57 protein-coding genes (1 of these 57 running past the window's edge) are annotated in these 57,671 nt (G+C 43.3%); 3 read left to right on the top strand and 54 right to left on the bottom strand.

Going from position 1 to position 57,671, the window contains the following annotated elements:
* The 13 genes from murA to CR194_RS12625 form a co-directional block, all read right to left on the bottom strand.
* On the bottom strand, positions 1 to 1,092 hold the 5' portion of the coding sequence (murA, locus tag CR194_RS12685) for a UDP-N-acetylglucosamine 1-carboxyvinyltransferase (protein ID WP_110610492.1). The gene continues 240 nt to the left of window position 1, outside the view; only the first 1,092 of its 1,332 coding nucleotides appear in the window; it begins with the start codon at positions 1,090 to 1,092; the stop codon falls past the left edge of the window.
* 549 nt (positions 1,093 to 1,641) lie between these two features.
* The gene (locus tag CR194_RS12680; RefSeq protein ID WP_110610065.1) at positions 1,642 to 1,875 is read right to left on the bottom strand and encodes a DUF1146 family protein; all 234 of its coding nucleotides are present in this window, start codon (positions 1,873 to 1,875) and stop codon (positions 1,642 to 1,644) included.
* 539 nt (positions 1,876 to 2,414) lie between these two features.
* Positions 2,415 to 3,875 carry an NADH-quinone oxidoreductase subunit N gene (locus tag CR194_RS12675; RefSeq protein WP_110610064.1) on the bottom strand — a complete coding sequence of 487 codons (1,461 nt, stop codon included), beginning with the start codon at positions 3,873 to 3,875 and terminating at the stop codon, positions 2,415 to 2,417.
* A gap of 5 nt (positions 3,876 to 3,880) precedes the next feature.
* Complete coding sequence (locus tag CR194_RS12670) at positions 3,881 to 5,413, bottom strand: complex I subunit 4 family protein (RefSeq protein ID WP_110610063.1); 1,533 nt, start codon at positions 5,411 to 5,413, stop codon at positions 3,881 to 3,883.
* Positions 5,410 to 7,407 carry an NADH-quinone oxidoreductase subunit L gene (nuoL, locus tag CR194_RS12665; RefSeq protein WP_110610062.1) on the bottom strand — a complete coding sequence of 666 codons (1,998 nt, stop codon included), beginning with the start codon at positions 7,405 to 7,407 and terminating at the stop codon, positions 5,410 to 5,412. The genes CR194_RS12670 and nuoL overlap by 4 nt, the downstream gene beginning before the upstream one ends.
* Before the next feature lie 95 nt (positions 7,408 to 7,502).
* Complete coding sequence (nuoK, locus tag CR194_RS12660) at positions 7,503 to 7,811, bottom strand: NADH-quinone oxidoreductase subunit NuoK (protein WP_110610061.1); 309 nt, start codon at positions 7,809 to 7,811, stop codon at positions 7,503 to 7,505.
* Position 7,812: 1 nt separating this feature from the next.
* Positions 7,813 to 8,307: an NADH-quinone oxidoreductase subunit J family protein gene (locus CR194_RS12655; protein ID WP_110610060.1), complete on the bottom strand. Its 495-nt coding sequence runs from the start codon at positions 8,305 to 8,307 to the stop codon at positions 7,813 to 7,815.
* Positions 8,304 to 9,212: a NuoI/complex I 23 kDa subunit family protein gene (locus CR194_RS20810; RefSeq protein WP_110610059.1), complete on the bottom strand. Its 909-nt coding sequence runs from the start codon at positions 9,210 to 9,212 to the stop codon at positions 8,304 to 8,306. Before CR194_RS20810 ends, CR194_RS12655 begins: the two co-directional genes overlap by 4 nt.
* A gap of 4 nt (positions 9,213 to 9,216) precedes the next feature.
* On the bottom strand, positions 9,217 to 10,176 hold the full coding sequence (gene nuoH / locus CR194_RS12645) for an NADH-quinone oxidoreductase subunit NuoH (RefSeq protein ID WP_233254354.1): 960 nt from the start codon (positions 10,174 to 10,176) through the stop codon (positions 9,217 to 9,219).
* Positions 10,176 to 11,288 (bottom strand): NADH-quinone oxidoreductase subunit D, encoded by a 1,113-nt coding sequence (locus tag CR194_RS12640; RefSeq protein WP_110610058.1) that lies wholly within the window; start codon positions 11,286 to 11,288, stop codon positions 10,176 to 10,178. Before CR194_RS12640 ends, nuoH begins: the two co-directional genes overlap by 1 nt.
* A gap of 14 nt (positions 11,289 to 11,302) precedes the next feature.
* Positions 11,303 to 11,782, bottom strand: coding sequence for an NADH-quinone oxidoreductase subunit C (locus CR194_RS12635; protein WP_110610057.1), 480 nt, complete (start codon positions 11,780 to 11,782; stop codon positions 11,303 to 11,305).
* On the bottom strand, positions 11,779 to 12,306 hold the full coding sequence (locus CR194_RS12630; RefSeq protein WP_110610056.1) for a NuoB/complex I 20 kDa subunit family protein: 528 nt from the start codon (positions 12,304 to 12,306) through the stop codon (positions 11,779 to 11,781). Before CR194_RS12630 ends, CR194_RS12635 begins: the two co-directional genes overlap by 4 nt.
* Positions 12,297 to 12,668: an NADH-quinone oxidoreductase subunit A gene (locus CR194_RS12625; RefSeq protein WP_110610055.1), complete on the bottom strand. Its 372-nt coding sequence runs from the start codon at positions 12,666 to 12,668 to the stop codon at positions 12,297 to 12,299. Before CR194_RS12625 ends, CR194_RS12630 begins: the two co-directional genes overlap by 10 nt.
* A 1,025-nt stretch (positions 12,669 to 13,693) precedes the next feature.
* Between CR194_RS12625 and CR194_RS12620 the strand changes: the two genes are divergently transcribed.
* A complete protein-coding gene (locus tag CR194_RS12620; RefSeq protein WP_158282256.1) occupies positions 13,694 to 14,263 on the top strand; it encodes a transposase in 570 nt (189 codons plus the stop codon).
* 145 nt (positions 14,264 to 14,408) lie between these two features.
* Here the strand turns inward: CR194_RS12620 and CR194_RS12615 are convergent, their stop codons facing one another.
* The 23 genes from CR194_RS12615 to prfA form a co-directional block, all read right to left on the bottom strand.
* Positions 14,409 to 14,816, bottom strand: coding sequence for a F0F1 ATP synthase subunit epsilon (locus CR194_RS12615; RefSeq protein ID WP_110610053.1), 408 nt, complete (start codon positions 14,814 to 14,816; stop codon positions 14,409 to 14,411).
* A 201-nt stretch (positions 14,817 to 15,017) separates the two neighbouring features.
* Complete coding sequence (atpD, locus tag CR194_RS12610) at positions 15,018 to 16,421, bottom strand: F0F1 ATP synthase subunit beta (protein ID WP_110610052.1); 1,404 nt, start codon at positions 16,419 to 16,421, stop codon at positions 15,018 to 15,020.
* A gap of 115 nt (positions 16,422 to 16,536) precedes the next feature.
* Positions 16,537 to 17,409, bottom strand: a complete 873-nt coding sequence (gene atpG / locus CR194_RS12605) for an ATP synthase F1 subunit gamma (RefSeq protein ID WP_110610051.1) — start codon at positions 17,407 to 17,409, stop codon at positions 16,537 to 16,539.
* Positions 17,410 to 17,522: 113 nt separating this feature from the next.
* Entirely contained in the window at positions 17,523 to 19,028 is a 1,506-nt protein-coding gene (gene atpA / locus CR194_RS12600) for a F0F1 ATP synthase subunit alpha (RefSeq protein ID WP_110610050.1), read from the bottom strand.
* 11 nt (positions 19,029 to 19,039) lie between these two features.
* Positions 19,040 to 19,594 carry a F0F1 ATP synthase subunit delta gene (locus tag CR194_RS12595; RefSeq protein ID WP_110610049.1) on the bottom strand — a complete coding sequence of 185 codons (555 nt, stop codon included), beginning with the start codon at positions 19,592 to 19,594 and terminating at the stop codon, positions 19,040 to 19,042.
* Positions 19,591 to 20,088, bottom strand: a complete 498-nt coding sequence (gene atpF, locus CR194_RS12590) for a F0F1 ATP synthase subunit B (RefSeq protein ID WP_110610048.1) — start codon at positions 20,086 to 20,088, stop codon at positions 19,591 to 19,593. The genes CR194_RS12595 and atpF overlap by 4 nt, the downstream gene beginning before the upstream one ends.
* Before the next feature lie 98 nt (positions 20,089 to 20,186).
* Positions 20,187 to 20,408 carry a F0F1 ATP synthase subunit C gene (gene atpE, locus CR194_RS12585; protein ID WP_110610047.1) on the bottom strand — a complete coding sequence of 74 codons (222 nt, stop codon included), beginning with the start codon at positions 20,406 to 20,408 and terminating at the stop codon, positions 20,187 to 20,189.
* Positions 20,409 to 20,501: 93 nt separating this feature from the next.
* Entirely contained in the window at positions 20,502 to 21,224 is a 723-nt protein-coding gene (gene atpB, locus CR194_RS12580; protein ID WP_110610046.1) for a F0F1 ATP synthase subunit A, read from the bottom strand.
* Between the two features lie 84 nt (positions 21,225 to 21,308).
* A complete protein-coding gene (locus CR194_RS12575; RefSeq protein WP_110610045.1) occupies positions 21,309 to 21,689 on the bottom strand; it encodes an ATP synthase subunit I in 381 nt (126 codons plus the stop codon).
* On the bottom strand, positions 21,686 to 21,919 hold the full coding sequence (locus CR194_RS12570) for an AtpZ/AtpI family protein (protein WP_110610044.1): 234 nt from the start codon (positions 21,917 to 21,919) through the stop codon (positions 21,686 to 21,688). The genes CR194_RS12575 and CR194_RS12570 overlap by 4 nt, the downstream gene beginning before the upstream one ends.
* A gap of 358 nt (positions 21,920 to 22,277) precedes the next feature.
* On the bottom strand, positions 22,278 to 24,515 hold the full coding sequence (locus tag CR194_RS12565) for a S8 family serine peptidase (protein ID WP_269845718.1): 2,238 nt from the start codon (positions 24,513 to 24,515) through the stop codon (positions 22,278 to 22,280).
* 219 nt (positions 24,516 to 24,734) lie between these two features.
* Positions 24,735 to 25,364: a uracil phosphoribosyltransferase gene (upp, locus tag CR194_RS12560; RefSeq protein ID WP_110610043.1), complete on the bottom strand. Its 630-nt coding sequence runs from the start codon at positions 25,362 to 25,364 to the stop codon at positions 24,735 to 24,737.
* Between the two features lie 170 nt (positions 25,365 to 25,534).
* Positions 25,535 to 26,794 (bottom strand): serine hydroxymethyltransferase, encoded by a 1,260-nt coding sequence (locus CR194_RS12555; protein WP_110610042.1) that lies wholly within the window; start codon positions 26,792 to 26,794, stop codon positions 25,535 to 25,537.
* 350 nt (positions 26,795 to 27,144) lie between these two features.
* A complete protein-coding gene (locus CR194_RS12550; RefSeq protein WP_110610041.1) occupies positions 27,145 to 27,711 on the bottom strand; it encodes a TIGR01440 family protein in 567 nt (188 codons plus the stop codon).
* Between the two features lie 45 nt (positions 27,712 to 27,756).
* Positions 27,757 to 28,206, bottom strand: coding sequence for a ribose 5-phosphate isomerase B (rpiB, locus tag CR194_RS12545; RefSeq protein WP_110610040.1), 450 nt, complete (start codon positions 28,204 to 28,206; stop codon positions 27,757 to 27,759).
* Positions 28,207 to 28,286: 80 nt separating this feature from the next.
* Entirely contained in the window at positions 28,287 to 28,529 is a 243-nt protein-coding gene (locus tag CR194_RS12540) for a hypothetical protein (RefSeq protein WP_146035949.1), read from the bottom strand.
* A 36-nt stretch (positions 28,530 to 28,565) separates the two neighbouring features.
* Complete coding sequence (locus CR194_RS12535) at positions 28,566 to 29,225, bottom strand: low molecular weight protein arginine phosphatase (RefSeq protein WP_110610038.1); 660 nt, start codon at positions 29,223 to 29,225, stop codon at positions 28,566 to 28,568.
* 134 nt (positions 29,226 to 29,359) lie between these two features.
* Entirely contained in the window at positions 29,360 to 29,893 is a 534-nt protein-coding gene (locus CR194_RS12530) for a manganese efflux pump MntP (RefSeq protein WP_110610489.1), read from the bottom strand.
* An 88-nt stretch (positions 29,894 to 29,981) separates the two neighbouring features.
* Entirely contained in the window at positions 29,982 to 31,031 is a 1,050-nt protein-coding gene (locus CR194_RS12525; RefSeq protein ID WP_110610037.1) for an L-threonylcarbamoyladenylate synthase, read from the bottom strand.
* 159 nt (positions 31,032 to 31,190) lie between these two features.
* On the bottom strand, positions 31,191 to 31,643 hold the full coding sequence (locus CR194_RS12520) for a GNAT family N-acetyltransferase (protein ID WP_110610036.1): 453 nt from the start codon (positions 31,641 to 31,643) through the stop codon (positions 31,191 to 31,193).
* Positions 31,644 to 31,759: 116 nt separating this feature from the next.
* Positions 31,760 to 32,449 (bottom strand): stage II sporulation protein R, encoded by a 690-nt coding sequence (spoIIR, locus tag CR194_RS12515; RefSeq protein ID WP_158282255.1) that lies wholly within the window; start codon positions 32,447 to 32,449, stop codon positions 31,760 to 31,762.
* Between the two features lie 306 nt (positions 32,450 to 32,755).
* A complete protein-coding gene (gene prmC, locus CR194_RS12510; protein ID WP_110610034.1) occupies positions 32,756 to 33,634 on the bottom strand; it encodes a peptide chain release factor N(5)-glutamine methyltransferase in 879 nt (292 codons plus the stop codon).
* A gap of 5 nt (positions 33,635 to 33,639) precedes the next feature.
* On the bottom strand, positions 33,640 to 34,707 hold the full coding sequence (gene prfA / locus CR194_RS12505; RefSeq protein WP_110610033.1) for a peptide chain release factor 1: 1,068 nt from the start codon (positions 34,705 to 34,707) through the stop codon (positions 33,640 to 33,642).
* 209 nt (positions 34,708 to 34,916) lie between these two features.
* On the opposite strand from prfA, the gene CR194_RS12500 reads away from it, so the two are divergent.
* A complete protein-coding gene (locus CR194_RS12500; RefSeq protein ID WP_110610032.1) occupies positions 34,917 to 36,245 on the top strand; it encodes a CoA-disulfide reductase in 1,329 nt (442 codons plus the stop codon).
* A 69-nt stretch (positions 36,246 to 36,314) separates the two neighbouring features.
* Here CR194_RS12500 and CR194_RS12495 read toward each other — a convergent pair whose 3' ends face one another.
* The 8 genes from CR194_RS12495 to CR194_RS12460 all read right to left on the bottom strand — a co-directional run bounded on the left by CR194_RS12495 (position 36,315) and on the right by CR194_RS12460 (position 44,164).
* A complete protein-coding gene (locus CR194_RS12495) occupies positions 36,315 to 36,803 on the bottom strand; it encodes a hypothetical protein (protein ID WP_110610031.1) in 489 nt (162 codons plus the stop codon).
* Between the two features lie 551 nt (positions 36,804 to 37,354).
* On the bottom strand, positions 37,355 to 37,981 hold the full coding sequence (locus CR194_RS12490; RefSeq protein ID WP_110610030.1) for a thymidine kinase: 627 nt from the start codon (positions 37,979 to 37,981) through the stop codon (positions 37,355 to 37,357).
* 350 nt (positions 37,982 to 38,331) lie between these two features.
* On the bottom strand, positions 38,332 to 38,571 hold the full coding sequence (locus CR194_RS12485) for a type B 50S ribosomal protein L31 (protein ID WP_110610029.1): 240 nt from the start codon (positions 38,569 to 38,571) through the stop codon (positions 38,332 to 38,334).
* A gap of 200 nt (positions 38,572 to 38,771) precedes the next feature.
* The gene (gene rho, locus CR194_RS12480; RefSeq protein ID WP_110610028.1) at positions 38,772 to 40,049 is read right to left on the bottom strand and encodes a transcription termination factor Rho; all 1,278 of its coding nucleotides are present in this window, start codon (positions 40,047 to 40,049) and stop codon (positions 38,772 to 38,774) included.
* Between the two features lie 373 nt (positions 40,050 to 40,422).
* The gene (locus CR194_RS12475) at positions 40,423 to 41,709 is read right to left on the bottom strand and encodes a UDP-N-acetylglucosamine 1-carboxyvinyltransferase (protein ID WP_110610027.1); all 1,287 of its coding nucleotides are present in this window, start codon (positions 41,707 to 41,709) and stop codon (positions 40,423 to 40,425) included.
* Positions 41,710 to 41,910: 201 nt separating this feature from the next.
* Entirely contained in the window at positions 41,911 to 42,555 is a 645-nt protein-coding gene (gene fsa / locus CR194_RS12470) for a fructose-6-phosphate aldolase (RefSeq protein ID WP_110610026.1), read from the bottom strand.
* Between the two features lie 99 nt (positions 42,556 to 42,654).
* Positions 42,655 to 43,518 (bottom strand): class II fructose-1,6-bisphosphate aldolase, encoded by an 864-nt coding sequence (fba, locus tag CR194_RS12465; RefSeq protein ID WP_110610025.1) that lies wholly within the window; start codon positions 43,516 to 43,518, stop codon positions 42,655 to 42,657.
* A 277-nt stretch (positions 43,519 to 43,795) separates the two neighbouring features.
* The gene (locus CR194_RS12460; protein ID WP_110610024.1) at positions 43,796 to 44,164 is read right to left on the bottom strand and encodes a response regulator; all 369 of its coding nucleotides are present in this window, start codon (positions 44,162 to 44,164) and stop codon (positions 43,796 to 43,798) included.
* A gap of 343 nt (positions 44,165 to 44,507) precedes the next feature.
* Between CR194_RS12460 and CR194_RS12455 the strand changes: the two genes are divergently transcribed.
* Positions 44,508 to 45,023 carry a DUF2529 family protein gene (locus CR194_RS12455; RefSeq protein WP_110610023.1) on the top strand — a complete coding sequence of 172 codons (516 nt, stop codon included), beginning with the start codon at positions 44,508 to 44,510 and terminating at the stop codon, positions 45,021 to 45,023.
* Positions 45,024 to 45,107: 84 nt separating this feature from the next.
* Here CR194_RS12455 and CR194_RS12450 read toward each other — a convergent pair whose 3' ends face one another.
* From CR194_RS12450 to CR194_RS12405, 10 genes are all read right to left on the bottom strand, one after another.
* Entirely contained in the window at positions 45,108 to 46,715 is a 1,608-nt protein-coding gene (locus CR194_RS12450) for a CTP synthase (RefSeq protein WP_110610022.1), read from the bottom strand.
* 384 nt (positions 46,716 to 47,099) lie between these two features.
* Positions 47,100 to 47,600 carry a DNA-directed RNA polymerase subunit delta gene (gene rpoE / locus CR194_RS12445; protein ID WP_110610021.1) on the bottom strand — a complete coding sequence of 167 codons (501 nt, stop codon included), beginning with the start codon at positions 47,598 to 47,600 and terminating at the stop codon, positions 47,100 to 47,102.
* A 238-nt stretch (positions 47,601 to 47,838) separates the two neighbouring features.
* A complete protein-coding gene (icmF, locus tag CR194_RS12440; protein ID WP_110610488.1) occupies positions 47,839 to 51,087 on the bottom strand; it encodes a fused isobutyryl-CoA mutase/GTPase IcmF in 3,249 nt (1,082 codons plus the stop codon).
* A gap of 2 nt (positions 51,088 to 51,089) precedes the next feature.
* Positions 51,090 to 51,773: a TetR/AcrR family transcriptional regulator gene (locus CR194_RS12435; protein WP_110610020.1), complete on the bottom strand. Its 684-nt coding sequence runs from the start codon at positions 51,771 to 51,773 to the stop codon at positions 51,090 to 51,092.
* Between the two features lie 4 nt (positions 51,774 to 51,777).
* Entirely contained in the window at positions 51,778 to 52,746 is a 969-nt protein-coding gene (gene meaB, locus CR194_RS12430; protein ID WP_110610019.1) for a methylmalonyl Co-A mutase-associated GTPase MeaB, read from the bottom strand.
* A gap of 70 nt (positions 52,747 to 52,816) precedes the next feature.
* On the bottom strand, positions 52,817 to 53,959 hold the full coding sequence (locus CR194_RS12425; protein ID WP_110610018.1) for an acyl-CoA dehydrogenase: 1,143 nt from the start codon (positions 53,957 to 53,959) through the stop codon (positions 52,817 to 52,819).
* A gap of 58 nt (positions 53,960 to 54,017) precedes the next feature.
* On the bottom strand, positions 54,018 to 55,160 hold the full coding sequence (locus CR194_RS12420; RefSeq protein WP_110610017.1) for an acyl-CoA dehydrogenase: 1,143 nt from the start codon (positions 55,158 to 55,160) through the stop codon (positions 54,018 to 54,020).
* Between the two features lie 16 nt (positions 55,161 to 55,176).
* On the bottom strand, positions 55,177 to 56,028 hold the full coding sequence (locus tag CR194_RS12415) for a 3-hydroxybutyryl-CoA dehydrogenase (RefSeq protein WP_110610016.1): 852 nt from the start codon (positions 56,026 to 56,028) through the stop codon (positions 55,177 to 55,179).
* Between the two features lie 64 nt (positions 56,029 to 56,092).
* Positions 56,093 to 57,271, bottom strand: a complete 1,179-nt coding sequence (locus CR194_RS12410) for an acetyl-CoA C-acetyltransferase (protein WP_110610015.1) — start codon at positions 57,269 to 57,271, stop codon at positions 56,093 to 56,095.
* A 191-nt stretch (positions 57,272 to 57,462) separates the two neighbouring features.
* On the bottom strand, positions 57,463 to 57,671 hold a 209-nt coding region (locus tag CR194_RS12405; protein WP_146035948.1), incomplete at its 5' end, for a hypothetical protein.

Raw genomic sequence — 57,671 nt, 5'->3', positions numbered from 1 at the left:
TCCTTGAAGCTTCATTGGCCCGTTGATAATAGCTGCTCGTCCTTCGATCTTAATATTCCCGTTCATGCGTCGGAATTCTTCCACGTGCATGAAACGATTTTCGAAGACGGTTTCTGTGACGACGCTTGTTCCTTCTGCATTAAGCATAAGAGCCATCATTTGTGATTGCATATCAGTTGGGAATCCAGGGTGCGGCATTGTTTTAATATCGACAGCCTTTAACTTCTCAGGTCCAATGACCCGAACACCGTTGTCTTCTTCAATAATGATAACACCCATCTCTGACATTTTAGCAATTAATGGGCGTAAGTGTTCTGTTAAAACATTTTCAACTAGGACGTTTCCGCGAGAGATCGCAGCAGCTACCATGAATGTTCCTGCTTCGATACGGTCCGGGATAATCGTGTGCTCTGCACCGACTAACTCATCCACTCCGTCAATACGAATGGTACCAGTACCTGCACCGCGAACTTTAGCGCCCATAGCATTCAAATAGTTGGCAAGACAAACAATTTCAGGTTCTTCTGCCGCGTTCTCAATAATCGTTGTACCAAGAGCTGTCGTGGCAGCCATCATGATATTTTCCGTGGCACCTACGCTTGGGAAGTCCATGTAAATTTTGTTTCCGTGTAGACGGTCGTCCACTTTTGCTTCGATAAATCCGTTTCCGATCTCAACTTTAGCACCCATCGCTTCAAACCCTTTTAAATGTTGATCAATTGGGCGTGAACCAATCGCGCATCCGCCTGGAAGTGCAATCCTTGCGTGACCGACTCGTGCGAGCAACGGCCCCATGACCAAGAATGATGCACGCATTTTACGGACATACTCAAATGGTGCTTCAATCGCTAATTCTTTCTCAGCGTCTACTTCAATATGACCTTTCCCGTCATATGTTACGTCTGTGTTAAGCGTTCGTAAAACTTGGTTGATTGTGTATACGTCAGCTAAAGCTGGTACATCATAGATATGACTCTTTCCTTTGCTGGCTAAAATAGATGCAGCGATGACTGGCAAAACAGCATTCTTTGCTCCTTCGACACGGACTGTGCCACTTAATTGCCTGCCACCGCGGACGATGATTTTTTCCAATATATTCCCCTCCGCGTCTAAATTGTATAGTTCATTCATATTCAATGGTAATCGTTCGTGTGCCATTTGAGACAGTTGTCTTCTTGCCCAATTCGTTGGCATCGCTGATTTCTCCGTCTCGATTACCTTCGTACATTGCTCGATTACGTTCCATTGTAATCGCTCAGATCGTTGCTTCGTTGGAAGTTGCAGTCATAATCCTTTATGGTCGTAGGCCGGGGATGAGTAGTGCGATGTCTGCTTCGTTGTTTGGTATAAGGATTAATCACATAGTGTGTTCAATACGAATTATTATAAATAAATAATAGTAGTAGATGGTTAGTATGTTTGCTATTCAGTTCCAATGTTCATTGTTAAGAAGTGTCCAACCTGATTTAGTGAAATGTCCCACACGATCTCTTCCCATTTTTGGAAACCTTTAAACCTGCTTCGTAAGATGTTTCTCTTACTAGCATTGTTACCTCTAACGGATCAGAAATACATGGAAGTATCAGCTAATCTTCGGCTAGCACAGCGGCTGTCATCCACTCCTTCTCGTTCATTTACCTTTTAAAATAGATACCGAATTGATGTAGACCAGTTTAAGTAATTAAGTAAAAAGCTGGTGACCATATGTGATAGTGCGATCGTGATGATAATCATCAAGCCTTTTGCTTTGACTCCGTCGGGATTTTTTACAAACAAATCGAACTTAAACGACTGAATCGACCACCATACGACAGTAAGTACCATCAAACTAATTAAAATGTTAAATAATGATTGCTGTCCAAGTGATTCGATCATTCAAAATACCCTCCGTGTCTTACTGCTCTGCTGAGATCGATTTCAGACTCATTGCTCTAAATCCAATCCCTGCTCATTGTATTCAACGATTCAACCCTTTAATCCTTTTTGTGAAAAGTTGAATAAATAAACACAATGATAATCTTAACGGATAACATGTGATAACGCCACCGTTTTTTTGACCTTTTCTTGCCAATTCCAATAGGTCTTTCGTATTGTTTTTTGAAAGAACAGTTCATAAATGATTTTCTTTAAAAATTAGGCGCCTTTTTGTTCACTACTTGTACTGTTCACGATAGAACGAGATGTCAAACCTATTTAAGGGAGTTTTTTAAATTTTTTGTAAAAAAGGTAATTTTAATTCTGCATTTCCATTAAAAAATAGATGCAAAGCCGTGACAAACTCGTCTCAAATGGTGTTTTATTCATAAAACCTCATATATTTCCATCGCTAAACAAATAAAAACCCTCTTTACACGGTCACCTTGTTAAAGGTTCGTGACTAGAGGGTTCATTTTGTCCGTTATACGATTAATTTCTTAAAACAGCGCAAACCAGTTTAATGTTGTAAAGATGTCCAGGAGAAAGTTCGGCATGATTCCAAGAATGATTGTTACGGCTAAGGCTACGGTAACAACGGCACTCAGACTGACTGGAACTTGCAGCTCCTTATCATTTGCTTTTGGCTCGGTCATAAACATCTGTTTAATAAAGCTAAAGTAATAGAAGAATGACACGACACTCATGACAATCATGATGATTGCGAGCCAGAGAAGATCAGCGGACACAGCTCCAAAAAAGATCTGCGCTTTTCCAATGAATCCGGCTGTAAGTGGAAGACCAGCAAGTGAAACTAAGAAGACTGTCATCGCTACCGCTAAATACGGTGAGCGTTGGAATAAGCCGGCAAAGCTGCTTAAGTCACTTGTTCCAGCATCTTCTGTTACAAGGGTGATGACGGCGAAGGCACCTAATGTCATCATTAAGTAAGCGACGCTGTAAAACAAAATCATACTTAACGAGAAATTTCCCATAAACGGTAAGGCAGCAATGGGGACTAGGAGATACCCTGCTTGAGCGATCCCCGAGTATGCCATGAGTCGCTTCGTATTTTTTTGAGTTAAGGCAATGGCATTTCCTACTATCATAGTGACCGCTGCTAAGACGGCAATGATGAAGATCCATTCTTCGTACACCGGAAGAAAGCCGAACACCATGACGCGAAGAACGATCCCAAATCCGGCGATTTTAGAGACAACCGATAGAAAAGCCGTAATCGGTGTCGGTGCTCCTTCATAAACGTCTGGCGCCCACATATGAAAGGGAACGATGGAAATCTTAAATCCGAACCCGACAAGCATGAAAATGAAGCTGATCGTCATCATCACAGAGTAATCTGCAAATAACTGAGGCATTGCTTCTCCGATAACACGTAAGCTCGTCGATCCAGTCAATCCATATAGAAACGACATGCCGTAAAGAATAAACGCGGAAGCTGTTCCCCCAAGAATGACATATTTAATCGCCGCTTCTGTTGAATGACGGTGATACTTTTTGAACCCGACGAGACAGTAAGAAGAAATACTTAAGATTTCAAGCCCAATAAACAGGGTGATCAAGTCCGCTGACGACACCATGATCATCGCCCCTAAAGCTGAAAACAAAAGAATGGAATAGTATTCTCCTTGGTAAATCTCCTCGTTTCGGTCAAGGTAATTCATGCTGATCAATATGACCATGGCGACACCAACGAGGATGATTAGTTTAAATATCATCGCAAAACCGTCGACCACGAAAACATCAGCAATTTGCCCCGACGTGCTATTCGTAAGGAAGACAAGCACTGCTGTCACTAATAGAGACATGACAGATAGTTTACCGATAAATGGTTTTTTTCCATGAATACCTGTCATGAAATCGATCGTAAATACTAACAAGGCTAACGCCGCCAATACAATTTCCGGAGTCATTAAAGACCAGTTGGCATCAAAAGCTGTCATTGTCTTTAACCCCCTATCTTCGACACAATGTCGATTACTGTAGTGTTGATTACGTCACTTAGAATGTGCGGATAGACGCCAATGATGATGCTTAAGGCGAGCAAGCCGATCATTGGGACGTATTCCATTGGACGAGCATCAGGAAGTCCGATAAACTTCTCTTTCATCGGTCCAAAGGTCGTCCGTTGCATCGCCCATAATAAGTAAGCAGCCGTTAAGATAATCCCGATGGCAGCAATGACCCCGATCGTTGTTGCTGCTGGAATGATGCTTTCAGATGCCCCGAAAATTCCGATGAAGGCGAGTAGTTCACTAACAAATCCCGATAACCCTGGCAACCCTACAGAAGCCATCGCTGCTGCAAGCATGAAACCAGCTAACACAGGCACGGATTTAGACAAACCGCCAAGCTCGGAAATGGTTCGTGTCTTGGTTCTTTCGTAAATCGCTCCCACCATGAAAAACAGCAAAGCGGAAATGAATCCGTGAGAAACCAATTGAAAGATGGCCCCCTGCATCCCTGAAGTAGTAAAGGAAGCAATTCCTAGAAGAACAATCCCCATATGACTGATACTTGAGTAAGCCACCAAAGATTTCAAATCTGTCTGTACGAGCGCTAGCAACGCTCCATAAATAATGTTGATGACACCTAGTATGGCAATCAACGTTGCAAATCGTGCCGCCTGATCAGGTAAGATTCCGAATCCTAAACGAATCAATCCGTATCCACCCATTTTCAGAAGGACACCGGCAAGAATCATACTAGCTGCTGTCGGTGCTTCTACGTGGGCATTTGGAAGCCACGTATGAAATGGAAATACCGGCAATTTGATAGCAAAGGCCACAAATAAGGCTAAGAAAATCGCGCCCTTTACAGTGCCAGTTAACACCTCTGGGTTGGCTGGATCGGCGAAAATTTCAGCCATGCGAATCATGCTAAACGTCGTCTCTTGCATGTTCATCGCTTCATACGATTTGAAGAACATGGCAATGAATGTCATGAACATAATCGCACTTCCAAGTCCGGTATACACTAAGAATTTAAACGAAGCGTATTCTTTCATCTTCCCTCCCCAAATCCCAATTAAGAAGAACATCGGAATGAGCGTTAATTCAAAGAACAGGAAGAATAAGAACATGTCGAGGGCGACGAATACCCCTAACATCCCCGTAAGTAACACGAGAGTCCATACATAAAATTCTTTTACTCGCTTCACAATCGAAAAGGAAGCGAAAATCGATAACGTCGTTACAATTGTCGTTAATACGAGCAACGGCATCGATAATCCGTCAATGCCAATTTCATAGTTAAATTGTAAAAATCCAATGTTAAACCATTCTGTTGTGGTGGCATATTGCAACCCAGAGACTCCCCGTTCAAACCCGCCCCATATAATGAGGGAAAGGATCAGCGCCACTCCGGAAATGATCGCAGCAAGAGAACGAATGACATTGACGTTCTCCTTTGGAATCATCAAAATGAGAACAACTCCGATGAGCGGCATAAACACAAGCCATGTCAACATGTTTTCCATCATCCGAAATACCCCCTTATAACGAAGGCAAGTGCGATGACGACAAGTCCTCCGAGGATCGACACAAGACCGTATGTTTGCAGCTGACCGTTATGACCTCGGCTAAATGAACGCCCCGTGCCTCGCGTGGAACGTCCAATCAGATTGACAATGCCATCCACGATGCTTTTGTCCATTTCCCAGAAGAAACGTCCGATGGCTACCGTTGGTCTGACAAATACAGCTACATATACTTCATCTAAATAATATTTATTGATCAGAAGCTTGTGAACACCAGGAGCTTTACTTGCAAAGAAGTCTTCTGCAATCGCTCCTTTGTAATACATTGCCCATGCAAGAGCGATCCCTCCCCCTGCGACAGCTAACGATAGGAAGGCTAACCATAATTCTCCGTGAGGCTGAGCCCCTACATTTAATCCTTGAATCAAGAACCCTTCCAATTGATGTCCCAGAAACGGAGCATTGACGAATCCAGCTACCACAGCGAGAGAAGCCAACACAATCAATGGGAACGTCATGAATCCAGAGTTTTCTTTCGGCGCGTCATGATGGCCATGGTCCTCTGCAGGAGGAACACGATCTTGATCCACTGAGTCGTCCCGGGGGTTATCCGCTTCAGCGACACTTGCTGCCCCTTGGGCTTCAACTCCCGGATCATTTGCATGAGGATCGTCGTGATCACCACCTCGATACTCTCCTGTGAATGTTTTAAAGAAAAGACGGAACATGTAAAATGCAGTCATGAACGCCGTCACTAGAGCAATGGCAAACAAGAATCCATCACCGTTGAGTAACGCAGAAGCAAGAATTTCTTCCTTACTCCAAAATCCAGCGAGGGGAAACACACCTGCAATGGCTAACGACCCAATTAAAAAGGTCACTGCAGTAATTTTCATCTTGCCCCATAAGCCCCCCATGTCACGAATATCTTGACGATGGTGAACTGCGTAAATCACGCTTCCCGCTCCAAGGAAAAGGAGTGCTTTAAAGAATGCGTGCGTCATTAAGTGGAACAAACCTGCGACATAACCGGCTGTTCCTAACGCTAAAATCATAAACCCTAACTGACTGATCGTAGAATAAGCCAAGACTCGCTTGATGTCCGTCATGACCAAAGCCATTGTCGCTGCGAAAAAGGCGGTGATTGCCCCTGTATAAGCAACAACGGTCATAGCCGTTGGAGAAGCTAAAAATAACGGGTACATCACTCCGACTAAATATACTCCGGCAGCAACCATCGTTGCGGCGTGGATCAACGCACTGACGGGTGTCGGACCTTCCATGGCATCAGGTAACCAAACGTGAAGTGGAAATTGAGCTGATTTCCCCACAGCCCCCATGAAAATCAGCAGAGCAATAGCAGTTAATAACGTATCATTAATTAGACCGTTTTCTACTGCCGCAAAAATTTCTCCGTAGTCGAAGCTACCAGTCTGATTAAATAAAATGACAAGACCTAACAGTAACCCAACATCCCCAATTCGAGTGGTTAGGAAGGCTTTTTTTGCAGCGGCTGCCGCTTCCGGCTTGAAATACCAAAATCCGACGAGCAAGAAGGAACATAAACCAACGAGCTCCCAGAAGATGAACAATTGCAATACGTTCGGTGCCAGGACCAGTCCTAACATGGAGAACGAGAACAATCCTAGGTAACTATAAAACACGTGAATTCGTTTGTCATCGTGCATGTACTCTCTTGAGAAAATGTGTACGACCAAGCTAACGAGGGTGACGACGATGAGCATCATCGCATTTAAAGGTGTGACCTCATAGCCCATGGTGATCGTGCTTTCCCCAAAGGTTATCCATTCAATTACGTATGTGTAAGTTTCTCCGCCAATCCGTTCAAACAAAACCATTACGGAAACGATGAACGACAGGCCCAAACCTGCTATTCCCACATAGGCAGCTTTCTCTTTAAGAAATCTTCCAAAGAATAACAGAATCAGGAAGGCGATTAGCGGAAAAACCGGGATTAACCAGGCATTTTGTATCATACCATCACCTTTTCTTCGATTAGTCTCTTACTATATATAGGTGTAGATCAGTGAAGCTTCCATTCACACCTTGAATCTATCGCTATGATGGTTATTTACCAGCGTAACAAGTCGTGTTTAATCACATCTATGGAGTTACGGTTGCGATAAAGGGCGATCAAAATAGCTAGACCGACTGCTGCCTCTGCTGCTGCAACAGTGATGACGAATAACGTAAACACTTGCCCTGAAATGTTGGCAAATGGTCCAATCGCTGAAAAGGCAACCAAGTTGATATTCACTGAGTTAAGCATTAATTCAATACTGGCAAGGACAATGACGAGGTGACGCCTCGTTAAGACCCCGTACAATCCGATACAAAAAAGAATGGCTGCGAGAGATAAAAAGAGCGAAATAGGCACCATGTTATTCGACCTCCTTTCTTGCGATCACAACGGCCCCAATAAGAGCTGAAGTTAACAAAAAGCCCGATCCAAGAAAGGCAATGAAATAGTGACCGTAAAGCTCCAAACCGATCGCTTCTACTGTACCTACGTACGGTTGTTCTGTCGGTAAATCCATGGAGAAGATCCCATAGAGCAACACGCCAAGCAGGGTAGCTGCTCCGAGAAATCCGAGTATTTGCTGCCCTTTTCTCGGGTCAGGACCGAATCCGACGTTTCTGTGCTCTGTCATCATCATACCGAAGACGAACAAGATCGTAATCGCTCCAACGTATACCATCACTTGGATAATCCCGATAAATTCTGCTCCAAGTAAAAAGTAAAGACCTGCGACTGCAAAGAAACTGAATGCCATCGAGACCACTCGGTGAGAGATGCGCTCAAGGGCCATGATGAGTACGGCACACACGATGGCGATTAGTGCGAGAATGATAAAGAAGATCATTTGCGTGTTCACTTGGTGTCACCTCTTCCCGAAGTGTCGTCTGTGTCTGGTTTTGTTTTTGTTTGTTTTTCAGGAGGTGTTTCTTCCTCCGATTTCATCTCCGGCTTAGGCATCGCTTCAGGACTCGGCATCGGCTTTGGCTGTTCTGCAGATCCTTCTTCTTCTTGTTTAACCGAAGATTTTTCATTCACTTTGGTTTCCGCATCTTCTGCAGGTTTTCCAGATGCTGGTTTTGGCTTTTCCGTTTCAGCTTTAGGCTTCGGATCCTCTGCAGGTTTAGGCACTTCAGAAGGCTTTGCGTCTGTCTTTAGCTTGGCTTCCTCCACAGGTTTCGCTTGCTCTTTTGATTTTGCAGGTTTTGTTGCTTCAGGTTTCGCGGTGTCGGCCTTGGCCGGCTTAGTTTCAGAAGTACCCGCTGCTTTTGCACCTGACGTGACCGCTACTTTTTCGTTCTTTTCAGCGGTGGGCTTAGCTGCTGGCTTCTTTTCTTTCGGCTTTGGCGCTTCTTCCGTGTAGTTTCCGTACACCTTATTATTCGTAAGCCACTCAATATCTTTGAAATGGGCAGAACGGTTGAACTCACTTAAATTATCATAGCGAGCCGTCATAACAATTGCTTCCGTCGGACATACTTCTGTACAGAAGTCACATAGAATACACCCTTGGAAATCGATATTATACGTATCAATGACCTTTTTCTTCGGGTTTTCTTCGCTCTTTTTTCCTGTCAGTGTAATCACGTCAGTTGGACACGCCTGCACACATAAGTTACATACAATACATTTTTCCGGAAAAAATCTGTGAATACCCCGGAATCGTTCTGGCATAACCATTTTCTCTTCTGGATATTGGATGGTTATGTTCTTTTTTCTGAAATAATTCAAGGTTATGCCGAACCCTTTTAATAATCGAAACATTTAATCACCCCATCCACACTTTGATAACCGCTGTAACCACAATGTTGAGCAATGCTAGCGGGATGAGCACCTTCCAGCCGAAATTCATAAGCTGGTCAACACGGGCTCGCGGTAAGGTTGCTGTGAGCCAGAACCATATAAACATCACTGCACAGACTTTAAGCAAGAACCATACAATTCCCGGTAAAAACGCCGGACCTAACCAACCGCCTAAGAAAAGCGTTGTGGCTAACGCTGCAATCGCGATCGCATACGTGTATTCTGCTAACATAAAGAAAGCAAATCGGAATCCTGAGTACTCTGTGAAAAAACCGGCAACAAGTTCTGATTCTGCTTCTGGCAAGTCAAATGGCGACCGATTTAATTCTGCAATTGATGAAATCATATAGACGACAAAGGCCAAGAATTGTGGAACAATAAACCACATGCCCATCTCTGCCTGATAATTGACGATATCTGTGATGTTGAGGGACCCAACAAGAATAATGATCCCGATAATAGACAGAATAAGCGGGAGCTCATAACTGACCATTTGTGCCACACCACGAATGGAACCTAGCAACGCATATTTGTTGTTAGAACTCCAACCACCCATTAATACGCCAAGCATGGTAATGGACGATACGCCTAAGAAATAAATGACACCGATATTGATATCAGCCCCACCGATGGAACTGCTGTAAACAAGAACGGCCATGACCGAGAATGCCGGTGCGAACGCTAAAACAGGGGCCAAAACAAAGATCGGCTTGTCTGCTTTGGCTGGAATGACATCCTCTTTCATTAATAGCTTCATAACATCAGCGATTGTTTGAAACAATCCCCAAGGACCGTGCCGGTTAGGTCCCGGTCTAAGTTGAATCGCTCCAATTACTTTTCGCTCTGCGAGAATGGCGAATGTGACCCCACCAAGTAACACACCCATGACGGTAACAGCGTAGATGACCATAATTAAGTAATCCACTACGCATCAACCTCCCCGAGAACCACGTCAAGACTTCCAAAGATGGCGACGAGATTTTGGATCGATTCACCTACTAAAAGATGCTGAAGAATCGATACGTTGACAAACGATGGTCGTCGAAGTTTGATACGATAAGGTTTGTTCTTTCCATTACTGATCGCATACACGCCGATTTCCCCTTTAGAAGCTTCGGCACGACGGTACACTTCCCCAGCGGGTGGCTTGATCATCATCAGTCGTTTCCCTTTTTTCGTAATGATGTCGCCTTCAGGAATTTGTTCACATGCTTGCTCAATAATTCGCAAAGATTGGAACATTTCAGCAATCCGCACTTTGTATCGTGCGAAAACGTCGCCTTCTTGCTCCGTTGGAATCTCAAAATCAAACCGGTCGTAAATGGAATAGGGTTCAGTTTTCCGAACATCGATGGCAATCCCGCTTCCACGGGCAATTGGCCCTGATAATCCCCAGTTAATGACTTGTTCTTTTGACAATCTTCCGACTCCGATTGTTCTCGCTCTAAACACTTCATTTCCAGTGACGAGAACGTTGAATTCTTGGATGTTTTCGTATAACTCTTTCACCGTTTCTTGAACTTTCTCAATCCATCCATCTGGAGAGTCCCATTTTACTCCGCCGATGCGGTGGTAGTTAAAGGTCATTCTTGCACCGCTAATTTCATTTAGTCTGTCTAAAATCGTTTCCCTGTCTCGGAAAGCATAGAGGAATGGGCTCATTGCTCCAATATCGAGTAAATACGTTCCCCACCAAACGAGGTGACTGGCGATTCGGTTCAGTTCCATTGTAATGACACGTAAATATTCAGCCCTTTCAGGAACTTCCCACTCTAATAAATCCTCGATGGCTGCACAATAAACGTAGTTATTAGTCATCGCATTCAAATAATCTAGTCGATCTGTATAAGGAATAAACTGTGAATATAGAAATCTTTCAGCTAACTTTTCCGATCCACGGTGCAAATACCCCATTACTGGAATCGCTTCTTTAATCGTTTCCCCATCCACTTTCAGCTGCAACCGGAAAACCCCGTGCGTACTCGGGTGCTGCGGCCCCATATTCAGCGTCATTGTTTCTGTTTTTAACTCCGACATTTGCTAAACACCCCCTAATCCAAGCCTAGGGCTTTTTTATCTGTAATGTAGTCTTTTCTAAGCGGATGACCTTCCCAGTCGTCTTCTAACAAAATACGTTTCAAACGCCAGTGTCCCGGGAAATCAATGCCTAGTAGGTCATATGTTTCTCTTTCCATATAATCAGCTGCTTTCCATACTTGATCGGCTGACATGATGACAGGCTCTTCTCTTGGTGTCTTCACTTTTAAATATAAATAATGATCTAGCTTAGTTGAATAAAGGTTATAAATGACTTCCATATGCTCTTCATAATCCACTCCTGTGACGCAAGATAGGAAGTCAAATTGGAGGGACTCTTCATCATGGAGAAGTTTTGCTGTAGCTAAATTCCAGTGGTCCGAACCGAGAATGATCATCGGCTTCTCGAAATTCAGTTTGGCTTCTTCAATCACTTCTTCTCCTTGGAGTGTGTGAATTTTTTCGACAATAAGGTCGAGAAGCTCTTGGCTCATCCTTCTGTCACCCTCTCTCCTCTCGCTTCCATGCGAATTTTTTCGCGAAGCTTATCAATTCCGTCTAATAAAGCCGGTGGAGTTGGCGGACAACCGGATACGTAAACGTCGACTGGAACGATCTTATCTACCCCATTCAACACACTGTAAGCTTCTTTGTATGGACCGCCGCAAGTCGCACATGAACCCATGGCAATGACCCATTTCGGTTCAGGCATTTGATCATACAGGGTTCTTAAGACCGGTGCCATCTTGCCTGTGACCGTCCCTGCCACAATCATCACGTCTGAGTGACGCGGCGACGCTCGGAAAATCACACCGAAGCGGTCAAAGTCAAACCTCGATCCCCCGGTTCCCATCATTTCAATCGCACAACATGCTAAACCGAAGCTCAATGGCCAAAACGAACGGGTTCTGGACCACGCTTTTAATTGGTCCACCTTCGTGAAAAAGACGTTCTTCTTTACATCTTCTAAAATTCTCGGATCATACTTCTCTAATTCTTGAAATCCTTTTAGTTCCATTCTAGCACCCTCTTTTTCCAAGAATAGGCAAGACCTAAGGCCAATATTCCAATGAAGATTAACATCATATTCAACCCGACCCATCCGAGTTGATCTAACGTAACGGCCCACGGAATTAAGAAAACGGTTTCAACATCAAAGATGATGAATTCGAGCGCCACGATATAGTAGGCGACGTGGTATCGAACTTGTGCATCTCCTTCCGGCGTAATCCCACTTTCATACGTTGTGATCTTCTCTGCATAGGGATTGTTCGGCCTCAACAATCGCCCAAATGTCAGAGCAACCACTGGAAGCGCAACCCCAAGTAACATGAAAATTAATACTAAAATATAATTATCATAATATACTCCCAGCGACATACGTTCACTCCCCTCCATATAAATATATTCTTTTGTATCCTACTCTCAATCAAATTATAACAAAGCAATGAAAATCATGTCTATATTATTCTGAATTCTCAGATAAGTAATGTTACTACGTTGTTTATAGGTTTAACCGTTGGCATGGCAAGGGTTTAGAGATTGGAAAATATTGTTTTAATCGTTGGTATACATGGGTTTGAGCAATCATTATTGGCTGTTCTAAACAAAAATAAGGCTTGAATATTCGTTATAATAATTATTATAAAGGAATTATTATTTTTCATGCCCTTAATTTCGTGTTATGCTCATTTCACTTTTCTGTTTAGTGTATATGGATTTTTATGGTAATTATACAGGTGGGCTATAAGTTGTTAGAATATTGTGATTTTATTAGTTTAAGCTCTATTCTATAAGGATTTTTCCGAGGAAAACGCATTGTGAATAATAGAACATACACTATAACAGAGAGGATGTAAAGAATAGAACAGTCTATTTTATATATTTTCTAAACAACTTAGTTTCTAAAATGTGACTTTTTCATGAATTTTTTTGATTTAAAAAAGTGGGCATTTCATCATTGATTCTCAATTAGATTTTCATGAATCTTAAGTAGTTTTATGCTCCTTTTATCGGCAATTATCGACTTTATCGGATGTTGTGAATTTAAATAAATTGGTAAGCCAATAGTCGTTAAGAACACTTTGTGACAACATAAATTTAGAAGAACCTTGACTAAGCGTTTTTCTAAAAAAGTAGTTTTTGTAGAATTTTGTTTAACAGTATTGATTTTTCAGAATAATTATCGTATGATTTTTTTGTAAATATTTTCTTCTTTGATTGTACGTGTAATCTCTTCCCGAAGACCTCCTCCACTTCTCCTCTGTTTGTACAATCACACATTTTCCATGTTTATTGTCGCTCTGATTTCTTGTTCACTATTGTGAACAATGAATATGCTTGATTTTCAAAGCAATCATAGGTTATGTCAAAAACACTAATTACATTCAAGGGAGATGATGTTATTGCCTTACAAAACAAGAGATTGGAAATCTAACATTCCATACCATATCATGAGCCGTTCCAATTGGAAGGAACGTCTATTTAGAGAGGAAGAAGACTTTCAATATTTTTTTCATTTGCTAGAGCAAACCAGTCATAAATACCCGTTCCAACTGAATTCATTCATTTTCATGCAAACCCACTTTCATATGTTGATTAAATCAGACAATCTCCACTATTCGCATATTATGTATACAGTAAAAAAGCAGTACGCGGAGTACTACAATCGAAAATACACACTTAGAGGGCACCTTTTTGACAAGCGATTTATTGTGAAGCCTGCTTATTCGCAACGGACGATTTTGATCATGAGTAGGTACATCCACTACAATCCGGTCGAAATTAATCTCGTCCGAAAACCTGAAGATTACAAATGGAGTAGCTATCCTTTATTACTTAAAGCTGATTTGAACGTTGAAAAAGATCTTCATTTACCGTCTTTTATTGATTTCAAACCTTTATTGAATCCCTTCAAAGGGACGAATAATGAAAAAAGAAAGAAATATATTCAATGGTGTAGTAAAGCTTATTAGTTTTTTGTTTTTTGTTGGGTCATGCTGCGTAGGTGCTGCGCTGCTAGTACCTACCTACCACCACTCGTCCTGCACCAGCATCTGTTTCTTGCCACACAACCAAAAAAGCAGCTTGCCCGGCATGGGCAAGCTGCTTTTTGTGAGACTATATTTTTGATTCTGAAACTTCGAGTCGGTTGATGGCTCGTTTCAGGGCCAATTCGGCTCGTTTGAAATCGATGTTGTCTCTTTTGGCTTCATCTAAGCGACGCTGTGCTCGTTCTTTGGCAGCGCGTGCGCGGGTGATGTCGATTTCAGATGGTCGTTCTGCTGATTCGGCGAGAATGTTTACTTCGTCTGGACGGACTTCCATGAAGCCGCCACTCACTGCGATGAGTTCTACTTTTGAATCTTTCTTTATTCGGATGGCACCGATGGCGAGAGGCGTTACCAATGGTAAGTGACTAGGCATGATTCCTAGTTCTCCATCTGGTGTTTTTACGCTTACCATCTCTGTTTCTCCGCTATATACACTGCCATCAGGAGTGACGACATTGGTTTGCATCGTCTTCACGGTTCACCCTCCTTATGGAAGGGACGATTCACCTGAAGACCAGAGCCATGACGGTGTGCTTTCGTACAGAGTGACAAGAGCAGCTCTTAATGAAAGAGGTGCGAATCTGACACTCCGTATTCAAGCACGCTCGTCTTGATTTTTCAGGAAAAATCTTGGCCTGGTCTGTTGGGAATATCGCTTCCTATTGCATGATTGCGTTTATTTGGCTTTTTCTAATACGTCTTCAAGGCGTCCAACGAGTCGGAAGGCGTCTTCTGGTACGTCGTCGTGTTTGCCATCGAGGATTTCGCGGAATCCTTTGATGGTTTCTTTGACTGGTACGTAGGAGCCTTTTTGTCCGGTGAACTGTTCGGCCACGTGGAAGTTCTGGGATAGGAAGAACTGAATGCGACGGGCACGGCTTACCGTGAGTTTGTCTTCTTCAGAGAGTTCGTCCATACCTAAGATGGCGATGATATCTTGTAGTTCCTTGTATTTCTGAAGGGTCGTTTGGACTTCACGGGCAACGTTGTAGTGCTCTTCTCCAACAATTTCAGGAGAGAGGGCACGGGACGTGGATGCTAATGGGTCAACGGCTGGGTAGATCCCCATTTCAGAAAGTTTACGCTCTAAGTTTGTTGTAGCGTCTAAGTGAGCGAAAGTTGTTGCTGGTGCCGGGTCAGTGTAGTCATCGGCAGGAACGTAAATCGCTTGGATCGATGTAACGGATCCTTTTTTCGTTGATGTGATTCGTTCTTGCAGCTGACCCATTTCCGTGGAAAGTGTCGGCTGGTAACCTACGGCAGATGGCATACGTCCCAGTAGGGCGGATACCTCCATACCTGCTTGAGTGAAACGGAAAATATTGTCGATGAAAAGTAGCACGTCGGCGCCTTTTTCATCACGGAAATGCTCGGCCATCGTAAGTCCAGTTAAGGCTACACGCATACGTGCACCAGGTGGCTCGTTCATTTGACCGAAAACCATGGCCGTTTTCTTGATAACGCCAGAGTCTGTCATTTCAAAATACAAGTCATTTCCTTCACGCGTTCGCTCACCAACACCGGCGAATACAGAGATCCCGCCGTGTTCTTGGGCGATGTTGTTAATTAATTCTTGAATAAGAACGGTTTTACCTACACCGGCACCACCGAAGAGACCGATTTTCCCACCTTTTACGTAAGGTGCAAGAAGGTCTACAACTTTAATTCCTGTTTCAAGAATTTCTGTTTGTGTTGATAACTCTTCATAGACAGGGGCTTCGCGGTGAATTGGATCACGCTGAACTCCTGGGTTGATTGGTGCATCAAGGTCGATGTTTTCACCTAAAACGTTGAATACACGTCCTAATGTATCATCACCTACGGGTACGGAAATCGGTTGAGCTTGATCGATTGCTTCCATCCCGCGGACAAGTCCGTCAGTAGATGCCATGGCAATCGTACGAACTGTATCGTCACCAAGGTGAAGAGCAACCTCTAAAGTTAGATCAACGTCAACTTCCCCAGAAGACTGGGCTTTATGATTAATCTTAATAGCGTTATAAATCTCAGGTAGCTGCCCGCGCTCGAATTGAACGTCAACAACTGGACCAGTTACTTGAGTGACGCGTCCTTTATTCATCTTCTTTCCTCCTTCTAAGAAAGGTGAAGCTGCTGGAATACCTTATGAAGGTCATTCCATGCTTTCAAGTGACACCTTTCAAAAAATACCATTTTAATGCATTGACGTAGACAGCCTAGCTTTGAGCGGCTGCTCCACCAACGATTTCGTTGATTTCCTGTGTAATAGCCGCTTGACGTGCGCGGTTGTATTTCAAGGTTAATTCGCCGATCCTGCTGTCTGCGTTATCTGTAGCAGAACGCATGGCAGACATTCGTGCACCGAACTCACTGGCTTTCCCGTCGAGCAAGGCGCCGAAGATCAAGCTTTCAGCATAGTGTGGAAGAAGCTGTTCCAAGATCGTTTCTGCATCTGGTTCATAAATGTAGTCAAGCTTTGGAGCAGAAGCTTCTGCCTCTTCACCAATGCTCGTTAACGGCAATAGTTTCGACTCCGTTACTCGCTGACTGATCGCACTGACGAAGTGGTTGTAGTGAATATACACTTCATCAAACAACTCATCGTCAAACATTTCAACCGTTGTGGAAGCAATGCTCTTGATATCGGTGTAATCGGGCTGATCAGGAAGTCCAATTATTTCTTGAAAAATTGGCATGTTCCGTTTCTTGAAAAAATCGCGACCGACACGTCCAATGACGATGAGACCGTACTCATCAGTAGACTTGTGTCGTTCGTTGATCAATTTCATCGTTTCACGGAGAAGACCACTGTTATACGCGCCACATAGACCGCGGTCTGATGTGATGACAATATAGCCTGTTTTCTTCACTTGTTCACGCTCTTTTAACATAGGATGTGAGACATCTTCTGTACCTGCTGCGATGCTTGAGACAACTTCACGTATTTTATCTGTATAAGGTTGGAAGGCTTCGGCATTTGATTGCGCGCGGTTAAGTTTAGCCGCTGAAACCATCTCCATCGCCTTTGTAATTTGTTTCGTCTTTTTCGTTGAACCAATTCTTGTTTTTATATCCTTTAAAGAGGCCATCGTTCTTCACCACCTTTTGTAGAAAAATCCATGTGTCCCCGGCTTACATGCTGGTGATGGCAGCCGAGGCTGGATGCTTTTCTTTTTTTAAACAGTATCTTTCATTCAGTCGATTACTTTGCTTGGAAAGTCTTCTTGAATTCTTCGATTGCGCTTCTCATAGCGCCATCATCAGCTAAGGCTCCTGTGTTTTTGATCGTTGACAGAAGGTCCTTCTGATTATGTTCTAAGAATGTAAACAGTTCCGCTTCAAAGCGACTGATATCTTCTACTTCTACATCATCCAAGAAGCCTTTTGTTAAAGCGAATAGGATGAATACTTGTTTTTCAACGGCAAGTGGTTGGTGAAGGCCTTGCTTTAATACTTCTACAGTACGTGCCCCACGGTTCAACTTCGCCTGCGTAGACGCATCGAGATCTGAACCGAACTGAGTAAATGCTTCTAATTCACGATACGAGGCCAAATCGAGACGAAGTGTCCCGGCAACCTTCTTCATCGCTTTAATTTGAGCAGATCCCCCAACTCGGGATACGGATAAACCGGCATCAATCGCTGGTCGTACACCTGAGAAGAAAAGGTTCGATTGAAGGAAGATCTGTCCGTCGGTAATCGAAATTACGTTCGTCGGGATATACGCTCCAATGTCCCCTGCTTGTGTTTCAATAAAAGGAAGAGCCGTTAATGAGCCTGCTCCTTTATCGTCACTTAGTTTCGCTGCACGCTCTAATAAACGTGAGTGAAGGTAGAATACATCCCCTGGGAAAGCTTCCCGACCTGGAGGACGGCGAAGTAACAAGGAAAGTTCACGGTACGCAGCTGCTTGCTTCGTTAAGTCATCATAAATAACGAGAACGTGTTTGCCGTTGTACATGAATTCCTCACCCATCGTTACCCCTGCATAAGGTGCAAGGAAAAGAAGCGGTGCTGGTTGAGATGCACTAGCTGTCACAACGATCGTGTAGTCAAGTGCTCCGTGTTGACGAAGTGTGTCTACTACGCCTGCCACTGTGGATTCTTTTTGACCAATCGCTACATAAATACAAATCATATCTTCTTCTTTTTGGTTAATGATTGTATCGATGGCAATCGCTGTTTTACCTGTCTGACGGTCACCGATGATCAACTCACGCTGACCTCGGCCAATTGGAATAAGAGAGTCAATCGCTTTAACACCTGTTTGAAGTGGTTCATGAACGGATTTACGATCCATAACTCCTGGTGCTTGTCCTTCAATTGGACGCGTCTTGTTTGTTTCAACTGGGCCCATGCCATCAAGCGGCTGACCTAGTGGATTAACAACGCGACCAAGAAGTTCTTCACCGACAGGAACTTCCATGATTCGTCCTGTTCGACGAACTTCGTCACCTTCACGAATGTCTCTAAATGGACCGAGAATGATAATCCCGACCGTGTTTTCTTCTAAGTTTTGTGCCATTCCCATGACACCGTTGGAAAATTCAAGCAGCTCACCAGCCATTGCGTTTTCAAGTCCGTGAGCTACTGCGATCCCGTCCCCGACACGGATGACGGTTCCTACATCGTTGACTTCAATTTCAGATTGATAGCCTTCGATCTGCTTTTTTAACAGAGAGCTAATTTCATCGGCTCTGATGCTCATTTCGTTCACCCCTATCTACTAACGTTCCCGTGTATCATGCGCGCTTGAATGCGTGCAAGTTGGTTGGCGACGCTTCCATCATAAACGGTATCTCCGATTCGGATTTTTAATCCGCCGATGATCTGTTCGTCGACGATATTCTCAATAATTAACTGTGTTTTGCCTGCTCGTTTAGAGAAGACGTTGGCTACAGCCAGTCGTTCTGGATCGCTTAGCTTTTTAGCTGAGTATACAGTCGCTTCAGCGATGCCTCTTGCTTCATTTGTCAATTGCTTATAATTGTCTACGATTGGGTACAACACGTCTAGCCTCTTGTTATCAATTAATAATAAGAGTAGGTGCAGCACCGATGAGCTTACTTTAGTTGAAAACGTATTTTTTAAAATCGTTTTCTTTTCATCGTTGGTCATTTTCGGGTGTCTGAACACTTCGTCAAGAAGGTTCGTATCCTCGAATACTTGTGAAACAACCTCAAGGTCTTCCATTGTTTCTACGAGAGTGCCTTGTTCTCTAGCTAACTCAAACATGGCATAGGCGTATCGATAACCTATTGGATGTCTTCTCATAGGTCCTCGCCCACTTCTCTAAGAGTGTCTTGAATGAGTTTTTCTTGCTCTTTTTCATCCAATTCCTTCTCAATTACCTTGGTTGCCACAAGTACAGACAAGGTCGAAACTTGCTCACGAAGCGCGGAGATTGCTTGTTCTTTTTCTGTGTTGATTTCTGCAAGAGCCGTTTGCTTTAAACGCTCTGCTTCTTTTTTTGCGCCTTGCACGATATCATTCGCCTGTTGATCACTCATTTTCTTTGAGTTTTCAACGATGTCCTTGGCTTCCTGACGGGCTGCTTGAATAGCTTCCCGTTGTTCAGCTAAATATTTTTCAGCATCTGCACGGTTTTTCTCCGCGGAAGCGATTTGATCGGCTACATGCTGCTCACGTTTCTCCATCATATCCATGATCGGACCAAACGCAAACTTCTTTAAAAGCATTAGTAATACTAGAAAGGCTGCTATCTGATAGATAGCATTGACCCATTCGATCTCATAGATATCAAACAACGAATTCGCCTCCTTTTTTCCCTGTTCGTCTTACAAAAGGAATGGCGAAGATTGTATGAATTACCTTCTCCGCCATTTATTCATTCAAAAGTGTGTCCTTACATGTTTCCTAATAACAAGAAGGCGATAACGATTGCGAAGATCGGAAGGGCCTCAACAAGTGGTACACCAATGAACATAACTGTTTGAAGTGGACCGCGAATCTCCGGTTGACGTGTAATCCCTTGTAACGTACTTCTCACAACGATTGCTACCCCGAATGCCCCTGCGATAGCTGCTAACCCTGCTGTAATTGCGACTGCAATAGCGATTGAACCCATAATAAAAATCCTCCTTTAGATATTTAAAAAATTAGTTTTTTTATGAAATAAATCCCTCTTCACTTATGTAAAAGAGTTCTTATTCACGATAATTTAGTGTTCTTCACTTACTTTATGAGCCATATACACCATGGTCAACATACAGAAGATAAACGCCTGTAGCGACCCGATGAAGACACTGAATGCCTGGAAAACGACAAGGGGTATAAATGCCCCGAATGCCCAGAATACTCCTGAGGCTCCAAGTCCCACAAGCATGACCATAATCATTTCTTTTGCATAAATGTTGGCGTAAAGACGCATTCCAAGTGTAAGAGTATTTGATAAATCCTCTATCACTTTAAATGGTGCCATGAAAAAGGCCGGACGGAAATAATCTTTCCCGTATTCTTTCGGTCCTTTCAACTTCAACCCGTAAATATGGGTCAGAATGATAATAAATGCCGCTAATGAGATGGTTAATACCGGATTTGATGTTGGGGAATTCCACCACACATCGTGATCGGCCGTTGCCAACTCAAACGGAACACCCATCATGTTGGCCACAAATACATAGAGAATGATTGTGATTCCTAACATAATAAAATTCTTTCCCTGCTTCCAATCCATCGTACTGCTGATTACATTTTTGATGAACTGAACGAGGTACTCCAAGGCATTTTGTGCGCCGGTTGGATACATCTGAATTTTTCTCGACATAAAAAATGTCACAAAAAAGACGATGGCCATGGCGACAGTAGTCAAGATCAAATTAGGAACATTCACTGTTAACCACGGAATTCCAAATAGATCGACTTTTAAAAAGTGACTATCCAATCCATTTCACCTCTTTTCTCTGATTGCCAAAAGTGACGTTGCTGTTCATTTATACAGACAATTCAAACCCGGCGAGCCGGACGGTCACTCTTTTAGTGCAAATGCTTTATTGTGGAAAATAGGATCTATCAAGAGGATGATATAGGTTACTGCCAATCCTATGATCACTCCTGTTAGATGAAAAACATGGGGAAACTGCTGTGCGATGACGAGGGCGAATACTACAATGATCATTCTCCCTAATGTCCCAACGGAAATTCTAAATTTCCGGTCAGTCACCGATTTCCCAAGACGCTTCACTTGAAAATATGTACTTAACAAATTCACTAAACTAAAGCTTGTCCCGAGAGCCATGCCGGTAAAAAAGGCTGGTTCAGAAGTAACCAAAGCTGTAACCACCAGAATGACCATGATGATCAGTGTGTAAATTGCATAGCGTTTCACTAACACGCTGATGTCGTTCATGATGAATCGTCTCCTGTAAACTGATGAACCGCTTTGTAAATCCCGAAAATGGCCGTCGTTAATCCGACAATCATACCAAGAACAAGATAAAGTCCCCCACCATTAAACTGTTGATCGAGCCACCTACCACCGAATACACCGATTAAGATGGATCCGACCAAGTACGATGTGATCGTACTCATCAGTGCAAATGATCTCATTAATTGGCGATACTTCGAAGGTTCAGACATCATTTCCCACCTAAACTGTTGAATCACGATTCAACTTTATTTTCACTATGGTAGATATCCTCTGTAATCGTACAACAGGCAGGTTTTTGTGTCAATATAACATGCGGAGTATAAAGGGATTGCAAGCGATTTACGAAAGAGATTTGAAACGCTTTCACCCACGTTCACAAAAACTACAAAAAATGACTTTTTACACGTTTTCTATTATACATACATTTCCGTAATATGTCTTTGGAATTTTCAATAAAATTGTATTTTAAATTTTCTGTAAATAGATGGCAGGTGGGTTTGCGGGTTCCGGGAACGATTGCCACCGGAACCAGCGTTCCAGGAACCGGTGTACCCGGAACCAAAACGATCACTCACCGATATACAACATTTGCTCAAGTGTATCCTCTTTCTCCCCTTTTTTGGCATAAACGAGCGCTTTGTAGATCCCAGTGGGAACACCTTTCACCTCAATATTTTTTTCGAACATTCCCCGATGGACATCTTCTTCTACATCCAAATAAGTAATGAACCGGAAAGTGTCGGGATCGTACAATGCGATGCCTAGTTCTTCCGCGCCGCCTGGTAAATAGACCTCGTAATGATAGGTGTTCGGGTCAGCCATTTCAAACATGAACGACATAAGACGAGGATAGTCAGGCTCTTCCACAAAAAACAAATAAGGAACATAAGTCACTTCATCGCCGCTCACAACCTTGATTCGGTCATGATAAATTCCTTCTTCAAAAACAGACGGGAAAACATCTACAGAGATAGAAACTTCTTGTTTATCTCCTGGATCGATGTACGTAGAAAAGGGAACTTTCCACTGAATACCGTCGGGCACCTCGAACGGCGGTTCCACCGTGTATTTTTTCCGCTTGTCTGAGAGGTTTTCAATCGTTAGACGTACTTCTTTTTCCAGTCTGCTATCCGTTTTGAGCCACTGCCCGAAACTTATTTGCCCCGGATAGACAAGGGTTTCGACAGACAAGGCCTCGTCCAGTTGAATTCTGCCTGTTCCTTGAACATGAGGCGGATATGGATTGCCATCAGAATCTTCCAATGTTTTCGCTGTATTCATCAGAGCTGCTTTGATTTGTTCAGGCGTCCAGTCCGGATATTTCTGTTTTAATAGAGCAACAGCGCCTGTCACATGAGGGGCGGCCATGCTCGTTCCATTCAAATCCAAATATCCGCTTGGAACAGTGCTATCGATCTGAACGCCAGGAGCTACCAAATCTGGCTTCACTTCCCACGTATGAGTAACAGGTCCCCGAGAGCTAAATGGAGCGATTTGATCTTCTTCTTGTCGGTAAATCGTCCTCACGTGCTCTTGGTTGTTATCACTTAGTTTTTCCGTTAATCGCTCGCCGTCCTCTTTCGTAACACTGACCACCGGTAGATCCACCGGCTCTTCAAGCATGCCCGCAAACTCTCCCGGTTGATGGTTGTAGACGATTAATGCCTTGGCCCCTTTCGCCTTGGCGATTTTTGCCTTCATGGTAAAACTAATGATCCCTCGCTTCGCCAATACGATCTTCCCTCTAGGATCAACATCCTCGTAATCTTCTTCTCTCCCTAAACCAACGTCTACAATAGGATAAGAACGTTTCACATCCCATTTCTTTGCCTTTTGCATAGGTTGAACAGGAATCTCTTCGTCACGGTCTGAATCAGTAATTAAATAGGGAATCATCATAGGCGGTGTAGAAGCTCCCACAGAAATAGCTCCAGCGGAGGTTCCTGGAGAGCCGACTGTCCATAAATTCGGTCCACTGTTGCCGTTAGAGGTGACAGCGACCACCCCTTTCTTAACCGCTTTATCTAGAGCGATACTCGTCGGCCAGTCAGGTCCATTGACGGTATTTCCGAGAGACAGGTTAATCACATCCACTTTTTCTTCCACCGCTTTTTCAATCGCTTCAATGACTTGTTCTGTCGTTCCCATGCCCGTTGGACCTAGAGCTCGGTAAGCATAAATATCCGCTTCAGGTGCGACCCCCTTTAATTTTCCGTTAGCTGAGATAATCCCCGCTACGTGGGTGCCGTGGAGGGTTGGTAGCCCTTGTTCTTTCCGAGTTTCCATCGGATCATCATCTTGATCGATCACATCAAATCCCCCGCGATAATTACCTTTTAAATCGGGGTGTTCATAATCCACGCCCGTATCTATGACAGCCACTTTTACCCCTTTGCCCGTGAGTTGGTCATCTTCTCTTGTAAACAGGCTACTTATTTCTCCACTCGTTCCGCCAATAAATGGCACACTTTCATCCACATAAGGCTCGTAGTATGCGATCTCATCAATACGCTCGATTCCTTCCAACTGACTCAGTTCACTCACTTTATCAGGAGGAAGTTGAACGGAGAAGCCATTGTATATGTGAGGGAAAACCTTTCGAACTCTTGCCCCGTCTACTCTTTCTTCAACAGAGACGGCTAGCGCCTCCGGATCCGACTCCGTTTCTATGATGTAGATTGAGGCACCCTCTTCAGATGCACTGCTAGGCAAGGCTTCTTGAAACACTTCTGGCCGATCCGGGAAAAATACCGAATCCATGTCCTTACCTTGAGCCACTCCCATACTTGGAATACTTATTGTCACGATACACGAGATAAACAGAAATACCCCTAGGAAGAATAATGTTCGTCGCTTGTAGGAATGATTGTTCAACGCTGATCCCTTCTTTCATAAACGTCTGCTAATATTCTAGGATTTGTCATCTACAACCGTTTTATCCGTTGTTGAACAAATGCGCGAAAAAACGAAAAAAGCAAAACCCAGGATACTCCCTGGATTTTGCTTCACATTGTTCCTATTTTATTATTTCGTTCCGAACAACCGGTCTCCTGCGTCCCCTAACCCTGGAACGATATAGCCTTTTTCATTTAACTTCTCATCCATGGCCGCTAGATAGATGTCTACATCGGGATGAGCTTTCTGCATTTCCTCCACGCCCTCTGGTGCAGCTACAAGACACATCAATTTGATGTTCTTCGCGCCACGTTTTTTCACGACGTTAATGGCTTCAATCGCCGATCCACCAGTAGCAAGCATCGGATCCACTACGATTAATTCACGCTCTTCTATGTCTTTCGGAAGCTTCACGTAATATTCTACCGGCTTTAATGTATCCGGATCACGATATAAACCGACGTGACCGACTTTTGCAGCAGGAATCAACTCAAGAATTCCGTCTACCATGCCAAGTCCAGCACGTAAAATGGGAATAATCCCTAATTTTTTCCCGGAAATCGTTTTGCATTTCGCTTTCGATACTGGCGTTTCTACTTCAACTTCCCGAAGAGGAAGCTCTCTAGTAATTTCAAATGCCATCAATCCGGCAATCTCATTCGTCAGTTCACGAAATTCCTTCGTACCCGTGCCCTTGTCGCGTATATACGTCAATTTGTGTTGGATAAGAGGATGATCAAACACATACATTTTGCCCATGAAACCCCGCTCCTTCGTCTTTAAAATTCAGTTTTCCATGTAAACGACGATGACTTCTTGTAAGCCCGTCATTCACGCACCTCTACGAATTCTACATAAAATGACACTCACATTCAAGACTTAATTCCACAGAAGTGTAGCACCTGACAAAAGCAGGTGCTACTCGATTACTATTCATACATCGGAAAACGACCAGTTAATTCACGAACTTGATCCTTTGCCTCTTTCAACTTCGCTTCATCTTCCACGTTTTTCAATACAAGCGCCATAATTTTACCAACCGTCTCCAGCTCTTTTTCCTGGAAACCACGAGACGTGACAGCCGCCGTACCAATGCGCAAACCACTAGTAACGAACGGGCTTTCCGGGTCAAATGGGATGGTATTTTTGTTCGTCGTAATTCCCACCTTGTCCAACGCTTCCTCGGCGATTTTTCCTGTCATAGATAATCCTCTTAAATCAAGAAGGACTAAGTGGTTATCCGTTCCTCCTGAGACAAGATCAATGCCTTCCTCTTTCAGAGAGGCGGCTAGTGAAGCGGCATTTGATTTGATTTGCTTAGAATACTTAGCAAATTCGTCTGTTAAAGCTTCGCCAAATGCCACTGCCTTTGAAGCGATCACGTGCATCAAAGGTCCACCTTGAAGACCAGGGAAAATCGCCTTATCAATCTTCTTGCCGTATTCTTCTTTAGCAAGAATCATCCCGCCACGAGGTCCACGAAGAGTTTTGTGCGTCGTTGTCGTCACAAAGTCAGCATAAGGAACGGGGCTCTGATGATCGCCTGTAGCAATTAAACCAGCAATATGTGCCATGTCAACCATCAAGTAAGCATTGACTTCATCGGCAATTTCGCGAAATTTCGCGAAGTCAATTTCCCGTGGATAAGCGCTAGCTCCGGCTACAATCATTTTCGGTTGATGTTCGATCGCTTTCGCTCGGACATCTTCATAATTAATCGTAGCTGTCTCTTTATCCACACCATAATCAACAAAGTTATATTGCTTTCCACTGAAGTTCACTGGGCTACCGTGGGTTAAGTGCCCGCCATGAGACAAGTTCATACCAAGAACGGTGTCACCTTGTTCTAGAAAAGCAAAATAAACAGCCATATTTGCCTGCGCACCGGAGTGCGGTTGAACGTTGACATACTCAGCACCAAAAAGTTCTTTAGCACGGTCGCGAGCAATGTTTTCAACGACGTCCACATGCTCACAGCCACCATAGTATCGTTTACCTGGATACCCTTCAGCATATTTGTTCGTGAGCACTGAACCTTGCGCTTCCATTACTGCTTTAGAAACAAAATTTTCTGAAGCAATCAGTTCAATGTTGTCTTGCTGGCGCTTAAGCTCAGCTTCCATTGCCGCAAATACTTCTTTATCCTGTGTTCTAACGTGACTTAATTCCTGCTTATCAATCGTCGTCATTTTGTCAAAACCCTCCCTGAACTGTTTCACGCGGACCATGAAGAAAACTGTCTATACGTGTTCGAATTTCAATCTGCTTTCTATTTTATACGTTTCTGCCTCAGATGTAAAAGGCAACCGCACATGTCAGACAAATGTAGGCGCTATCATTTTCAAATGCGCTGAATATTCCTACTATTATTGGTATTAGTGTTTAAAATTGGGCAGTACTTTATGTGGTTTTGGGGTCGTCCTGTGCTGGTAGCACCTAAATAGCACCTACCTAGCATGACACGTCATGTCCTCACTCCTACCCTCCCACAACAAAAAAAAGGAAACTATTCGCCATAGTTTCCTGCTTCCATACCATGCTATTCGTCTATTTTAATGGTGTACGTCGCTCGAGCGCCGCCGATTAACTTCGGCCGAGTTCTGGCTAGGGTGAGGTGGGCTTCCCCTATTTCCTTCACCGATGTACGGACGGGAACAGCGACTTTTTTCAGGTGCATGCCAATGAATGTGTCACCGATATCGATCCCAGCGTCTGCCTGAATTTCTTCGACGATGACGGGATCGTTCATGTTATTGAAAACGAAGGAGGCCATCGAACCGCCTGCTTTCGGCACTGGTACCACAGAGACTGGTTCAAAACGATGACTTTTCGCTACCATGCGATCGATGACGAGTGCGCGATTCAAGTGTTCACAGCATTGAAAGGCGAGGTTGACACCTGTTTTTTCTTGGAACTGGTTCAATACGGTCCACAGTTCTGTCGCTACTTCTGTTGTACCAGCGCTTCCGATGTGTTGACCGATTACTTCACTAGTGCTTGTGCCTACCACTAGCAAGTCACCCTCTTGGAGATTAGCAGCTTCTTGAAATTCGGCTAATGCTTGTGTTAATTGTGGGGCAAGTTGTCCAGTAAATGAATGGGTCATCGTTAAACACCTCCTGATTTAGATAGAAAGAAATGAAGGATGACATCACCCTTCATTTTTTGTTTCATATTCTGCAATTTTTCCAATACGACGCTCATGACGGCCGCCTTCAAATTCAGTGGATAGCCAAACTTTAGCAATTTCTTGCGCTAAACCAGGGCCAACCACACGCTCTCCCATAGCCAGAACGTTCGAGTCATTGTGTTCTCTCGTCGCCTTTGCTGAAAAGAGATCATGTACAAGGGCACAACGAATGCCTTTCACTTTGTTGGCAGAAATGGACATGCCAATCCCTGTCCCACAAATGACGATTCCCCGATCTACTTCGCCGTTGGCAACCATTTCTGCTGCTGGAATACCGTAGTCAGCGTAATCGACTGAGTCGGCGCAGTCACATCCCACATCTTTCACTTCGTGTCCAAGGTCTTTGATGACGTTAATTATATCTTCTTTGAGGGCATAACCCGCATGATCAGATCCAATAGCAATTTTCATTTGTTTCGTCCTCCTTCAGAATTTCATAACATTAGGACATGTTCCATGTCTAAAGCCATATGACTAGACGTGCCTGTTAATTAAACAGTAAAACGAATGATCGTTTTTTTCAAGTTATTCGCTCCTAAAATGCCACACCAAAGAATCCCTAATACAAACGCGGCAATCAAGAATGTAACGGGATTCATCCCTAAGATCTCACCGATCAGATCACTTAAGTAAAAAATAAACAAAGCACTTGTAGCATATGTAACTGCTGCAACTGAGCAGATCCCCACCACCATTTTCTTTCTAATGCCAAACGTGTAGCGTCTTTCTGCCAACATACTCTCCCCCAGTATGTTCCCCTAAGAACTGAATTATTCTGTTGTATTCTCTAACTGCTGTAATAATCGATCGATCGCCGCTTCAATCTCTTTATACGTTTGCTCGTATTCCTCGTGATCGGCCCCAAAAGGATCACGAATATCAAGAGATGGCAAGTCCCATTCAAGACGGTCAATCGCCGCTTGATGAGGATGAAGCTGATTCAATAACTCTTCTTCAAGCTCCGTTTGTTTATTAATTTGTTTCTTTTGATTATATTTTTCGACTTTCGCCTGATTTTCTGTTAAAAACGTCGCCCGTTTCAATTCCAATTGCGCCAAATGATACTTCAAATCTTCCCTCTTCTTTTTCAAGTCCGGATCATTTAGTACAAATTCCTTTAACGTATAGACATTGTCCGCTAGTTCAGGGTACTGCTCTACGACAATTCGTTTATGGTTTTCTGTCATAGTTAACACCACGTCAGACCAGTTGACCAATTCATCGGTGATATTCTTAGACTGATGACTTTCCATAATGCCTCGTTTCGCAAGAACGGATTTCGAGCCTTCTGACATGGACATTCCTTCCATCCCATGAACACCGGCGGACCTTGCTTCAAAGGATTCTGACTGCTTTTTATGCTCAAATATCGCTTCCGCAATCGGGCTTCGACACGTGTTGCCTGTACATACAAAAAGAATTTTCTCCATGCGTCTCACTTCCTCATCATTGGTTGGTTTATTGTTTTTTATTTTGACAGTTCAAGTACAAACATCCTATTATAGTTTATCACAAGTCCTAAAACATTCGTGTTTATTGACTTGAAAAAATTGGATAATTCTACTCAAATAGCTCCTATAATCATTTTTACCCCAAACAAGAGCAAAACAAAACCACCGATACATTCCCCGCGACTCCCTACAAGGGGACCGACTTGTTTTCCTAATAGAAGACCCGCCCACGTGAATATCGCACTGAACATAGCGAAACTAACGACCGTAACCCACGTTTTTGCACCAAGCATTCCTAAGCTTAATCCGGCGGAAAAACTGTCTAAACTAACGCTTATGGCAAAAACAAACAGACCGATCCCTTTAGGTGAAAAAAACAGTGCTGAATCTTCCCGCAAAGAAGACACAATCATCTGCACGCCTAATATGACTAGACCGCATCCTCCGATGAAAATAGCCAGCGACCCCATATATTGCGAGAGAATTCTCCCGATAAACAATCCTAGTAAAGGCATCGCCCCATGAAAAGCACCGACAGCTAAACCAATCATCGCTACGCGACGATATCTAAGTCCCAGTAATCCAAGGCCGATCGATATTGAAAAGGCATCCAGGCTTAAGGCAACTGCCATCATTCCTATTGTCATTAGTTCGCCTAACACAAAATCCCCCCTCGGACTAGCTACTCTAATTTATGCATGTCCAAAGGGGTTTAGTATGATTATTTCGATCAGATCATTGTCGCCTCACCGTTCCACCTGCAGCTTTCGTTAACCTGTTCATGATTGCACTTCCAAGGTGTGAGTCAGTAAACACTTGGGCAAAAATTACGTCTACCTCGTTTTCCCCAAAAGAGCGTAGGGAATCATATAGGTGTTGAGCAATTGTGGACAACTCCGTGCTCACTCCCATAAGAACTTCTTTATTGGCGCCTGTCATGCCACAGTACTCATTGGTAATCAAAGCTCCAACCCGCTGCCCGTCGTCTTGGGCACGTATAATCTGCTCGCAAAAGTAATCCACATCTCCATCTACTAAGATGAGAGGAGCCGTCGGAGCATAATGGGTATATTTCATTCCTGGGGAGCGAGGAGCCTGATTGATTTCTATTAAAGCAGGGTCGACATCCACTTGCCCCACGACTTCCTCCAAGGCTTCTTTAGTCACTCCTCCTGGGCGAAGGATCATCACTTGTTCTGACGAGCAGTCAACGACAGTAGATTCCACCCCTATTCCTGTAGGGCCTCCATCCACAATACCGGCAATCCGCCCGCTTAAATCATCATGCACATGCGTTGCCGTTGTAGGGCTAGGGCGTCCTGAGCGGTTGGCACTCGGGGCCGCAATTGGCCGATCGGCTGCTTCAATAAGAGCTAAGGCCACAGGATGATCGGGCATTCGCACCGCCACTGTATTTAATCCAGCTGTGACTTTTGTGGATAACGTTCCGTTATGACGAAACACAATCGTTAATGGGCCTGGCCAAAAGGCTTCCATCAATCTTCTAGCCTGATCTGGAATCTCCTGAACATACTGTTCTAGTTGTTCTTGTGCAGAGATATGCACTATAAGAGGATTGTCAGACGGGCGACCTTTTGCGTTAAAAATACGGTTCACAGCTTCATCTGATTGAGCATTCCCTCCAAGCCCGTAAACCGTTTCCGTCGGGAAGGCAATGACGTGATTTTGCTGTATGTGATGGGCCGCTTGTAAAATTTCTTCTGTGGAAGATAAGTTATCCACGGTTTTATCCACAACCCAATAGTTTTTTTGTTGATATGTCATGTTAGTTCCTCCTAGCTGTTCATTATTGTGCGTTTGATTGGAGATAATGTCAATAGGAGTCGAGGAGGTTTCACGACAAAAACAAGGTTATCCACATTTAGCAGTGGATAACCTTGTTAACTCTGTTGATAACGTTGTGGAGGGGTGGGTATAAGTGGACTAATTATCCACACTGTTTGTTTGTTTATACAGGACTCGTCCCTCTTCAAGATGTGACACCACTTCCGGAAGTTTCATGAGGGCAACTGATCGTTCGTCAGGCGATACCGGTTGAAACCCCAGTTTCTCAAGCATATCTCCAGCTTGGTTCACCATCACATAGACAGTAGTTGCCCCTTTTTGCCAGGCATATTGAAGGCACGTCTCAAGCATTTTCAAGACAAAACTGCCATTGACCTTTCCTCCATCTACAATAAACGAACGGAGTAATGTTTCTTCATCCGTTACTTGTTGAACTGCCGCTGTGGCTACAAACTCTTTCTCTTCGTTTTCAGCTACAAGGAATTTCTGCCTATCTAGCGGAACAGAATCTAAAGGAATCCCTGCTCTACTAATAAAATGTTGAATAGCCAGTACATCTTCTTCCACTGCTTCACGAATCACGACACTCATTGTATCCCTTCCTTCCTAAACTAAAGCTTGTACTATAGCTTATTCAAAAAGGAACGGAATATGATGACTATTTTCAGAGATTCATAGAGGGATTGTGGATCATTTGTGGATAAATCTTACGCTCCGGTTATTTTTCCCCAGAGGCTTTGAACCACATCTACAACGAAGAAGGAGATTTGCACCTCTTCTTCTTCCTCCTCTTCTTCTTGGTCGACCTCGACTGGTTGATCACTACCTTCAGCAAAATCTACGAAACATAGGGGCGGAAAAAGAACACACCACCAGTTATCCCCAAGTCCATCACCCAGTTCAATAAATACTGCTTCGTACTCGCCAGCTGGATAGACGCGATTTCCATATTGCTTTGTGGGAAAGTCAACGTCTGCCAGCGACACGCGAAATGAAGTCTTTTTTCCCAATTTTTCTAACTCATTCATAATCACCGTTTCAAGTTCCGGCATCCTCGTCTCAATTTCATGACGAGCATCGGCCAGATCTGTCATCGTACTAGTCCATTCAGATATGTGACGATTCACTTCATCTCGGATATTGATTTTCACCTGTTGATCCACCGCTGAGTTGCTATTGGACTTGATCCGAAGTCGAATGGATTCTTCCGGAATAAAGTCTGCCTGGCTACTCTCATTCATACTGACCACCGCTAACGTAGATGCCCCGGCATAGTTCGGATAGAAGAAATGAGCCTCCCAAGACAACACCAGCATTGATATAATAAAAAAAGCGTATAATGGCATCGTTAAAAATTGAGCGCGCTTCGTAAAAAATGATCGAGTTTTCTTGTACATGGTGATCCCCTCCCTTATGCTACTCATTGTTGGCACGAGAGAAAGGTACTAAACAATGATTCGTCCGACAAATTCGGACAGCAGTGGTTGAAAGGTGGGCAAAATACTTATAGGGGCTACAAACTAGCTCAAACTGGATACAGAACTCCTCAAATCGACTACAAAAACCTCCAAACAGACTAAAGTCACTCTCAAACTGGCTACAGTTGAGCTCACGATAACATCCAACCCAATATCATCGATCGGATTACCCCTAAACAACAAAAAACTTTCTCCCGTTGTACAGGAGAAAGGTTACTCAACTGATTACCAAACTTTTGCTAAGACAATCCGCTGATTGCCGTTCATGTCGTTCAACACTCTCACGTTGGATGTAGGCGGTAGTTCTTTCAAGAGAAGTTCTCGTACCGCTTCTCCTTGATCATGACCAATTTCAAAAGCTACCACTCCAGGAAGGTTAAGAACATAAGGAATTTGCTTCACGAGACGACGGTAAATATCAAGTCCGTCCACTCCTGCAAAAAGGGCCATCTCCGGCTCATGATCTTTCACGTTTTCTTTCATCATTGCCCGGTCCCCTTCAGGAATATAAGGAGGATTAGACACGATGACGGAAGCTTTTTCCCCTGCAGTTATAAACGGGTCCAATAAATCTCCTTCAGAAAAAGCTACCTCGGCACCTAAGTTGATCCCATTCTGTTTCGCGACAGCGAGGCCTTCGGAGGAGATGTCTGAAGCTAGGACGCGACTCTGTGACAACTCTAAAGACAAGGTGATAGCAATGATTCCGCTCCCAGTCCCTACATCGATGATATTCAACGGTGCCGTCTCCAGTTTTCCAGAAAAGATGTCATTTACAGACTCGACGACGGCCTCAATGAGCTCTTCTGTTTCCGGACGGGGAATCAAAACGTGCTCGTTAACGGTGAAAGCTCGTCCATAAAAGGTTTCTTCTCCGGTTATATGTTGGACAGGGATCCCGGATGCTGCCCGTCTTACGTCTTCGATAAAAAACTCGCTTACTGCCTCGTTTAACGGGGTATGCATCTCTGCAAGCATTCGGGCTCTCGACCAGCCAGTGTGGTGCTGTAAAAGTCGGTGGCCGATTTCCTTTTCATAATGATGCTCTTCTAAAAAAGACGAAGCCCATTTGAGGGCTTCGTATACTTTAAATGTTTTTTTCATCGCTGTTACTCCGCATTTTCCATGAGAGAGGATTGCTCTTCAACGATGAGCGCATCGATGATTTCATCGAGCTTCCCTTCAAGAATTTGATCCAACTTCTGAATTGTCAGACCGATTCGGTGGTCGGTGACACGGCTTTGCGGGAAATTATACGTACGAATACGTTCAGAACGATCTCCAGTTCCAACAGCAGACTTTCTGTGTTCATCATATTCTGCTTGGGCTTCCTTTTGGAACTTATCATACACTCTCGCCCGTAAAACTTTCATCGCTTTCTCTTTGTTCTTAATTTGCGATTTTTCATCTTGGCACGATACAACTGTGTTGGTTGGTAAGTGAGTTAGTCGCACAGCGGACATGGTCGTGTTTACACTTTGTCCTCCCGGGCCACTAGACGTAAAAGTGTCTACTCGAATATCTTTATCGTGAATATTTACTTCTACTTCTTCAGCTTCAGCCAAAACAGCTACTGTTGCTGTAGATGTATGAATACGTCCCCCAGATTCAGTCGAAGGAACACGCTGAACACGGTGAGCACCGTTCTCATATTTCATACGAGAATAAGCCCCTTTTCCGTTGATCATAAAGATGACTTCCTTAAAGCCACCAATCCCTGTTTCGTTGGATTCAATGACTTCTGTTTTCCACCCTTGAGCGTCGGCATAACGAGAATACATTCGGTAAAGGTCACCAGCGAACAAAGCAGCCTCATCGCCCCCTGCCGCTCCGCGAACTTCAACAATGACATTCTTGTCGTCATTTGGGTCTTTCGGAAGAAGGAGAAGACGTAACTTCTCTTCTAAATCAGGAATCAGGTCTTCCAATTCTTCCAGTTCCATTTTAACCATTTCGCGCATTTCATCATCTAACCCGTCACTTAGCATCTCTTTAGCATCAGCTAATTGACCTTTTACTTCTTTATACTTTCGATATGTTTCAACGGTGTCTTGTAAATCCGATGATTCTTTAGAATATTCCCTGAGCTTGTTATTATCACTAATAACATCAGGATCCATTAACAATTCGTTCAGTTTTTCATATCGGTCTTCTACAGATTGTAGGCGGTCAAACACATTCTTCACCTCATTTTAATGACTCATTTTAGTCTTTCTATAGTATAGGACCTTAGCGGTTGAAAAGCAATCGGTTATTCTACCGGTCTTTTTCGAGAAGATAAATCAACGGCCTTTCATACCCCGTAAAGTATGCGTTTTTCTCTGTCCTTTTTGTGGAATACTAAACTAATGAGTCAGTTACATATTTTTTTAGAGGAGGAGATATCATGAATGTGGTGATCATAGGCGGAGACGCTGCCGGAATGAGCGCTGCGATGCAAGTGGTTCGCGCACAGCCGGACTGGAAAGTAACCGTATTGGAAAAAGGGGCGATTTACTCCTACGCTCAATGTGGATTACCTTATTACATAGGAGGCATTGTGAAAGAGCGTGATGATTTGATTGCTCGAGCGCGTGAAGTTTTCCAAGAAGAGCACGGAATTGATGCCCGTATCTATCACGAAGTTCAAGATGTGGATGGAGAAAATCAGATAGTAAAAGGAATCGTCACAGATTCCGGAGAGCCGTTCGAAGTAGCTTACGATAAGCTTTTAATTGCCAGTGGCGCTTCTCCTGTATTCCCTTCGTTTGATGGAAGCGAGCTAGAAGGCATCCACGTGTTGAAAACCATTCCCGATGCTGAAAAAATCGTCACAGATATGCAAGAAGACGTCCTGAATGTGACCGTTGTTGGAGGAGGATACATCGGCCTTGAAGTAGCTGAGAACTTCGTAGAACAAGGTAAAAAAGTTCGGATCATCGATTTATCTGAACGTCTCGGAACGGTTTATGACGAAGAAATCAGCGAGTTTATTCAGAAAGAAGCTGAAGCGAAAGGGATCGAGCTCGTCCTTGGCGAATCAGTGAAGTCTTTTGAAGGGGATCAGCGGGTAGAATTGATCCAAACTGATCAAGGAGAGTACCGTGCCGATATGGTCATCGTCGCCATCGGAGTTAAGCCAAACAGCGATTTCGTCAAAAACACTGGGATGCACTTGCACGAAACCGGTGCAATCGTCGTGAACCCTTACATGGAAACGAGTGTAAAAAACATTTACGCTGCAGGGGATTGTGCAACTCAGTACCACCGCTTAAAAGAAAAAAATGATTACATCCCTCTCGGCACTCATGCCAATAAACAAGGACGAGTAGCTGGTTCGAACATAGCCGGAAACACGAAAACATTTAAGGGTATGGTTGGCACATCAATTGTAAAGTTCTTTGATCTAACCATCGGAAAAACAGGATTAGGCGAAAACGAAGCGAAAGAATTGGAGATCGATTACGAAGTCATTGGCTTTGAAACAGCCCCTCATGCATCCTATTATCCTGGTGACAACCCATTATTCATGCGGATGATCAAGCATAAACAAACGGACCAGTTATTAGGCGTGCAAGCCGTTGGGAAAAGTGGTGTCGATAAGCGTATTGATGTAGCAGCAACGGCCCTTTACCACCGCATGACAACTGAAGACATGGAAAACTTGGATATTAGCTACGCACCGCCGTACAACTCTACATGGGATCCCTTGCAACAAGGAGCTAGACGACTTTAGAAGGTAAGAGGTAACAACAGTCAAGAAACCCTCAAACAAGCTGAGGGTTTCTTTTACGTTCTTTCATTTTCAATTAAATAAATTGACAATAACCTCATAGTCGTATCGAGGGTTGGCATCTATTAATTTCTGTTCAATCTCATTCACTAACTGATCTTGTTGCTGCTGGTTTAAATTCTCATCGAACATGACATTCACCCAGGCCCTCCCACCAATTAAAATGACCATACCAGGAGTGACTCCTTGTATATCATAAATGACACTCTCAATCATTTCTTGGTCATCCGCCTCCGTTTGACGAGGGGTATTTAATGATCGGAAACTCTTCCCTGTCACATTAGATTCCGTCGCCGGATCGTAGGGTTCCCCTTGTTTTGCAATCGTTCCATAGCTAGCAGGCCCTGGTCCAAATAAACTTCTCCCCCAGTCTTTTCTCTTCACTTCCGTATGAAACTGAGCTTGCACTTCCCCTTCAACCTCAGGAGGCTTCGGCTGATTGCAGGCCCCTAAGAAAATGCATGTTATTAATAAACAGATTATGATTTGTTTCGTTTTCATCTGATCACCTCTTACAGAATAGGTTTTCCGCCTCAAGGTAATTCCATACAAAAAGACTGAGAATGCTTTTAGTACGAACTTTTTTTGAAGAGAAGTAAGTTTCAGAACTTGTGTTTGCTGTTTAAGGGTGTCGGCTGTTTTTCCCTGACTATTCTCTTATGTCTACCGATAAACTTTCTTTTCGACCTTTTTCAGCTCGCCCCTCTCTATTTTCTACCGATAAGTCTTTTTATCGACCTCTTCTAACTCGCGCCTCTCCGTTTTCTACCGATAAACTCTTTTATCGACCTTTTTTACCTCGATCCTCTCCTTTTTCTACCGATAAATCTTTTTATCGACCTCCTTTAACTCGTGCCCCTCCATTTTCTACCGATAAACTCTTTTATCGACCTTTTTTACCTCGATCCTCTCCTTTTTCTACCGATAAATCTTTTTATCGACCTCCTTTAACTCGTGCCCCTCCATTTTCTACCGATAAGTCAAAACTCTTCTCCCAAACACCCACACCACCAAAAACAAAAAAATCCCCCACTAAATGTGAGGGATGAAGATTATTTGCTGGCAGTGATCGTCTGCTGATCTTTTAAATTGTCTAACGTGGGATGCCCTGGAACTTCATGACAATGACGGCAACGAGGCTCGTACGATTCCGATGCTCCAACGAGAATGATTGGATCGTCATAGGAGGCAGGTTCGCCATCAATGAGGCGTTGAGTTCTACTTGCTGGAGAGCCACATGATAAACAAATGGCTTGGAGTTTACTTACCGTTTCTGCTAAAGCCATGAGCGCTGGCATATAGCCAAAGGGTTCTCCACGGAAATCCTGATCTAATCCGGCGACAATGACGCGGATTCCTTCATCGGCTAAGTTTTGAACAATATCGGTAATTTGACCATCGAAGAATTGAACTTCGTCAATCGCTACGACTTGCGTGTCTTTCTCTAATTGATCGAGAATGTCCGTTGCTTTTTGGATTGGATAGGCATACACTTTCGTACCATTGTGGGACACCACTTCTTTTTCGCTGTAACGGTTGTCCATTTGCGGCTTGAAAACTTGAATCTTCTGGCGCCCAAAACTGGCTCTTCGCACTCGTCGAATCAGTTCTTCGGATTTCCCCGAGAACATACTTCCGCATACGACTTCCAACCAGCCTTCTCTCCTTGTTAAATGCATGTTAAGACTCTCCCGTTCTCTTGTGTTTTCGGTGTATTTCGCGCTTCATTGCTGTGTAATTTATATTCTGTCCACGATAAAATTCGAACTAATGACTTCTCTATTATAGTCGCTGAGGCAGTCACAAAACAATGAATTTTTTCGAATTAAGTCGATTTACATGTTATTTCAAAAAGCTACCCCACAAAAAAAATTGATAGCTTATTATGTAATCTTATGACGAGAATGATCCCCTCTAATCAACGCTTTATAGGGGTGAAAACATCTATTTTAATGGAACATTTCTCTTTTTCAGGCAAAAAAAACAGGCAAGAGCAACCCTTGCCTGTTTTGATGATGTGGTTGTTTGATTACATACCGTATTTCTTCTTGAACTTGTCCACACGTCCACCTGCATCGGCAAACTTTTGCTTACCTGTGTAGAATGGGTGGGAATCCGAACTTACTTCCACGTTGATTAGCGGGTATGTTTCGCCCTCAAACTCAACTGTGTCTTTTGAATAACGAGTAGATCCTGTCAAGAACATGAAACCTGTGCTTGTATCCTTGAAGACCACTTTACGATAATTCGGGTGAATTCCTTCTCTCATGCTTTTCATCTCCTTCCGCCCTGAATCTTTCGAAACAGAGTTACAATTCCAGTCTATTTAGACCTTTTTCACACATGACGAAATTATAACAACAGATTGCTAAGAAAGCAATAGTTAGATTTAAAAGATTCTATAAATCGATCCATTCGGTTGTCTTTTAGATTCCGACTAAAAGACACGCATCTCTAGTCGAAACCCCTTTACGTATTGCGAACACGAGGCTTGCTTGTTTTCTCCTGCTCAAAAGCCTCGAAAAATTCGTCGTTCGTTTTTGTATTCCGAACTTTTTTCAAGAAGCGATCGAGGAAATCGGGCTGGTCGTTCATCGTTTTTCTGAACGCCCATAAGTTTTCGATTTGTTTCTTAGGTAATAGCAATTCTTCGCGGCGCGTACTAGAGCGACGAATATCAATGGCTGGATAAATCCGTCGTTCAGCCAATTTACGGTCGAGGTGAAGTTCCATGTTTCCTGTTCCTTTGAACTCTTCGTAAATCACGTCGTCCATACGAGATCCCGTTTCAACAAGTGCTGTGGCAAGAATCGTTAAACTTCCACCTTCTTCAATGTTTCTTGCTGCACCAAAGAATCGCTTTGGACGGTGGAAACTGGCCGGGTCAATACCACCGGAGAGTGTTCGTCCACTTGGCGGGATGACTAAGTTATAAGCTCTGGCAAGACGAGTAATACTGTCCATCAGAATGACCACGTCTTTCTTCGCTTCAACTAGACGCATCGCCCGATCCAAAACCAGTTCAGCTACTTTAATATGATTTTCCGGAACTTCATCAAACGTTGAGCTGACAACTTCTCCTTTTACGGATCGTTCCATATCAGTCACTTCTTCAGGACGCTCATCAATTAACAGGACCATGAGTTCTACTTCCGGATGATTTTTAGCAATGCTATTAGCTACTTCTTTCAGCAAGAGCGTTTTCCCTGCTTTCGGCGGTGCAACAATGAGACCACGCTGGCCGTACCCTACAGGAGAAATCATATCAAGCACACGTGAGGCGATCATGTTAGGTTGGTACTCTAATGTAAGTTTATGATCCGGATATAAAGGAGTAAGTTGTGGAAAGTGAGGACGTTCTTTGGCCTTTTCAGGATCTTCCCCATTGACTGCAGCCACTTGAAGCAATCCGTAGTAACGTTCATTCTCTTTTGGTTTTCTTACTTTCCCAGAGACGCTGTCTCCGTTTCTCAATTGGAAGCGGCGGATCTGCGATGCAGAGATATAAATATCTTGAGTGCTCGGCTTATAAGTATTCGATCGTAAGAAGCCGAAACCTTCTGAGGTGATAATCTCAAGGATGCCTTCCATGAACATCAAGTCTTCATTTTCTGCCTGCTTTTTGAAAATGGCAAAAATCAATTCTTTTTTCGTTAGCTGGCTGTAATACTGAACTTTGTGTTCTTTCGCCAACTGATATAATTCTTTGAGCTTCATATGCTCCATTTCTTTCAATGTCACGCCCATGCGTTTCATCACACCTTTTCTATATTCGTTTCCTGTTACATGTTTAACCTCAGGGAATACGACTTCATTTTATGGAATTCTATACCTGTTTGAGTTTGAGTCTGGAATGTTGGATGATGTTTAAACCAGAAGCTGATTATGAAGTATCATGAGGTAGGAAGGGATTTTATCGTTGAAAAAGTCTTATATTGAGCCATGCTGGATGGCTTGTACACTCTTCATCTAAGCATATTTCCCCTATTTACACAAGGATAAACTCTCTTTCAATGAAAAGAGCACTGAGGGAATTCACCCTCAGCGTATGATTAAATCAGGTTTTTTCGAAAAAAATGCTTTTCATCAATAAATCGATGCTTTACTTTAAGTCGATCGATTATGAGCTTTTGATCTCTTCTAATTCTTGTGCATTCAATGCTTCACGCCAAATATTTGCGCCAAGCCCTTTTAATTTCTCTTCCAACTTAGCATATCCGCGGTCAATATGGTTCACGCCGGTGATTTCGGTGACACCTTCACTCATTAATCCGGCTACAACCAAAGCAGCTCCTGCTCTTAAGTCGCTGGCTCTCACTTTTGCACCTTGAAGACGTGAACCTCCATTTACAAGAGCCGAGCGCCCTTCAACTTTAATGTTCGCACCCATTCGTCTTAATTCATCAATGTGTTTGAACCTAGCCCCATAAATGGTATCTGTTACCATGCTAGAACCTTCTGCTTTCGTGAGCAAACTCGTAAACGGCTGCTGTAAATCCGTAGCAAAACCAGGGTAGACAAGAGTTTTCACGTCTACTGGACTTAGCTTATCTCGGCTTTCTATGTAGATGGAATCGTCTTTTGCCTCTACATGTACGCCCATTTCCCGTAATTTAGAGCTTAGCGACTCTAAGTGGAGAGGTATCACATTATCGACCGTTACAGCTTTACCCATTGAAGCAGCAATGATCATATAAGTCCCCGCTTCAATTCGGTCTGGAATAATCGAATGGCGACACCCTTCTAACTTGTCTACTCCATCGATTCTAATCACATTTGTCCCCGCACCCTTGATGTTTGCACCCATACTTGTGAGCAAGGTTGCTACATCAATGATTTCCGGTTCTTTCGCTGCATTTTCAATGATTGTTTGCCCTTTAGCCTTTACTGCCGCAAGCATAATGTTAATCGTTGCACCAACACTGACTACGTCCAAGTAAATCCTAGCACCTGTCAGTTGTTCCGCTTGGAGATAAATCGCTCCTTGTTCATTGGTAACTTTCGCTCCCAATGCCTCGAAACCTTTAATGTGCTGATCAATCGGACGCGGTCCAAGGTTACATCCACCCGGCAATCCGATCACCGCTTTATTAAATTTACCCAGCATCGCTCCCATCATATAATAAGAGGCTCGCAGTTGTTTCACCCGGCCATTTGGAAGAGGCATGGAAAACATATTTTCAGGATGAATGACGAGGGTATCGTTATCCAACTCTGTTTTCCCACCTATTTCTTCAAGTAAATATGACAGCGTTTCTACATCAGATATGTCGGGCAGATTATCAATTGTTACTGTTGAATCAGCCATAAGAGCGGCCGGAATAAGCGCCACCGCACTATTTTTTGCTCCACTGATTTGAACGGTTCCCTCTAAAGGATGCCCGCCTTCGACCAATAGTTTGTCCATAAAAAACAGCTTCCCTTCTGTCTTACATTAAGTTATCTTCATTTACTCATTTTCTTAATCTCCATTTTACACGATGTTCATGTCATTTAGACAGTCATTTTCAAAGAAAAATCTTTTGTTTGGAGATAGAAGGAAAGGCACCTTTTAAAAGGTGCCTTTCTTTATCTTATTCTCAGTTTGAGTCCAGCTCAAACCTATTCATTAATTATTAGCTTTATTCCAGTCGGAAAGGAATTTCTCAATCCCAGCATCTGTTAAAGGATGTTGGACAAGCTGACCAATTACCTTTAGGGGAACCGTGGCGATATGGGCACCTCTAAGAGCCGATTCAGTGACGTGTTGCGGGTGACGAATCGATGCAGCAATAATTTCCGTGTCGATATCATGAATGATGAACATTTCTGAGATCGTCGTAATCAAATCCAGTCCATTCTGCCCGATGTCATCCAGTCTTCCGAGGAAAGGAGACACATATGAAGCACCTGCTCTCGCAGCTAGCAAAGCCTGATTTGCCGAGAAAACAAGGGTAACATTGGTTTTTATATTTAGCTCGCTGAACGCCCGAACAGCTTTCAAACCTTCTAATGTCATCGGTACTTTCACGGTAATATTAGGCGCAATCGCGGCCAGTTCTTTCCCCTCTTCAATCATGCCTTCTGCATCTGTGGCAATCACTTCAGCACTGACAGAGCCCGAAACAAAACTGGTAATCTCTCTTAGCCGTTCATGAAAATCAATCCCTTCTTTAGCGACAAGGGATGGATTTGTCGTGACTCCAGCTAAAATCCCTAATGAATGGGCTTCTTTAATTTCATCTATATTTGCCGTATCTATGAAAAATTTCATTCTTTCACCTCTCCAATTAGAGTTAGAATACCATGATAACGCTTACTTAGAAGAATTATTAGTAGCACCAACAAGTGTTGGTGCTACACATTATTTAACTTACGCTTTACCTGAAGAACCGAATTCACGCATTTTACCGATGACTGTTTCTTTAATCGCTTCACGCGCTGGTCCAAGGTATTTACGAGGATCGATCATGTCAGGATTTTCATTTAATACTTCACGAACACGCTTCACAGAAGTGATTTGGTTCTCTGTGTTTACGTTGATCTTAGCTGTACCAAAGGAAATCGCCTTTTTAATATCATGAGTCGGGATTCCAGTTCCACCGTGAAGAACAAGTGGAACGTCTGTTAAGTTTGAAACTTCTTCCATGCGGTCGAAACCAAGGTTTGGTTCGCCTTTATATGGACCGTGAACAGATCCTAATGCAGGAGCAAAGCAATCTACATTCGTTTCACGGATTAACTGGTCACACTCTGCAGGAATTGCATAAGCTGCTTCTGCATCATCAACAATAAGGTCATCTTCTTGACCACCGATACGACCAAGTTCAGCTTCTACAGAAATCCCTAATGAGTGAGCCACGTCAACGACTTTTTTTGTTAAAGCAATATTCTCTTCAAGAGGGTGGTGAGAACCGTCGATCATTACAGATGTGAAACCTGCATACATCGCTTCTACACACTTCTCGAAGCTTGAACCGTGGTCTAAGTGGATCGCCACTGGTACAGTTGTTTCGTATTCTGCCATTAAAGATTCAACCATCGCTACAACAGTGTGGAATCCACCCATGTAACGAGCAGCTCCTTCAGATACACCTAAAATAACTGGAGATTGTTCTTCTTCTGCAGCTTGCAAGATTGCTTGTGTAAACTCAAGGTTGTTCAAGTTAAATTGACCAACTCCATATGAGTTTGCTTTTGCTGTTTCGAGCATTTCTTTCATTGATACTAAAGGCATTCTTAAGTTCCTCCTTTGAATTCCGTGCGGTATTCACCTGACTGTAAAAGATTTATACAGAACAAACATACAAATAATAAGATTAGCAGCGAACCGAGGTTCATCACCATCTTAATCATTTGTACATTTCGGGCGTTCTCAACAAAAATGACCATGAACGATCATTGTCACGGCCAATCCATACAGCCAGACTCACAAAACCATTATAGCATATAGCCTGTATTTTTCACGAAAAGAATATGAATAATTCAAGAACAGACGATATTTATTGTGATATTTATTGTATTGATTGAAAAAAATCTCGAATTTTATTCCTTACTTCATCAATATCAAAGGGCTTCGCGAAGTGCGCAATCGCTCCTAATTTCTTTGCTTCGTTAATCATTTCCAATTCGCCATAAGCCGTCATCATAATCACATTGGTCGTCAATTCTTTCTTTCTGATTTCTCTCAAAATTTCCAGTCCATCCATTCCAGGTATTTTCATATCTAACAACACTAAGTCTGGATTATGCTCTTCTATGATCGACAATGCCTGCACACCGTTGGATGCATCATACGTTTCGTATCCGTCCTTCTCAAAAACTTCTTTAAGCAATACCCGTATCCCAAATTGATCATCTACAATCAATAATTTTTCTTCCACAGCACATCCTCCTTTTAGTCTTGTAATCTTTATCGAAAATTAAAATGACATAATTGTCCATTCTAGTCATTAATAGGTTCGAGATTCCGAAGGCAAATTCCTTCTACCAAATGTAGCAAATATTGGCTATCAAGCGACCTTTATGTAATTAAATACCTTTTTATCATGACTTTAGATACAATTATAGCGGTCTGTTCGATAAAGTACAACTGTTTTCTTGGATTATGTTCTTTTTAAAGAACAATATGTATGAAATATCCCTACTTCTCCCTAGCGTGCTTTTCCTATTGACGCCTGTTAAAATGACGATACTAAGTAAAAATAGAGAGGAACGATAGTCACAATGAAAATATTTGACACACAATTGAAAGCACTAACAGAAAAATTGACGCAATACGATGAAGACATTGAAGATGCAGCAAGAATTCTTGCACAAAGCATCGTTAGTGATGGAAGGATTTACTGGTACGGTGAAAACGAAATGAAAGGAATTGTGACCCAAGCCTGCTTAGGAGAAGATCGCATTGCAGATAGCTTTCTTGCAGATGAATCAACATCTTTTTCAGCGATGGATACCCTTGTCGTGATGTCCCAAGACCTATCTGAAAACATGATTGAAACTTTAACCAACAAGGCGGTTCAAGGTCAATCAACTGTCATTGGTATTCATTCTAACATAGAGGACTCTTCAGTAGTCGATCTGGATTTTTCGTTTACGACAGGTGTGAAGAATGGTCTTGTGCCTATGGAATCAGGGAATCGAATCGGAAGTCCTCACTTGCTGATTGGGCTTCACCTTTACTATAAATTATATTTTGCAGTGATGGAGATGTTGGAAGAACATACGGAACTGGATTAAAGGTTCGTTTCCTCTAAAAAACAAACAAAAAATGCCTCTGAATGAGCTACTAGCGCGGCAGCTCCTTCAGAGGCATCATCTATCTTATTCTTTCGGTTCTCCGGCACTGGCACGGATAAATTCTCTAAACAATGGTTGCGGTCTTGTTGGACGAGAGACGAACTCTGGGTGGAATTGAGATGCCACAAAGAAAGGATGGTCTTCAATTTCGACGATCTCCACAAGGCGCCCATCAGGACTTAAACCTGAGAAGATGAACCCTTTCTCTTCCATTTGCTCGCGGTATTGATTATTGAATTCATAGCGATGACGGTGACGTTCATAAATGACTTGTTCGTCATAAGCTGCATAAGCTTTAGTATTTTCTTGTAGTTTACACGGGTACAAACCAAGTCGTAACGTTCCACCGTAGTCCTCTACATCTTTTTGCTCTGGTAAAAGGTCAATGACTGCGTGACTCGTTTCCGGGTTCAATTCAGCAGAATTCGCATCTTCATAACCAAGAACATTTCTGGCAAATTCGACGGAAGCTAACTGCATACCAAGACAAATTCCTAAAAAGGGAACGTTGTTTTTTCGAGCATACTCAATGGCATCGATTTTTCCTTCAATCCCTCGATCACCAAATCCACCTGGAACTAGAATTCCATCCACAGCTGCTAATTTATCAGCAATATTTTCTTTCGTGATTTCCTCGGAATTCACCCATTCAATTTCCACATCGGCATCAAAAGCGTAACCTGCATGCTTCATCGCTTCTGCCACAGATAAATAGGCGTCTGGAAGGGCCACATATTTTCCTACAAGGGCGATACGAATTTTCTTCGTTAAGTTCGTTACTTTTTCTACTAGACCTAACCATTCGGTCATATCAGCTTCATTGCATGAAAGATTTAAATAATTACAAACGAACTCATCAAATTTCTGCGCTTGTAAATCTAAAGGCACTTGATAAAGAGTATCAGCATCTCTCGCTTCGATGACAGCATGCTTGTCGATGTCACAGAATAACGCAATCTTATCCTTCATTTCTTCGGGAACTGGACGTTCCGTACGAACAACGATGACATTCGGCTGAATACCAAGACTTCTAAGTTCTTTCACACTATGTTGTGTCGGCTTGGATTTCATTTCTCCTGCAGCAGCCAAATACGGGATCAATGTACAGTGTATATACATGACGTTTTCAGCGCCTACATCGCTTTTAATTTGTCGAATCGCCTCTAGGAAAGGCAAGCTCTCAATATCCCCTACAGTTCCACCAATTTCAGTAATAACGACGTCCGGATTGCCTTCATGAGCAGCTCGGAAGACACGATCTTTGATTTCATTTGTGATATGAGGGATTACTTGTACTGTTCCACCTAAGTAGTCACCCCGGCGTTCCTTTTTCAAAACGGAGGAATAAATTTTTCCTGTGGTCACGTTGCTGTACTTACCTAGATTAATATCAATAAAACGCTCATAGTGACCTAAGTCCAAATCGGTTTCTGCTCCATCATCAGTTACAAACACTTCCCCGTGCTGGTAAGGACTCATCGTCCCTGGGTCCACGTTAATGTATGGATCAAACTTCTGAATCGTCACTTTCAATCCTCGGTTTTTTAGAAGGCGCCCTAGTGAAGCGGCCGTAATTCCCTTTCCTAATGACGACACCACTCCGCCTGTGACAAAAATATACTTTGTTGACATAGTCTAATCCCTCGCTTTTTCGTTATTTATTGGTCTTCTTTGGTTATCGGGGTAAAGGGTGTGTTTACTTAGCATTTGACGGTAGAGCCAAACCATTCGTTCCACACAAAACGAAAGGGCTCATCATCCCAATTCAGTTCATAAGAACCACCAAATCTATATAGCTACGCTCCGTGAACACAACCTGCTCACCAGCGACATCAGAGCTATAACTAAAAAAAACAAAAGTCCCCTCTTGTGACTGCATAGAGGGGGCACTTTTGTTTAAAAGAGAATGTTACATTTGTAAAAAAATTCTCTATATCCTTCGTTCTATTTGATCATTCGTTTAGTGAAGCCCAAAAATGATTTTAGCGAGATCGACAGGAAAAGTCAAGTTCGATTTTATTTCGTTTCGTCCTCTTCATCATCTAGATCTCCGTCTACACTATCTGCGTAATCGTCGTCTTCATCAAGATCTTCGAAATCTGTATCTTCTTCATTCGCCAACTCATCCAGTTCATCTTCAAGATCTTCGAACGCATCGTAGTCTTCAGGATCTTCATCGAACCGATCGTCTTCTTCCTCTTTTTCTTTCGCTCTCTTTTTGCGTGCTTTGGTAGCTGCTTGAGAAAGTTCTTCTTCCGTTTGGTCAAACGGGTACCATGAACGGAGTCCCCAGCTATTGTCACCTAAGTTTACGAAACGTCCATCTATAGACATTTCCGTATATAGATGAGAAATTCTACTTGTTAACTGCTCGTCTGGAAGCTTTTTCACATCTCCTACACGCTTTAATAACGCATGGTACTCTGCTGGTTTCTTCTGTTCTTCAAGAAGCTCGTAGGCCACTTCAATCATCGAAATCTCATGTAACTGCTCTTCTGTGTAATCTTTTATACCCATCATTGGCACTTCCTTTCACCATTAATTAACAATTTCGTATTGATAAAAACGATGTTTTGTTTTTTTCATATTGTGTAAGTCATAGTTCGTATTGTGTTAAATCCATACCTTCCATTATAAACACAATTCTACCATTTATGCTAGAGGAAGGTGAAGAATTCATTTCGTTGTGTCGAGTTAGTTGGAATGCCCTGAAAAAACTGGCCACCGAACCCGGTAGCCAGTCTGAGATATCCGTCTATAAATTTCTTCGATATTGCCCGCCTACTTCGTATAATGCTCCAGTGATTTGGCCAAGGCTTGCAACCCTAACTGTGTTCATCAGTTCCTCAAACAAATTCCCTCCAGAAAGGGCCACTTTTTTCAAGCGTTCTAATGCTGCTGTCGCTTCGCCCTCGTGGTCTTGTTGGAATTGTCGAAGATCATCAATTTGCGCCTGTTTTTCTTCACTTGAAGCACGAGCCAGCTCCATATCAAAGTCCTCTTCAGAAGGAGGATTTGGATTCATGTACGTATTTACACCAATAATCGGCAGTTCCCCGCTATGTTTTTTCGTCTCATACAAGAGAGATTCCTCTTGTATTTTCCCTCGTTGGTACTGGGTCTCCATTGCACCTAAAACTCCTCCACGGTCATTCATCCGCTCTAGTTCCAGAAGAACCGCTTCTTCAACCAAATCCGTTAACTCTTCAACAATAAATGAGCCTTGTTGAGGGTTCTCGTTCTTAGCCAGTCCCATTTCCTTCGTAATGATCATTTGAATCGCCATCGCCCGTCGTACACTTTCTTCTGTAGGAGTCGTGACAGCTTCATCATAGGCGTTTGTATGAAGAGAGTTACAATTATCATAGATCGCCAGCAACGCTTGCAGTGTGGTGCGGATATCATTGAAATCTACTTCTTGAGCGTGTAAAGATCGTCCTGATGTTTGGATATGATACTTTAACTTTTGGCTTCGTTCGTTCGCCTGATATTTATTTTTCATTGCTACTGCCCAAATACGACGAGCAACACGTCCAATCACCGTGTATTCAGGATCAAGTCCGTTGCTGAAAAAGAAAGATAAGTTCGGAGCGAAATCGTTAATGTTCATCCCTCGACTTAAATAATACTCCACATAAGTGAACCCGTTCGCTAATGTGAATGCAAGCTGACTGATTGGATTCGCACCCGCTTCTGCAATGTGGTAGCCGCTGATTGAAACCGAGTAGTAATTCCGAACTTTTTGATCAATGAAATACTGTTGAATATCTCCCATCATGCGTAAAGCAAATTCTGTTGAGAAAATACAAGTATTTTGCCCTTGATCTTCTTTTAAAATGTCTGCCTGTACCGTTCCCCGAACGACGGCTAATGTGCTCGAACGAATCGTAGAAGCTTCTTCCTCTGTTGGTTCTCTTCCTTCTTTCTCTCGGAAACGATCCATTTGCTGATCCATCGCCGTGTTCATAAACATGGCAAGGATAATTGGGGCCGGACCGTTGATTGTCATCGATACAGACGTAGACGGATCAACTAAATCGAAACCATCGTAGAGCGTCTTCATATCATCTAATGTACAAATACTCACACCGCTTTCGCCTATTTTTCCATAGATATCTGGTCTGTGGCCTGGATCTTCCCCGTATAGCGTCACAGAGTCAAAGGCCGTGCTAAGCCGCTTCGCATCGTCGCCTTCTGATAAGTAGTGAAACCGCCTATTTGTTCTAGCTGGTCCCCCTTCTCCAGCAAATTGGCGTTTCGGATCTTCCCCTTTTCGTTTAAATGGAAACACCCCTGCTGTATAAGGGAACTCTCCTGGTACATTCTCTTTTCGAATCCAACGAACGATCTCTCCATAATCAGCAAAAGAGGGCAGCGAAACTTTGGGAATATCAAGGCCAGATAACGTGCGAGTCTTTAAATCTGTAACGATTTCCTTATCGCGAATTTTCGTTATAAACTGATTCTCTTTATAGGCTTTTTTCTTATCCTCCCACGTATCTAATGCATGCTTCACATCAGGGAGTAATGCATTCCGGTAATGATCACGCAGTTCTAGAAGTCCCGCCTGATCTACTTCCACGCCCTCGTGCTCCTTTAAGGCATCAAGCGTTCCTTGGATTTGAAACCAGCGTCGGGCCTTTTTCACTTCCGTTAACGTTTGTTGGTGATAGCTTTTTACTGTCTGGGCAATTTCTCTTAAATACTGAATTTGTTCCGGTGGGATTACTGCATTTCGCAGCTGTATTTCATCCATTTTGCCTAGCTCTGTATACCAGTCCGTACCACATTTAACATTCATGATTTGAATCATCTCATAAAAAAGTCGATTCGTTCCCGGATCATTAAATTGGCTAGCCATCGTTCCGAATACAGGCATTTCTTCTGGGTTTTCTTCAAAACGGGTATGACTGCGCTGATAAGCCTTGCGAACTTCCCGCAAGGCATCTTCAGAACCTTTTCGATCAAATTTATTAATAGAAATAAGGTCAGCAAAATCAATCATATCGATTTTTTCCAACTGGGTCGGGGCACCAAATTCACTGGTCATGACGTACATGGATAGGTCAGCTACCTCTGTAATAGCAGCGTCCCCTTGTCCAATTCCACTTGTTTCTACAATAACTAGATCAAAACCAGCTCGTTTCACAACAGGAATTGCTTCCTTAATGGCTTTAGATAATTCTTGACGACTGTCTCTGGTTGCTAAGGAACGCATATACACTCGCGGAGAATGAATCGCATTCATCCGAATCCGGTCGCCTAACAAGGCCCCACCTGTTTTCTTTTTCGTAGGATCCACTGATAAGATGGCCACCTTTTTGTCTGGGAAGGCTAGGAGAAAACGCCGAACCAGTTCATCGGTTAATGAACTTTTCCCTGCTCCACCAGTTCCAGTAATACCTAGGACAGGGGCCTTTGGAAGTTCTCCTTCCATAATCGCTTTCTGAAACACTTCTAGCTCGTCTTTTGTCATCTCTTCATCAAAGGCCTTTTTCTCAGCTACGGTAATGAAACGAGCGACGGAACCACTATCTTTTCTCAGAAAGCCTTCCGTTGAAAGCTCTCGTAAAGAACTTGTGGAAAAATCACAAGCCTTTATCATGTCGTTGATCATTCCTTGAAGTCCTTGTTTTCTTCCGTCTTCTGGAGAGAAGATCCGCTTAATGCCGTATTCGTGCAAGTCTCTAATTTCTGAAGGGATGATGACTCCTCCACCGCCACCGAAAATTTGAATGTGACCGGCATCTCGTTCTTTCAGTTGGTCGAATAAGTATTTGAAATATTCTACATGCCCGCCTTGGTAGGAAGAAATGGCGATGCCTTGCACATCTTCTTGGATCGCTGCTTGGACGATTTCATCCACCGATCGGTTATGGCCTAGATGAATCACTTCAGCTCCAGAGGCTTGGAGCATTCTTCTCATGATATTAATTGACGCATCATGACCGTCAAACAGACTGGATGCAGTCACAAATCTCACTGGATGTGTTGATTGGTACATACTCATACGGTCCCCTCCGTTTCTAGATTCTGTTGAACCTTTGTGATCGTTTTTGTAGCTGACTTGTTTACACTTAAACCGTAAAACAATTGATTAATTTGCCATTTGCAATACGTATCAATCGTGTATTCCTTGTGCAGAGCCCAGCGCCTGAAAGTCCACATATGTCCGGCAACAAGAATGTTATGACAGACCATAGAAAGTTGTCCTTCCTCTATTTGAATCAGTTCCAACTCCTTTGCTTTTATCAATTCCTTTTCGAACATCTCTTTCATTCTCATTTCTTTTTCCAATACATAGGAAAGGGCTTCCTCTGACAATGATTTGGATTCTTGATACATGACAAGAACTTCGTTTTGCAAGTCATCCACAACACGAAAATAAGCTTCGATCACTTGGTACAAACGATCCAGGCCGTGTAAATTTTCATCCATTAACGTTTCCCACTTTTCAACGACTTCATCATATACGGCATCACAAACGAGATAAAGAATGTCTTCTTTTGAACCAATGTATTCATATAATGTTCCGATGCTAAAGCCAGAAGCTTGGGCTACTTCTCGGGTAGTCGCCTTGTGGTAGCCTTTTTGGTTGAAAAGGTGAACAGCCGCTTTGACTATTTGATCCCGCCGCTTCTTGATCAAACGTTCGTCTTTTACTAACGAAGGCACATCTTTCTTTTTCAAACAATCACTCTCCTTTCTCTTCCCTAACCTGTTTCCGCCATTGTTTGTAAATTCTATCTCTTAATTGGTACGGGTCTAGGCCTTGCCCATTCGATTTAGCATCCCCGTGTTCTTGTAGCAGTTCCTTCTGAATAAGCGGAGCTAGTTCATCTTTGATTCTTTCCATAAGCCTTCGTTCAACTTCCGTTTCTTTCTGACTGAGCCTTCGCTCACTTTTTGTTTTTGAAGAAATGAGGTACTGATGATGCTGAGCCAAAGCATCAATCACTTCCTTCAATCCCTCTTTTTCCGTTGAAACCGTGGATATTATAGGCGGTTCCCACTTTCCGGGAACGTGAGTTATATGCAACAAATCTTCCAGTTCCCCTTTTAACTGAGGGACTCCTGGAAGATCCGCTTTATTAATGATGAACAAATCAGCAATTTCCATGATTCCGGCTTTGAATGCTTGAATGACATCTCCACCGGAAGGGTACAAGACGAGAGCAATGGAATCGGCTGTCTTCATAATATCCAGTTCTGATTGGCCGACCCCAACGGTCTCAATGACAATCTTGTCGAACTTCGCTGCTTCCATCAGTCTAACTGTATCCTGACAAGCTTCAGATAAACCGCCAAGACTCCCTCTCGTCCCCATGCTGCGAATAAACACCCCGTCATCGTCTTCATGATCTTTCATGCGAATTCGATCACCAAGAAGGGCGCCACCAGAAAAAGGACTTGTAGGGTCAACAGCTACAACTGCCACCGTCTTCTTGTTACGACGCCAATGCTGGACGAGACCGTTCACAAGAGAGCTTTTCCCCGCTCCTGGTGAACCTGTTACACCAATTATGTGTGAATGCCCAGTATGGGGGTAGATTTCCTCCATTAGTGCTCGATGCTCTTGTTTACGATCTTCCACGATGGAGATCGCTTTCGCTAAAGGGCGGTGATGCCCTTTTAAAAGGGCATCGATGTTTATTTTCCCCATCGGGTCCACATCCTTTCTTACTCTGCTCGGTATATAGACATGGTATGGCAGCCTAATCAGTCACTGTTCGTTAATCTTTCAGCAACATTTTTGCAATAACAAGACGCTGAATTTCATTCGTTCCTTCGTATATTTGAGTGATTTTTGCGTCACGCATGTATCGTTCAACTGGGTAGTCCTTCGTATACCCGTATCCGCCAAATACTTGGACCGCCTCAATTGTTACTTCCATCGCTGAGTCTCCGGCGAAAAGTTTAGACATTGCCGATTCTTTACCATAAGATAGCCCTTCAGATTCTTTCCAGGCAGCCTGATACGTCAGAAGTCTAGAAGCCTCAACTTTCGTCGCCATTTCGGCAATTTTAAAGCCGATTCCTTGTTGAGCTCCAATTGGCTTTCCAAACTGCTTTCGCTCTTTCGCATAATTGACCGATGCATCAAGTGCTCCCTGAGCAATCCCAACTGCTTGCGCTGCAATCCCGTTCCGTCCACCGTCGAGCGTCATCATCGCAATCTTAAATCCATCGCCTTCTTCTCCAAGGCGGTTAGCAGATGGGACTCTGACTCCGTCGAAGATGATTTCAAGAGTTGGGGAGGAGCGAATTCCCAGCTTTTTCTCTTTTTTACCCATCGAGAAGCCTTCCATTCCTTTTTCGACGATAAACGCCGTGCAACCTTTATGCTTCTTATCCGAATCTGTCATAGCAAATACCACGTAAATATCCGCTTCGCCTCCATTTGTTATGAAGATCTTAGAGCCATCAAGGATATAATCATCTCCATCACGCTTGGCGGTTGTTTTCATATTAGCCGCATCGCTTCCTGATCCCGGTTCCGTTAATCCGTAAGCACCCATCTTCTTCCCTTCCGCCATTGGCCGCAAGAACTGTTGCTTTTGCTCCTCTGTACCAAATGTATAAATCGGCCAGCCTGCTAAGGATAGATGGGCCGATAACGTTACGCCCGTTGAAGCACAAACCCTCGACAATTCTTCCACAGCAATCACATAGCTCACATAGTCTGCACCAATTCCACCATATTCTTCTGGCCAAGGAATCCCTGTCAGGCCTAGTTCACCCATTTGATCAAAAATGGCCCGGTCAAATCGTTCTTCTTCATCTCTTTCTGCTGCCGTAGGTTCTACTTCATTCTTAGCAAAATCACGGACCATCTTTCGAATCATTTCCTGTTCGTCGGTTAGTTGAAAATTCATCTTTTATATCCCCCTATTTTTCACTTTGGCTGTTAGCTGCTCTACCATTCTCGTATACTTAATCTCTTAAATAATGGTTTCCGATCACAATATGCTGAATTTCGTTCGTGCCTTCATAAATTTGCGTAACTTTTGCATCTCTGAAAAATCTCTCAACTGGATACTCTTTCGTATAGCCATAGCCACCGAAAACTTGAATGGCTTCCGTCGTAATTTTCATCGCTGCGTCAGATGCGTACATCTTAGCCATAGACGCTTGCTTTCCTGCAGGCAGGCCTCGAGAAACCAAGTCTGCTGCTTGATAAGTTAATAGTTTCGCTGCTTCATACATAGTGGCCATATCAGCAAGTTTAAAGGACATTCCTTGCATCATTCCAATTGGCTTGCCAAATTGCTTTCGTTCCTTTGCATAGGCTACCGCAGCATCTAACGCCCCTTCAGCGATCCCGAGGGATTGGGCGGCAATACCGATTCTCCCAGTATTCAAGTTGGCCATGGCAATCTTAAAGCCTTGGCCTTCTTTTCCTAACAAATTTTCCACCGGCACCTGACAATCTTCAAAAGAAAGGGGCGTCGTATTTGATCCATGAAGGCCCATCTTTTTTTCTTTTGGCATCACATGAAAACCAGGGAAATCTTTCTCAACGATAAACGCACTGACCCCTTTGCTTCCTGCAGAAGGATCTGTCTTCGCGAAAACAATGTACGTATCCGCTTCACCGCCACTGGTAATCCACGCTTTGGAACCATTTAGAATGTAATGATCCCCTTGTTTTTTTGCCGTTGTTTTCATGGCAGCGGCGTCACTACCAGCACCGGGCTCAGAAAGGGCAAAAGCACCTAAATATTCACCAGAAGCGAGTTTTGGAAGATATTTTTTCTTTTGCTCTTCCGTACCAAAATAAAGAATCGGATTGGTGCCTACAGAGGTATGCACGGATAAAATCACTCCAACAGCAGCACTTACTCGAGAAAGCTCTTGAATTGCCAGAATATAAGAAGCATAATCCATTTCTGATCCGCCATATTTTTCTGGGATAGGGATCCCCATCAACCCAAGTTCTCCCATTTCCTTTACGATCTCTCGTGGAAATTCATCCGTTTCTTCCATATGTTCAGCTGCTTTTGCTACTTTTTCTTCAGCAAACTGTCGGACCATCCGCTTCATCATTTGTTGTTCATCTGTCCATGTTAGATTCATCGATGTCACCTCTCACTTAGCTGTAGTTGTAAAAACCTCTGCCTGCTTTCTTCCCTAGCCACCCGGCTTTCACATACTTCCGTAATAGGGGACATGGTCGGTATTTATCGTCACCAAATCCTTCATGAAGCGTTTCCATGATAGAGAGACATGTATCCAGTCCAATAAAGTCTGCTAAGGTTAACGGACCCATCGGATGATTCATGCCTAATTTCATGACCTCGTCCACATCTTCAGGAGAAGCAACGCCTTCAAACACCGTGTAAATCGCTTCATTAATCATCGGCATAAGAATTCTATTCGATACAAACCCAGGAAAATCATTTACCTCCACAGCTGTCTTCTTCAATGACTCTGCCATCTCTTTTACAGTATTGAAAGTCTCATCGGTCGTTGCTAATCCTCGAATAATTTCAACCAACTTCATGACAGGAACAGGATTCATAAAGTGCATGCCGATGACTTGCTCCGGCCGTTTCGTTACGGCTGCAATTTCCGTGATAGGTAGTGAGGATGTATTCGTTGCTAAAATAGCATGATCTGGCGCAAATTGATCTAATTGAACAAACAACTGTTTCTTAATATCCATATTTTCAACAGCAGCTTCTATAATGATATCTGCGTCTTTTGCGTTACTTAACTCGGTAGATGCTTGAACCTGCCTTAAAAACCGGTCCATGTCCGTTTCTGTAATTCGCTCTTTATCTACTTGGCGTTGCAACTGCTTCTTTATTCCATTGAGCCCTTTTTCGACAAACTCTTCTTTTAAATCATGTAAGGTCACATCATAGCCACTCATGGCACACACTTGAGCAATCCCTGACCCCATTTGCCCTGCACCTATGACCATGACTCTTTGAATACTCATCTTTTCCACACACTCCTTCTTGTATTGGCTCCGTTTCGATTCAAACTGGAGGTTTAGCGACTATTTATACTTGGATCATGACCGCGTCACCTTGGCCTCCACCGCTACAGATCGCAGCAATTCCAATGCCACCGCCCCTGCGTTTTAGCTCATAAGCAAGTGTCAAAATAATCCTCGTTCCGCTCGCCCCAATTGGATGACCAAGTGCGACTGCACCACCGTTGACGTTCAATTTATCTGGATCAAGATCCGCAATTTGTCCGCTTGCTAGAGATACGGCTGCGAATGCTTCGTTCACTTCAAATAAGTCAATTTCAGCTAATGACTTTCCTGTTTTTTCTAATAATTTATTGATGACAAGTCCCGGTGTTTTTGGGAAATTCTCTGGTTCAACGGCCAGCTGAGTGTGGGCGAGGATTGTTGCTAACGAATCTAACCCTTTTTCTTTCGCCTTCTCCTCAGACATTAATACGAGAGCTGCCCCCCCGTCATTGACACCCGGAGCATTTCCAGCTGTGATGGTCCCGTCTGAACCAAAAACTGGCTTTAGCTTAGCTAACCGTTCCATAGAGGTATCCTTTCGTGGAGATTCATCATGCTCCACTAAGACTGGATCTCCTTTTCGCTGAGGAACTTCCACTGGGACAATTTCTTCCGCAAATTTCCCCGACTCAATGGCATCTCCTGCTTTTTGGTGGCTTCGATAAGACCATTCGTCTTGCGCCTGACGTGATAAATTATGCTCTTTCGCTACCGTATTACCGTAGTTCCCCATATGAACGCCTGTAAATGTGCACGTCAATCCATCATGGATCATCATGTCATGGAATTTCTGTTCCCCCATTTTAAAGCCAAACCGCGCTCCTTTAACGAAAAATGGCGCTTGACTCATGGATTCCATGCCTCCAGCCACAATCGTATCTTGTTCCTTCGATCGAATAAGAATATCTGCAAGGGTCACACTTCTCATGCCTGAAGCACACACTTTATTGATTGTTTCTGTTTCTGTCTCCCAAGGAATACCAGCTTCATACATAGCTTGTCTGGACGGCAACTGCCCCTGTCCCCCTTGAAGAACTGAGCCCATAATCACATGGCCAACATCTTTCCCTTCTAGTCCTGCTCTCTCCAAGGCCGCTTTGATCGCTTTACCACCCAATTGAGATGCTGAAAAACCAGATAATCCTCCACCTAATTTCCCTACAGGTGTTCTAGCCCCACTGACAATAACCGTTTTACTCATGAATCCATTCCTCCTCAAATTTTAAAGTGATTGATGAACGAACGCTCACTCGGGATTAACACAGAATGATAAAGCGCTTACATTTGATTTCTATTCTTATTGTAAAACATAACGATTCGGATGTCTCGTATTTTTTCAGTGAGACACCCGAACCTCTTAGCAGCTGTTTCACGCCTGATTACTTGCGTTTGTTAGACCGAAACCACTTCTTCTTTTTTTACTATTGATTTTTCTAATATTTCTACAACGTCCATTGTCCTTACATCTTCTTCGACTTCTTTCGCTTTTGTTCCATCGCTTAACATCGTGAGACAGTATGGACAAGCACTGCCGATTACGCTTGAAGAGGTAGCAAGAGCTTGTTCTGTTCTCGCTTCGTTCACGCGGGTGCCTGTGTCTT

It is taken from the genome of Salipaludibacillus keqinensis (assembly GCF_003226325.1).
Lineage (GTDB): Bacteria > Bacillota > Bacilli > Bacillales > Salisediminibacteriaceae > Salipaludibacillus > Salipaludibacillus keqinensis.
This window is presented reverse-complemented; position numbering and strand designations above follow the sequence as displayed.

Excerpts from the sequence above, each read along its gene's own strand:
- CR194_RS12680 (WP_110610065.1), bottom strand. The coding sequence starts at position 1,875 with ATGATCGAATCACTTGGACAGCAATCATTATTTAACATTTTAATTAGT.
- CR194_RS12675 (WP_110610064.1), bottom strand. The coding sequence starts at position 3,875 with ATGACAGCTTTTGATGCCAACTGGTCTTTAATGACTCCGGAAATTGTA.
- CR194_RS12670 (WP_110610063.1), bottom strand. The coding sequence starts at position 5,413 with ATGATGGAAAACATGTTGACATGGCTTGTGTTTATGCCGCTCATCGGA.
- nuoL (WP_110610062.1), bottom strand. The coding sequence starts at position 7,407 with ATGATACAAAATGCCTGGTTAATCCCGGTTTTTCCGCTAATCGCCTTC.
- nuoK (WP_110610061.1), bottom strand. The coding sequence starts at position 7,811 with ATGGTGCCTATTTCGCTCTTTTTATCTCTCGCAGCCATTCTTTTTTGT.
- CR194_RS20810 (WP_110610059.1), bottom strand. The coding sequence starts at position 9,212 with ATGTTTCGATTATTAAAAGGGTTCGGCATAACCTTGAATTATTTCAGA.
- CR194_RS12640 (WP_110610058.1), bottom strand. The coding sequence starts at position 11,288 with ATGTCGGAGTTAAAAACAGAAACAATGACGCTGAATATGGGGCCGCAG.
- CR194_RS12635 (WP_110610057.1), bottom strand. The coding sequence starts at position 11,782 with ATGAGCCAAGAGCTTCTCGACCTTATTGTCGAAAAAATTCACACACTC.
- CR194_RS12630 (WP_110610056.1), bottom strand. The coding sequence starts at position 12,306 with ATGGAACTAAAAGGATTTCAAGAATTAGAGAAGTATGATCCGAGAATT.
- CR194_RS12625 (WP_110610055.1), bottom strand. The coding sequence starts at position 12,668 with ATGTCGCTGGGAGTATATTATGATAATTATATTTTAGTATTAATTTTC.
- atpD (WP_110610052.1), bottom strand. The coding sequence starts at position 16,421 with ATGAATAAAGGACGCGTCACTCAAGTAACTGGTCCAGTTGTTGACGTT.
- atpG (WP_110610051.1), bottom strand. The coding sequence starts at position 17,409 with ATGGCCTCTTTAAAGGATATAAAAACAAGAATTGGTTCAACGAAAAAG.
- atpA (WP_110610050.1), bottom strand. The coding sequence starts at position 19,028 with ATGAGCATCAGAGCCGATGAAATTAGCTCTCTGTTAAAAAAGCAGATC.
- CR194_RS12595 (WP_110610049.1), bottom strand. The coding sequence starts at position 19,594 with ATGAGAAGACATCCAATAGGTTATCGATACGCCTATGCCATGTTTGAG.
- atpE (WP_110610047.1), bottom strand. The coding sequence starts at position 20,408 with ATGGGTTCAATCGCTATTGCAGTCGCAATTACAGCAGGGTTAGCAGCT.
- CR194_RS12575 (WP_110610045.1), bottom strand. The coding sequence starts at position 21,689 with ATGAACGACATCAGCGTGTTAGTGAAACGCTATGCAATTTACACACTG.
- CR194_RS12570 (WP_110610044.1), bottom strand. The coding sequence starts at position 21,919 with ATGTCTGAACCTTCGAAGTATCGCCAATTAATGAGATCATTTGCACTG.
- upp (WP_110610043.1), bottom strand. The coding sequence starts at position 25,364 with ATGGGCAAAATGTATGTGTTTGATCATCCTCTTATCCAACACAAATTG.
- CR194_RS12555 (WP_110610042.1), bottom strand. The coding sequence starts at position 26,794 with ATGACGACGATTGATAAGCAGGAATTAAGTCACGTTAGAACACAGGAT.
- CR194_RS12550 (WP_110610041.1), bottom strand. The coding sequence starts at position 27,711 with ATGACCCATTCATTTACTGGACAACTTGCCCCACAATTAACACAAGCA.
- rpiB (WP_110610040.1), bottom strand. The coding sequence starts at position 28,206 with ATGAAAATTGCTATTGGATCTGATCATGCGGGTTATGCCCTCAAAGAA.
- CR194_RS12535 (WP_110610038.1), bottom strand. The coding sequence starts at position 29,225 with ATGGAGAAAATTCTTTTTGTATGTACAGGCAACACGTGTCGAAGCCCG.
- CR194_RS12530 (WP_110610489.1), bottom strand. The coding sequence starts at position 29,893 with ATGACAATAGGAATGATGGCAGTTGCCTTAAGCCTGGATGCCTTTTCA.
- CR194_RS12525 (WP_110610037.1), bottom strand. The coding sequence starts at position 31,031 with ATGACATATCAACAAAAAAACTATTGGGTTGTGGATAAAACCGTGGAT.
- CR194_RS12520 (WP_110610036.1), bottom strand. The coding sequence starts at position 31,643 with ATGAGTGTCGTGATTCGTGAAGCAGTGGAAGAAGATGTACTGGCTATT.
- spoIIR (WP_158282255.1), bottom strand. The coding sequence starts at position 32,449 with ATGTACAAGAAAACTCGATCATTTTTTACGAAGCGCGCTCAATTTTTA.
- prmC (WP_110610034.1), bottom strand. The coding sequence starts at position 33,634 with ATGAAAAAAACATTTAAAGTATACGAAGCCCTCAAATGGGCTTCGTCT.
- CR194_RS12500 (WP_110610032.1), top strand. The coding sequence starts at position 34,917 with ATGAATGTGGTGATCATAGGCGGAGACGCTGCCGGAATGAGCGCTGCG.
- CR194_RS12495 (WP_110610031.1), bottom strand. The coding sequence starts at position 36,803 with ATGAAAACGAAACAAATCATAATCTGTTTATTAATAACATGCATTTTC.
- CR194_RS12490 (WP_110610030.1), bottom strand. The coding sequence starts at position 37,981 with ATGCATTTAACAAGGAGAGAAGGCTGGTTGGAAGTCGTATGCGGAAGT.
- CR194_RS12485 (WP_110610029.1), bottom strand. The coding sequence starts at position 38,571 with ATGAGAGAAGGAATTCACCCGAATTATCGTAAAGTGGTCTTCAAGGAT.
- rho (WP_110610028.1), bottom strand. The coding sequence starts at position 40,049 with ATGGGCGTGACATTGAAAGAAATGGAGCATATGAAGCTCAAAGAATTA.
- CR194_RS12475 (WP_110610027.1), bottom strand. The coding sequence starts at position 41,709 with ATGGACAAACTATTGGTCGAAGGCGGGCATCCTTTAGAGGGAACCGTT.
- fsa (WP_110610026.1), bottom strand. The coding sequence starts at position 42,555 with ATGAAATTTTTCATAGATACGGCAAATATAGATGAAATTAAAGAAGCC.
- fba (WP_110610025.1), bottom strand. The coding sequence starts at position 43,518 with ATGCCTTTAGTATCAATGAAAGAAATGCTCGAAACAGCAAAAGCAAAC.
- CR194_RS12455 (WP_110610023.1), top strand. The coding sequence starts at position 44,508 with ATGAAAATATTTGACACACAATTGAAAGCACTAACAGAAAAATTGACG.
- CR194_RS12450 (WP_110610022.1), bottom strand. The coding sequence starts at position 46,715 with ATGTCAACAAAGTATATTTTTGTCACAGGCGGAGTGGTGTCGTCATTA.
- rpoE (WP_110610021.1), bottom strand. The coding sequence starts at position 47,600 with ATGGGTATAAAAGATTACACAGAAGAGCAGTTACATGAGATTTCGATG.
- icmF (WP_110610488.1), bottom strand. The coding sequence starts at position 51,087 with ATGTACCAATCAACACATCCAGTGAGATTTGTGACTGCATCCAGTCTG.
- meaB (WP_110610019.1), bottom strand. The coding sequence starts at position 52,746 with ATGGGGAAAATAAACATCGATGCCCTTTTAAAAGGGCATCACCGCCCT.
- CR194_RS12425 (WP_110610018.1), bottom strand. The coding sequence starts at position 53,959 with ATGAATTTTCAACTAACCGACGAACAGGAAATGATTCGAAAGATGGTC.
- CR194_RS12420 (WP_110610017.1), bottom strand. The coding sequence starts at position 55,160 with ATGAATCTAACATGGACAGATGAACAACAAATGATGAAGCGGATGGTC.
- CR194_RS12415 (WP_110610016.1), bottom strand. The coding sequence starts at position 56,028 with ATGAGTATTCAAAGAGTCATGGTCATAGGTGCAGGGCAAATGGGGTCA.
- CR194_RS12410 (WP_110610015.1), bottom strand. The coding sequence starts at position 57,271 with ATGAGTAAAACGGTTATTGTCAGTGGGGCTAGAACACCTGTAGGGAAA.